The sequence below is a fragment of the Rubrivirga marina genome, assembly GCF_002283365.1.
Lineage (GTDB): Bacteria > Bacteroidota > Rhodothermia > Rhodothermales > Rubricoccaceae > Rubrivirga > Rubrivirga marina.
On sequence record NZ_MQWD01000001.1, the window covers coordinates 2,930,242 to 2,987,073 of the forward strand.

At 71.5% G+C, this 56,832-nt stretch carries 51 protein-coding genes (2 of these 51 cut by a window edge); 36 read left to right on the forward strand and 15 right to left on the reverse strand.

What is annotated here, in order from left to right:
• The 7 genes from hemE to gmd all read left to right on the forward strand — a co-directional run.
• Positions 1–305, forward strand: partial view of a uroporphyrinogen decarboxylase gene (gene hemE / locus BSZ37_RS12190; RefSeq protein ID WP_095510809.1) — the 3' portion only. Its footprint begins 718 nt before the window's first position; the window shows 305 of its 1,023 coding nt (coding positions 719–1,023); the start codon falls outside the window, past its left edge; its stop codon occupies positions 303–305.
• Between the two features lie 58 nt (positions 306–363).
• Positions 364–1,395, forward strand: coding sequence for a ferrochelatase (hemH, locus tag BSZ37_RS12195; protein WP_095510810.1), 1,032 nt, complete (start codon positions 364–366; stop codon positions 1,393–1,395).
• 35 nt (positions 1,396–1,430) lie between these two features.
• Positions 1,431–2,786 (forward strand): protoporphyrinogen oxidase, encoded by a 1,356-nt coding sequence (hemG, locus tag BSZ37_RS12200; RefSeq protein WP_095510811.1) that lies wholly within the window; start codon positions 1,431–1,433, stop codon positions 2,784–2,786.
• Positions 2,783–4,078 carry a glutamate-1-semialdehyde 2,1-aminomutase gene (gene hemL / locus BSZ37_RS12205; protein WP_095510812.1) on the forward strand — a complete coding sequence of 432 codons (1,296 nt, stop codon included), beginning with the start codon at positions 2,783–2,785 and terminating at the stop codon, positions 4,076–4,078. The genes hemG and hemL overlap by 4 nt, the downstream gene beginning before the upstream one ends.
• Positions 4,079–4,129: 51 nt before the next feature.
• Entirely contained in the window at positions 4,130–5,494 is a 1,365-nt protein-coding gene (locus BSZ37_RS12210; protein ID WP_095510813.1) for an MFS transporter, read from the forward strand.
• 108 nt (positions 5,495–5,602) lie between these two features.
• Positions 5,603–6,598 carry a GDP-L-fucose synthase family protein gene (locus BSZ37_RS12215; RefSeq protein ID WP_095510814.1) on the forward strand — a complete coding sequence of 332 codons (996 nt, stop codon included), beginning with the start codon at positions 5,603–5,605 and terminating at the stop codon, positions 6,596–6,598.
• Positions 6,598–7,668: a GDP-mannose 4,6-dehydratase gene (gene gmd, locus BSZ37_RS12220; protein WP_095510815.1), complete on the forward strand. Its 1,071-nt coding sequence runs from the start codon at positions 6,598–6,600 to the stop codon at positions 7,666–7,668. Before BSZ37_RS12215 ends, gmd begins: the two co-directional genes overlap by 1 nt.
• 18 nt (positions 7,669–7,686) lie before the next feature.
• Here gmd and BSZ37_RS12225 read toward each other — a convergent pair whose 3' ends face one another.
• Positions 7,687–8,385, reverse strand: coding sequence for a metallophosphoesterase family protein (locus BSZ37_RS12225; protein ID WP_179299608.1), 699 nt, complete (start codon positions 8,383–8,385; stop codon positions 7,687–7,689).
• A gap of 125 nt (positions 8,386–8,510) precedes the next feature.
• Between BSZ37_RS12225 and BSZ37_RS12230 the strand changes: the two genes are divergently transcribed.
• The 15 genes from BSZ37_RS12230 (at position 8,511) to BSZ37_RS12300 (ending at position 25,944) form a co-directional block, all read left to right on the forward strand.
• Entirely contained in the window at positions 8,511–10,871 is a 2,361-nt protein-coding gene (locus BSZ37_RS12230) for a GumC family protein (RefSeq protein ID WP_095510817.1), read from the forward strand.
• A gap of 61 nt (positions 10,872–10,932) precedes the next feature.
• Entirely contained in the window at positions 10,933–11,712 is a 780-nt protein-coding gene (locus tag BSZ37_RS12235) for an SLBB domain-containing protein (RefSeq protein WP_095510818.1), read from the forward strand.
• 2 nt (positions 11,713–11,714) lie between these two features.
• The gene (gene rfbB, locus BSZ37_RS12240; RefSeq protein ID WP_095510819.1) at positions 11,715–12,734 is read left to right on the forward strand and encodes a dTDP-glucose 4,6-dehydratase; all 1,020 of its coding nucleotides are present in this window, start codon (positions 11,715–11,717) and stop codon (positions 12,732–12,734) included.
• Positions 12,731–13,600, forward strand: coding sequence for a glucose-1-phosphate thymidylyltransferase RfbA (rfbA, locus tag BSZ37_RS12245; protein ID WP_095510820.1), 870 nt, complete (start codon positions 12,731–12,733; stop codon positions 13,598–13,600). The genes rfbB and rfbA overlap by 4 nt, the downstream gene beginning before the upstream one ends.
• Positions 13,601–13,657: 57 nt before the next feature.
• Positions 13,658–14,578: a sulfotransferase family protein gene (locus tag BSZ37_RS12250; protein ID WP_095510821.1), complete on the forward strand. Its 921-nt coding sequence runs from the start codon at positions 13,658–13,660 to the stop codon at positions 14,576–14,578.
• Positions 14,575–16,068, forward strand: coding sequence for a lipopolysaccharide biosynthesis protein (locus tag BSZ37_RS12255; RefSeq protein WP_179299609.1), 1,494 nt, complete (start codon positions 14,575–14,577; stop codon positions 16,066–16,068). The genes BSZ37_RS12250 and BSZ37_RS12255 overlap by 4 nt, the downstream gene beginning before the upstream one ends.
• 22 nt (positions 16,069–16,090) lie before the next feature.
• Positions 16,091–17,599, forward strand: a complete 1,509-nt coding sequence (locus BSZ37_RS12260) for an O-antigen polymerase (protein WP_095510823.1) — start codon at positions 16,091–16,093, stop codon at positions 17,597–17,599.
• A complete protein-coding gene (locus BSZ37_RS12265; protein WP_095510824.1) occupies positions 17,589–19,016 on the forward strand; it encodes an MBOAT family O-acyltransferase in 1,428 nt (475 codons plus the stop codon). The genes BSZ37_RS12260 and BSZ37_RS12265 overlap by 11 nt, the downstream gene beginning before the upstream one ends.
• Positions 19,016–19,966: a hypothetical protein gene (locus tag BSZ37_RS12270; protein ID WP_095510825.1), complete on the forward strand. Its 951-nt coding sequence runs from the start codon at positions 19,016–19,018 to the stop codon at positions 19,964–19,966. Before BSZ37_RS12265 ends, BSZ37_RS12270 begins: the two co-directional genes overlap by 1 nt.
• Positions 19,963–20,847, forward strand: coding sequence for a sulfotransferase domain-containing protein (locus BSZ37_RS12275; protein WP_095510826.1), 885 nt, complete (start codon positions 19,963–19,965; stop codon positions 20,845–20,847). The genes BSZ37_RS12270 and BSZ37_RS12275 overlap by 4 nt, the downstream gene beginning before the upstream one ends.
• Positions 20,847–21,629: a sulfotransferase domain-containing protein gene (locus BSZ37_RS12280; protein ID WP_095510827.1), complete on the forward strand. Its 783-nt coding sequence runs from the start codon at positions 20,847–20,849 to the stop codon at positions 21,627–21,629. The genes BSZ37_RS12275 and BSZ37_RS12280 overlap by 1 nt, the downstream gene beginning before the upstream one ends.
• Positions 21,629–22,834, forward strand: a complete 1,206-nt coding sequence (locus tag BSZ37_RS12285) for a glycosyltransferase family 4 protein (RefSeq protein WP_095510828.1) — start codon at positions 21,629–21,631, stop codon at positions 22,832–22,834. The genes BSZ37_RS12280 and BSZ37_RS12285 overlap by 1 nt, the downstream gene beginning before the upstream one ends.
• The gene (locus BSZ37_RS12290) at positions 22,831–23,817 is read left to right on the forward strand and encodes an NAD-dependent epimerase/dehydratase family protein (protein WP_095510829.1); all 987 of its coding nucleotides are present in this window, start codon (positions 22,831–22,833) and stop codon (positions 23,815–23,817) included. Before BSZ37_RS12285 ends, BSZ37_RS12290 begins: the two co-directional genes overlap by 4 nt.
• 1 nt (position 23,818) lies before the next feature.
• The gene (locus BSZ37_RS12295) at positions 23,819–24,670 is read left to right on the forward strand and encodes a sulfotransferase family protein (protein WP_095510830.1); all 852 of its coding nucleotides are present in this window, start codon (positions 23,819–23,821) and stop codon (positions 24,668–24,670) included.
• Positions 24,670–25,944 carry a glycosyltransferase family 4 protein gene (locus BSZ37_RS12300; RefSeq protein ID WP_095510831.1) on the forward strand — a complete coding sequence of 425 codons (1,275 nt, stop codon included), beginning with the start codon at positions 24,670–24,672 and terminating at the stop codon, positions 25,942–25,944. The genes BSZ37_RS12295 and BSZ37_RS12300 overlap by 1 nt, the downstream gene beginning before the upstream one ends.
• Here the strand turns inward: BSZ37_RS12300 and accD are convergent.
• Entirely contained in the window at positions 25,941–26,840 is a 900-nt protein-coding gene (gene accD / locus BSZ37_RS12305; RefSeq protein WP_095510832.1) for an acetyl-CoA carboxylase, carboxyltransferase subunit beta, read from the reverse strand. The genes BSZ37_RS12300 and accD overlap by 4 nt on opposite strands.
• Before the next feature lie 18 nt (positions 26,841–26,858).
• Entirely contained in the window at positions 26,859–27,524 is a 666-nt protein-coding gene (gene tsaB / locus BSZ37_RS12310) for a tRNA (adenosine(37)-N6)-threonylcarbamoyltransferase complex dimerization subunit type 1 TsaB (RefSeq protein ID WP_179299610.1), read from the reverse strand.
• 172 nt (positions 27,525–27,696) lie between these two features.
• Between tsaB and BSZ37_RS12315 the strand changes: the two genes are divergently transcribed.
• The 5 genes from BSZ37_RS12315 to hpt all read left to right on the forward strand — a co-directional run bounded on the left by BSZ37_RS12315 (position 27,697) and on the right by hpt (position 34,150).
• Positions 27,697–29,814 carry an elongation factor G gene (locus BSZ37_RS12315; RefSeq protein WP_095510834.1) on the forward strand — a complete coding sequence of 706 codons (2,118 nt, stop codon included), beginning with the start codon at positions 27,697–27,699 and terminating at the stop codon, positions 29,812–29,814.
• Between the two features lie 216 nt (positions 29,815–30,030).
• On the forward strand, positions 30,031–30,288 hold the full coding sequence (locus BSZ37_RS12320; protein ID WP_095510835.1) for a hypothetical protein: 258 nt from the start codon (positions 30,031–30,033) through the stop codon (positions 30,286–30,288).
• A gap of 7 nt (positions 30,289–30,295) precedes the next feature.
• Positions 30,296–32,266: a DNA mismatch repair endonuclease MutL gene (mutL, locus tag BSZ37_RS12325; RefSeq protein WP_095510836.1), complete on the forward strand. Its 1,971-nt coding sequence runs from the start codon at positions 30,296–30,298 to the stop codon at positions 32,264–32,266.
• Positions 32,263–33,555, forward strand: a complete 1,293-nt coding sequence (tilS, locus tag BSZ37_RS22040) for a tRNA lysidine(34) synthetase TilS (protein ID WP_179299611.1) — start codon at positions 32,263–32,265, stop codon at positions 33,553–33,555. Before mutL ends, tilS begins: the two co-directional genes overlap by 4 nt.
• A 25-nt stretch (positions 33,556–33,580) precedes the next feature.
• Positions 33,581–34,150, forward strand: a complete 570-nt coding sequence (hpt, locus tag BSZ37_RS12340; RefSeq protein ID WP_095510838.1) for a hypoxanthine phosphoribosyltransferase — start codon at positions 33,581–33,583, stop codon at positions 34,148–34,150.
• Positions 34,151–34,184: 34 nt separating this feature from the next.
• Here the strand turns inward: hpt and BSZ37_RS12345 are convergent, their stop codons facing one another.
• From BSZ37_RS12345 to gap, 11 genes are all read right to left on the reverse strand, one after another.
• A complete protein-coding gene (locus BSZ37_RS12345) occupies positions 34,185–35,975 on the reverse strand; it encodes a TonB family protein (protein WP_095510839.1) in 1,791 nt (596 codons plus the stop codon).
• A 131-nt stretch (positions 35,976–36,106) separates the two neighbouring features.
• Positions 36,107–36,886 (reverse strand): TIGR04283 family arsenosugar biosynthesis glycosyltransferase, encoded by a 780-nt coding sequence (locus BSZ37_RS12350; RefSeq protein ID WP_218830494.1) that lies wholly within the window; start codon positions 36,884–36,886, stop codon positions 36,107–36,109.
• Between the two features lie 4 nt (positions 36,887–36,890).
• Complete coding sequence (locus tag BSZ37_RS12355) at positions 36,891–37,763, reverse strand: dimethylarginine dimethylaminohydrolase family protein (RefSeq protein ID WP_095510840.1); 873 nt, start codon at positions 37,761–37,763, stop codon at positions 36,891–36,893.
• A 53-nt stretch (positions 37,764–37,816) separates the two neighbouring features.
• Entirely contained in the window at positions 37,817–39,196 is a 1,380-nt protein-coding gene (locus BSZ37_RS12360) for a T9SS type A sorting domain-containing protein (RefSeq protein ID WP_179299612.1), read from the reverse strand.
• Between the two features lie 152 nt (positions 39,197–39,348).
• On the reverse strand, positions 39,349–40,368 hold the full coding sequence (locus tag BSZ37_RS12365; protein WP_095510842.1) for a hypothetical protein: 1,020 nt from the start codon (positions 40,366–40,368) through the stop codon (positions 39,349–39,351).
• A gap of 2 nt (positions 40,369–40,370) precedes the next feature.
• The gene (locus BSZ37_RS12370; protein WP_095510843.1) at positions 40,371–41,288 is read right to left on the reverse strand and encodes an ABC transporter permease; all 918 of its coding nucleotides are present in this window, start codon (positions 41,286–41,288) and stop codon (positions 40,371–40,373) included.
• Positions 41,285–42,253 carry an ABC transporter ATP-binding protein gene (locus BSZ37_RS12375; protein WP_095510844.1) on the reverse strand — a complete coding sequence of 323 codons (969 nt, stop codon included), beginning with the start codon at positions 42,251–42,253 and terminating at the stop codon, positions 41,285–41,287. The genes BSZ37_RS12370 and BSZ37_RS12375 overlap by 4 nt, the downstream gene beginning before the upstream one ends.
• A 106-nt stretch (positions 42,254–42,359) precedes the next feature.
• On the reverse strand, positions 42,360–43,373 hold the full coding sequence (locus BSZ37_RS12380; RefSeq protein ID WP_095510845.1) for a mechanosensitive ion channel family protein: 1,014 nt from the start codon (positions 43,371–43,373) through the stop codon (positions 42,360–42,362).
• 1 nt (position 43,374) lies between these two features.
• Positions 43,375–43,998: a trimeric intracellular cation channel family protein gene (locus tag BSZ37_RS22045; RefSeq protein ID WP_179299613.1), complete on the reverse strand. Its 624-nt coding sequence runs from the start codon at positions 43,996–43,998 to the stop codon at positions 43,375–43,377.
• 8 nt (positions 43,999–44,006) lie between these two features.
• Positions 44,007–45,179 (reverse strand): phosphoglycerate kinase, encoded by a 1,173-nt coding sequence (locus BSZ37_RS12395; RefSeq protein WP_095510846.1) that lies wholly within the window; start codon positions 45,177–45,179, stop codon positions 44,007–44,009.
• 72 nt (positions 45,180–45,251) lie between these two features.
• Positions 45,252–46,253 (reverse strand): type I glyceraldehyde-3-phosphate dehydrogenase, encoded by a 1,002-nt coding sequence (gap, locus tag BSZ37_RS12400; protein ID WP_095510847.1) that lies wholly within the window; start codon positions 46,251–46,253, stop codon positions 45,252–45,254.
• A gap of 224 nt (positions 46,254–46,477) precedes the next feature.
• Between gap and BSZ37_RS12405 the strand changes: the two genes are divergently transcribed.
• From BSZ37_RS12405 to nadA, 4 genes are all read left to right on the forward strand, one after another.
• Positions 46,478–47,329: a tetratricopeptide repeat protein gene (locus BSZ37_RS12405; RefSeq protein WP_095510848.1), complete on the forward strand. Its 852-nt coding sequence runs from the start codon at positions 46,478–46,480 to the stop codon at positions 47,327–47,329.
• Between the two features lie 106 nt (positions 47,330–47,435).
• Positions 47,436–48,812: a sigma-54-dependent transcriptional regulator gene (locus BSZ37_RS12410; protein ID WP_095510849.1), complete on the forward strand. Its 1,377-nt coding sequence runs from the start codon at positions 47,436–47,438 to the stop codon at positions 48,810–48,812.
• Between the two features lie 29 nt (positions 48,813–48,841).
• Positions 48,842–49,657: an ATP-binding cassette domain-containing protein gene (locus BSZ37_RS12415; RefSeq protein ID WP_095512389.1), complete on the forward strand. Its 816-nt coding sequence runs from the start codon at positions 48,842–48,844 to the stop codon at positions 49,655–49,657.
• Positions 49,658–49,699: 42 nt separating this feature from the next.
• Positions 49,700–50,710, forward strand: a complete 1,011-nt coding sequence (gene nadA, locus BSZ37_RS12420; RefSeq protein ID WP_095510850.1) for a quinolinate synthase NadA — start codon at positions 49,700–49,702, stop codon at positions 50,708–50,710.
• A 31-nt stretch (positions 50,711–50,741) separates the two neighbouring features.
• On the opposite strand, the gene BSZ37_RS12425 is transcribed toward nadA, so the two are convergent.
• A complete protein-coding gene (locus tag BSZ37_RS12425) occupies positions 50,742–52,097 on the reverse strand; it encodes a hypothetical protein (RefSeq protein WP_095510851.1) in 1,356 nt (451 codons plus the stop codon).
• Positions 52,098–52,183: 86 nt separating this feature from the next.
• Here BSZ37_RS12425 and BSZ37_RS12430 point away from each other — a divergent pair, with 86 nt between their 5' ends.
• The 5 genes from BSZ37_RS12430 to BSZ37_RS12450 all read left to right on the forward strand — a co-directional run.
• Entirely contained in the window at positions 52,184–52,825 is a 642-nt protein-coding gene (locus BSZ37_RS12430; protein WP_095510852.1) for an LON peptidase substrate-binding domain-containing protein, read from the forward strand.
• A 136-nt stretch (positions 52,826–52,961) separates the two neighbouring features.
• Complete coding sequence (locus BSZ37_RS12435) at positions 52,962–53,810, forward strand: MBL fold metallo-hydrolase (RefSeq protein ID WP_095510853.1); 849 nt, start codon at positions 52,962–52,964, stop codon at positions 53,808–53,810.
• A 95-nt stretch (positions 53,811–53,905) separates the two neighbouring features.
• Positions 53,906–55,441 carry a PAS domain-containing protein gene (locus tag BSZ37_RS12440; protein WP_095510854.1) on the forward strand — a complete coding sequence of 512 codons (1,536 nt, stop codon included), beginning with the start codon at positions 53,906–53,908 and terminating at the stop codon, positions 55,439–55,441.
• A 56-nt stretch (positions 55,442–55,497) separates the two neighbouring features.
• Complete coding sequence (locus BSZ37_RS12445) at positions 55,498–56,028, forward strand: histidine kinase dimerization/phospho-acceptor domain-containing protein (RefSeq protein WP_095510855.1); 531 nt, start codon at positions 55,498–55,500, stop codon at positions 56,026–56,028.
• A gap of 168 nt (positions 56,029–56,196) precedes the next feature.
• A protein-coding gene (locus BSZ37_RS12450; protein ID WP_143537648.1) for a hypothetical protein crosses the window boundary here: on the forward strand, positions 56,197–56,832 show its 5' portion. Its footprint extends 369 nt past the window's final position; the window shows 636 of its 1,005 coding nt (coding positions 1–636); the start codon lies at positions 56,197–56,199; its stop codon lies off the right edge, out of view.

Here is a 56,832-nt window from a genome sequence, read left to right on the forward strand (position 1 = left end):
CGACGGGCACGGCCGGCCACCTCGACGCCGTCGCCGAGGCGGGCGGGGATGCCATCGGGGTCGACTCCGGGCCGTCGCTCGTCGAGGCCCGCGAGCGGGTCGGTGGGAAGCCGCTCCAGGGCAACCTCGACCCGTACCTCCTCCAGGCGCCCTGGCGCGAGCTCAAGGCGCAGGCCGACCGCGTTCTCTCGGAGGCGCCGGCCACGGGCTACGTGTTCAATACGGGCCACGGGCTCGTGCCGAGCACGCCGCCGGACGCCGTCGCCCGCCTCGCCGACTACGTCCACGAGCGGACGTCCCGCTAGCGCCCCGACCCTCCCCGCCTCGGTCTCGAGGCGGACCGCCCCCTGACGATCCCCTCCCATGCCCGATCCCCAGAAGCCCATCGGCGTCCTCTTCATGGCCTACGGCGGGCCGGAGTCGCTCGACGAGATCCCAGGCTACCTCTCCGACATCCGCCACGGCCGGCCGACGACGACGGCCGTGCTCGACGAGATCACCAACAACTACCGCCAAATCGGTGGCAAGTCGCCCATCATGGGGCTCACGAAGGCGCAGGTCGAGGGGGCCATGGCGCAGCTGAACCCGCCCGGCGAGCCCGAGCGGTTCAAGGCCTACCTCGGCATGCGCCACTGGTCGCCCTGGATCGAGGAGACGGTCGGCCAGATGATCGACGACGGGATCGAGCGGGCCGTCGCGATCGTGCTCGCCCCGCACTTCTCGTCGATGTCGATCGCGAAGTACCAGGCCAAGATCCAGGCCGGGCTGGAGCTCTACCGGGGCGACATCGACTTCGCGACGGTCGACGCCTACTACGACGCCGACCTCTTGATCGAGGCGTTCGCCGCGCGCGTCCGCGAGGCCGTCGAGCAGTTCCCGGAGGACGAGCGGGACGACGTCCACGTCGTGCTCTCGGCCCACAGCCTGCCCGTCCGGATCTTGCGTGAGGGCGACCCCTACCAGGACCAGCTCTGGACGACGGCCCGGCTCATCGCCGAGCGCGCGGGGCTCCGCGAGGACCAGTGGAGCTGGAGCTACCAGTCGGAGGGCCGGAGCCCGGAGCCGTGGCTCGGGCCCCAACTCGAGGACCACATCCCGACGCTCCACGAGGAGCGCGGCGTCGACAAGGTCGTGAGCTTGGCCATCGGCTTCGTGAGCGACCACGTCGAGATCCTGTACGACATCGACATCGAGGCCCAGAAAGCGGCGAAGGCGATGGGCGTGACGCTCGTCCGGCCGCCGTCGCTCAACGACGACGCCCGGTTCACGAGGCTTCTCGCGGAGCTGGTCGAGGGCCGGGCCGCCGAGGAGGGCTGGATCGACTCCGACGTCCGCGCCGCCTCGGCCGGCGCGCCGTCGATGCCGATGCCCGAGGGGACGGCCTCGCCCGTCTAGCCTCGACTCCCCCCGCCTCGGGACCGAGGCCGACCATGCCGACGCCTTCCGACCGACCCGACGTGCTCGTCCTCGGCGGCGGCGTGGCCGGCCTCGCGGCGGCCCTCCGGCTGGCCGAGGCCGGGCGGAGCGTCCGGCTGCTCGAAGCCACGGGCCGCCTCGGAGGGATCGTGCGGACCGTCTGCCGAGACGGCTTCGAGGCCGAGGTCGGGCCCGACAACTTCCTCACGCGGAAGCCGGGGGCCGTCCGGCTGGCGGAGCGGCTGGGCGTCGAGACGCGGCCCCCGCACGGCGGCGCGATGATCCAGCGGAACGGACGGCTGCACCCGCTGCCGGCCGGCCTCAGCGGACTCGTCCCGGGCCAGGCCGGGCCGCTCCTCACGACGCCCGCCATCCCGCTCGCCGCCCGGCTCCGTGCCGTCGCCGAGCCGCTCGTCCCGCCCCGCCGCGACGACGCCGACGAGAGCCTCGAGGCGTTCGCCGTCCGCCGCTTCGGGCGCGGGGCGTGGGAGGGGCTGATCGAGCCGCTGCTGGGCGGGCTCTACGGCGCCGAGCGCGAGATCTCGCTGCGCGCGACGCTCCCGCACCTCCACGAGCGGGAGCGGGAGGGTGGCCTCCTCCGCTGGCGCTCGTCCGGCCCGACGGCCGCGGCCGGACCGGCGTTCGCCCGCCCCGTGGGCGGAATGGAGCGGCTGGTCGACGCCCTGGCGGACGCGCTGCACGAGCGGGGCGTCGCCATCGAGACCGAGTCCCCGGTCGTGGCCACGGAGGCGGACGGGGACGGCTACCGGGCCCGCCTCGGGGACGGCACGGACCGATCGGCGCGGGCGCTCCTCGTGGCCCTGCCGGCGCCGGCCGCGGCCCGCGTGCTCCGACCGCTCGACACCGACCTCGCCGACCCGCTCGCCGCCATCCCGATGGGCGACGCTGCCGCCGCGTTCGTCGGCTTCCGAACGGCGGACGCCGACGTCCCCGACGTTTCCGGGTGGCTCGTCCCGAGCGCCGAGGGCGGACGGGTCCAGGCCGTCACCCTCCACTCCCGGAAGCACCTCGGGACCGCTCCCGACGGGCACGACCTCGTCCGCGTATTTCTCCGCCCCTCGATGGTCGACGCGGCCGACGACGACATGATCTCCGCCGCCGTGGACCATCTCCGCCAGCGGATCGGCCTCCGCGGCACGCCCGTCTTTTCGCTCGCCCACCGTTGGCGGGGCGCGTCGCCACGCTACACGATGGGCCACCTCGACCGCGTGGCCGCCCTCGACGCCGCCACCGCCCGCCACCCGCGGCTCGCCCTCGCCGGCGCCGCCCTCCGCGGCATCGGCCTGCCCGACGTGATCGCGGGCGCCGAGGCCGCCGCCGACCAGATCCTCGACTCCCTCGACCCATGACCGACACGCTCTCCACCGCTCGCTCCGAAGCGCTCTTCGCCGAGGCCCAGGCCCTCATGCCCGGCGGCGTCTCGTCGCCCGTCCGCGCCTTCAAGTCCGTGGGCGGCACGCCGCGGTTCATCGAGAGGGGGGAGGGGGCCTACCTCGAAGACGTCGACGGCAACCGGTACATCGACTACGTGATGTCGTTCGGTCCGCTCCTGCTCGGCCACGCGCCCGAGGCGGTCGTGTCCGCCGTCGCGGAGCAGGCCCGGAAGGGGACGAGCTACGGCGCGCCGAGCCCGCTTGAGGTCGACCTCGCCGAGATGATCCAGCGGATCTACCCGTCGATGGAGCGGCTCCGGTTCGTCAACTCGGGGACCGAGGGGGCGATGAGCGCCGTCCGAGCCGCGCGCGGGTTCACGGGGAGGAACAAGGTGGTCAAGTTCGAGGGCCACTACCACGGCCACGCCGACCTCCTGCTGGCCAAGGCCGGCAGCGGCGTCGCCACGCTCGGCCTACCTGACTCGCCCGGCGTCCCGGCCGCCGTCACGGCCGACACGCTCGTGGTCCCGTTCAACGACGAAGCTGCGGTCCGCGAGTTGTTTGGGCGTGAGGGTGACGAGATCGCCGCCGTCCTGGTCGAGCCGATCGCCGGCAACATGGGGCTCGTCCGCCCGCGCGACGGGTTCCTGGAGCTGCTCCGCGAACTGGCGACCGAGCACGGCGCGCTCCTCGTGTTCGACGAGGTGATGGTCGGCTTCCGCGTGCACCCCGGCGGCGCGCAGGCGCTGTTCGGCATCCAGCCCGATGTGACGATCCTTGGCAAGGTCATCGGCGGCGGGCTCCCCGTCGGCGCCTACGGCGGGCGGGCCGACGTCATGCAGATGATGGCGCCCGACGGGCCGGTCTACCAGGCCGGCACGCTCTCCGGCAACCCGCTCGCGATGGCCGCCGGGCTCGCGCTCCTCCGCGAGGTCGAGGCGAGCGGGGCCTGGCAGCGCGCCGCCGACGCCGCGCGCGAGACGGCCGACGCCATCCAGCGGGCCGCCGACGCCGCGGGCGTCCCGGTCGTCACCGACGCCGTGGGCGCCATGTTCGGTTTCTTCCTGACCGACGAGCCGGTGACCGACTACGCGAGCGCCGCGCGGAGCGACAAGGCCGCGTTCGCGCGGCTCCACCGGCTGCTGCTCGACCGCGGCGTGTACCTGCCGCCGTCTCCGTTCGAGGCCTGCTTCACGTCGAGCGCCCACACGCCCGAGGTCGTCGCCGAGGCGGCCGAGGCGTTCCGCTCCGCCTTCGCCGCGCTCTAGCCCCGCCCGCCTCGGCCGCCCCCTGACCGGGCCGCCGAGGCGGACCGACCCATGTCCGAGACCGTGCATTCAGACCCACCGCGCCGGCTCCTCGGCGTCCTGTTCCTCGGGACGCTCCTGGCCGCGCTCGACATCGCCGTCGTCGGGCCCGCGCTGCCAGCGCTCCGGGAGGCGTTCGGGCTCACGGAGCGGGCCGTCGCGTGGACGTTCACGGCCTTCGTCCTCGCCAACCTCGCCGGCCTCCCCGTGATGGCCGCGCTCGCCGATCGCGTGGGGCGGCGGCGGGTGTACCTGACGGACGTCGCCCTGTTCGCGGTGGGGACGCTCGTGGTTGCCCTCGCGCCGTCGTTCGGCGTGCTGCTGGTGGGGCGAGTGATTCAAGGGTTCGGTGCGTCGGGCATCTTCCCCGTGGCGACGGCCGTGATCGGGGACGCGTACCCTCCGGAGCGTCGAGGCCGGGCTGTCGGGATGCTCGGTGCCGTGTTCGGGATCGCGTTCCTGATCGGGCCCGCGGTCGGCGGGGTCCTCCTCGCCGTCGCGAGCTGGCGGTGGTTGTTCGCGCTCTCCCTTCCGCTCGCGCTCGTCGTGTGGGTCCTGAGCGCGCGGACGCTTCCCGAGTCGCGGGCGCCCGAGCCGCGGCCGTTCGACGCGGCCGGGATCGTCACGCTGACGGCGCTCCTGGCCGCGCTCGTCGTCGGTCTGAGTGGGCTCGACGCGTCGTCGTTTACGGAGGCCCTGGCGGAGTCGGTCGTGTGGGGGCCGCTGGTGCTGGCTGCGGCGCTCGTGCCCGTTCTGGTTCGGGTTGAGAGGCGGGCCGAGGCCCCGCTCCTTCGGCCCGGTCTCGTGTCGAGGCGACCGGTTCAGGCTGCGTGCGCGCTCGCCGTAGGGGCCGGGATCGTGGAGGCGACATTCGTCCTACTCTCGTCGTACGCCGTGTCTGCGTTCGGCGTCGAGGGCTCGACGGCGTCGTACCTGCTGCTGCTGCTCGTGGCCGGCGTCACGGTCGGGGCGCCGGTGGCGGGGCGGCTGCTCGACCGCGTCGGCGCGCGGCCCGTCGTGACGGTCGCAACGCTCCTCGTGGCGGCGGGGATGGGCGCCGTCTCGCTCGCGCCCTCGCTGGCCATCCACCTCGTCGGGACGGTCGTGCTCGGGCTCGGGCTGTCGGGCATCCTCGGGTCGTCGCTGGCCTACATCCTCCTCGCCGAGGCCGGCGCCGACGAGCGGGCCGTCGCCCAGGGGCTCTCGACCATCTTCCTCAGCATCGGACAGCTCGTCGGGGCCGCGACGCTGGCCTCACTGGCGACCTCGGCCGCGACGACGGTCGGGGGGTACCGGATGGGGTTCGGGGTGATCGCCGTGGGCGCGGTGGCGCTGAGCGCCCTCGCGCGCTGGCTCCTCACGCCTCGGGCGGTGTGAGGGGCGGCCCGGGCGGCGGTCCGTTCAAGCTTCACGCCGAGGCCGGCGATATCGTTCACCCGTTTTCGCCCCCGGCGTAGTTTCACGACGCGCCCTCTCTCCCCGGACATGCCCGCCCTCACCCCCGAGTCCCGCGTCTTCGTCGCCGGGCACCGTGGCCTCGTCGGCTCCGCCGTCGTCCGCCGCCTCGCCGCCGACGGCGTGGAGATGGTCACGCGGACGAGCGCCGAGCTCGACCTCCGAGACGGCGCGGCCGTCCGCCGGTTTTTCGAGGCCGAGCGGCCGACGCACGTCGTGCTCGCCGCGGCCAAGGTCGGCGGGATCCTCGCCAATCGCGACTATCCGGCCGACTTCATCAACGACAACCTCGCCATCGCCTACCAGGTGATGACGGCCGCCCACGAGGCCGGCCTTGGCGAGACCGGGCGCGTCGTGTTCCTCGGCTCGTCGTGCATCTACCCCAAGATGGCGCCCCAGCCGATGAAGGAGGAGCACCTCCTGACTGGCCCGTTGGAGCCGACGAACCGGCCGTACGCGATCGCCAAGATCGCGGGCATCGAGATCGCCGAGGGCCTCCACCGTCAGCACGGTGACGACACGGTCAGCCTGATGCCGACGAACATGTACGGTCCGGGCGACAACTTCGACCTCGCGACGAGCCACGTGTTGCCGGCCCTCCTCCGCCGGTTCCACAAGGCCAAGGGCGCCGCGCCTGACGGCTCTGACGCGCCCGTGACTCTCTGGGGCACCGGCTCGCCCAAGCGCGAGTTCCTCCACGCCGACGACCTCGCTGACGCCATCGCCTTCGTCCTCCGGCTCCCCGAGGCGGACATCCGCGCCGCCGCGCCGGACGGGCTCCTCAACGTCGGGGTAGGGGAGGACCTCTCGATCCGCCAGCTGGCCGAGCTCATCCGCGACGTCGTCGGGTCGGAGAGCCCCATCGAGTGGGACGCCGACAAGCCCGACGGGACGCCGCGCAAGCTCCTCGACGTGAGCCGCCTCCGCGACCTCGGGTGGTCCGCCTCGGTGGGCCTCCGCGAGGGCATCGCGTCCACCTACGCCTGGTACCTCGACACCCACGCCTCAACGGAGGCCGCCGCTTAATGTCCGAATCCTCTCGCCGCCCCCGCGCCCTCATCACCGGAGTGACCGGCCAGGACGGGTCGTACCTGTCGGAGCTCTTGCTCGCCAAGGGCTACGAGGTCCATGGCGTCAAGCGCCGCGCCTCGTCGTTCAACACGGAGCGAGTGAACCACCTCTACCAGGACCCCCACGAGGACGACGTCCGGTTCCGGCTCCACTACGGCGACCTCACCGACTCGACGAACCTCATCCGGCTCGTCCAGGAGATCCAGCCCGACGAGATCTACAACCTCGCGGCGCAGAGCCACGTGGCGGTCAGCTTCGAGACGCCGGAGTACACGGCCAACGCGGACGCGATCGGCACGCTCCGCCTCCTGGAGGCCATCCGGATCCTCGGCCTCGAGGAGACGTGCCGGTTCTACCAAGCCTCCACGAGCGAGCTCTACGGGAAGGTCCAGGAAGTTCCGCAGAGCGAGACGACGCCGTTCTACCCGCGCTCTCCGTACGGCGTCGCCAAGCTGTACGGCTACTGGATCACCGTCAACTACCGCGAGGCGTACGGCATGTTCGCCTCGAATGGGATCCTGTTTAACCATGAGAGCCCGCGCCGCGGCGAGACGTTCGTGACGCGGAAGATCACGCGGGCCGCCGCCCGGATCTCCCTCGGGCTCCAGGACACGGTCTACCTCGGCAACCTCGACGCCCAGCGTGACTGGGGCCACGCCCGCGACTACGTCGAGGGCATGTGGCGCATCCTCCAGCACGACACGCCGGACGACTGGGTGCTCGCGACGGGCGAGATGACGACCGTTCGCCACTTCTGCGAGATGGCCTTCAAGGCCGCCGGCATCGCGGTCCGGTGGGAGGGCGAGAACGAGGAGGAGATCGGCATCCGCGAGGACACCGACGCCGTCGTCGTCCGCGTCGACCCGCGGTACTACCGGCCGACGGAGGTCGAGCAACTGCTTGGCGACCCGTCGAAAGCCGAGCGCGAGCTCGGGTGGACGCCGAGCGTCACGGTCGAGGACCTCGCCGCCGAGATGGTCCAGTCCGACCTCGCCCTCGCCCACGTCCAGCCCGAGGTGGCCTAGGCCGGCGCTCCGCGCCGGCTACGCACCGGCGCGGAGGCGGGCCGCCAGTCGCGCCGGCAGGCCGGCCTTCAGGATGGCCGCCTCGGTCTTCGCGTGGTCGTAGTGGTCGCGGACGAGCTGGACGGCGAACGCGTCCGTGTCGAAGAGCGCGAACCCCAGCCGCGGGTCGCGGTCGCGGGGTTGCCCTACGCTCCCGACGTTGACGAGGAAGCGGTGGCCCGGCCGCACGCGGAACACGCCGATCGTGTCGGACACGATGGCCTGCCGGTGCGAGTGGCCGATAAAGCAGATGTCGGTGTCGAACGCCCTGAACTGGCGCTGCGTGTCGCGGAGCGATTCGAGGCGGGGCCACTTTTCCGGCTCGTCCGGCGCCGCGTGGACGAACGTCGCGCCGTGGGCCTCGACGGCGTAGGGGAGTGACGCCAGCCAATCGAGCCGGTCCGGGTCGAGGACCGTCCGGTGGAGCTCGATGGCCGCCTGGCCGTCGGGCGGGATGGCCTTGTCCAACTCGCCAGCGACCGCCGCGTCGTGGTTGCCGAGGATGTTGATCGCGAACTCGCGCCGCACGACGTCGAGGCACTCGACCGGATCCGGCCCGTACCCGACGACGTCGCCGAGGTTGACGAGGACGTCGGCCCCGCGCGCCTCGGCCACCTGCATCGCCTTGCGGAGAGCCGGCAGGTTGGCGTGGATGTCGGAGAGGACGGCGAGGCGCACGGTGGGGGGACGCGGGCGGATGAAGTTACCTGTCGTTCCCGCAGCCCACGCCGGGGCCACATCGCGGTTGAGGGCAACGGCCTATATTCGCAGAGCCTCCTCCCGTTATAAGGCCTCCTCCGACCATGCCCGAACTCCCGTATCCGACGGTAACGGATCGCACCTCCCCCGGCGCGCCCTATCGGGGGGAGGAGCCGTTCTACTACGGTGATCAGGACGGCCTCGACCTCCGGGCCTTGCTCGACATCTTGCTCCGCGGGAAGTGGATCATCCTCGCGACGATGCTCGCGCTGGCGGTCCCGGTCGTCCTCTATTCGATCGTGAGCCCGTCGAAGTACCGCGCGTACTCGATCCTGCTCGTCGACAAGACGGACACGGACCTCGCCGACGTGCTCCCGGAGCAGGTGCCGACGGCGTTCTGGCGACAGGAGCGGAATCTGAGCAACGAGCTTCTCGTGCTCGACCAGTCGACGGAGTTGGCGGAGAGCGTGGCGCGGCGTCTCATGGAGGCCGGCAGGGTGCCCGGCACCGAGCGGCCGCTTTCGATCCTGAACGACGACGACCCCGCCACGCCGCTGACCGTCGAGGAAGTGGCCTTCCGGCTCCAGAAGGAGTACATCAACTCGTCGATGGAGACGGGCGGCGCCGACGCCATCCGCGTCAACGCCGTGAGCACCGACCCCGCCGAGGCCGCGCTCATCGCCAACGCCTTCTCCGAGGCCTTCGCCGACCTCACGCAGGACCAGAGCCGGTCCAGCGCGTCCGCTTCGCGCGAGTTCCTGGAGGACCAAGTCGAGACCCAGAACGAGCGCCTCCGCGAAGCCGACGCGGCCGTCGAGGACTACATGCTCCAGGAAGGGGCCGTCGCGCTCCAGGAGGAGACGACCCGGCTCGTCGACCAGATCGCCACGCTCGACGCCCGCCGCGACCAGGCGTCCGTCAACCTCCAGACGAAACGGGCCGAGCTGGCGGCGCTCCAAGGCGAGCTCGCCCGCCTCGAAGGCCAACTCGGCGACCGCCTCTCGTCGAACCTCGACGGGCAGCTCGTGACGGTCCGCGAGCAGATCCAGCAGCTCCGCGGCGAGCTCGAGACGTTCTACAGTCAGAACCCGGCCCTCCGGACGAACCCGAATCCGCCGGCCAACATCGCCCGGCTCCGTAGCGAGCTGCAGCGGGCCGAGTCCGAACAGGACCGGATCGCGCGGGCGCTCTCGGAGCAGTCGCTCGCCTCCAGCACCGGCCCGAACGACCAGGCCTCGGGCTTCTCACGCGCGGCCGAGCTCCGTTCGCAGATCTCGGCGGCGCGCGTCGCCGTCCGAGGTCTCGAGGCCGAAGTCCGCCAGGTGGGGGCGCGTCTCGGCCAGTATGAGGGCGAGCTGTCGAGCGTCCCCGAGCAGTCGATCGAGCTGGCCCAGCTCGAGCGGGACCGCCGCGCCGCCGAGACGCTCTACGGCGCCCTCGAGCAGAACCTCCAGCAGGCCCGCGTCGCCGAACAGTCGCAACTGGGCTACGCCCGGGTGATCCGCCCGGCGTTCCCGCCCACTCGTGCGTTCTCGCCGCTCCGTGTCCGCAACACGGTCCTCGCACTGCTTTGCGGCCTCGTGTTCGGAGGGCTCCTCGCCATCGGCCGGGTCAAGCTCGACCACCGCATCCACACGCCCGACGACCTCGGCAAGCTGGGCTTCCCGGTCATCGGGACGGTCCCGAGCACCGACACCCTGGTCAAGGAGGAGTACGGCGGCGCCGAGGCCGCCGAGGTCAACGGCCGGATGGTCGACACCCACGTCGTGTCGCTCCTCAACCCGATGGCGACGGCCAGCGAGTCGTACCGCGCGCTCCGGACCAACATCCAGTTCAGCCGGCCCGATGTCGTCGTCCAGACGATCCTCGTGACGAGCGCGAACCCGGGCGAGGGCAAGTCGGTCACGTCGTCGAACCTCGCCGTCGTGTTCGCGCAGGCCGGCCGCCGTGTGCTTCTCGTCGACTCCGACCTCCGCCGGCCGACGGTCCACAAGAAGCTCGGCATCCCGCGTGAGCCCGGCCTCGTCCAGGAGCTGTTCACCGACGACGAGATCAACCCCGACGCGCTCGACCGACTCGCCGACGATCTCTACGTCCTCCCGGCCGGCTCGATCGCGCCGAACCCGTCGGAGCTCATCGGGTCACGCCGGATGCGCGACTTGATCGAGGACATGCGTTCGAAGTTCGACATCATCATCTTCGACGCCCCGCCGATCCTGGCCGCCACCGACGCCGTCCTCCTCTCGACCCAGTGCGACGCGACGCTCGTGATCGCGCGGGCCGGCGAGACGAAGGACTTCGAGCTCCAGTCGGCCATGACGGCCCTCGCCGACGTTGGGACGAAGCCGAGCGGGCTCGTGCTCAACGCGTTCGACGTCCGCCAAGCCTACGGCTATCGGTACAAGTACGCGTACCGCTACGGCAGCTCCTACGGCTACGGCAGCAGCAAGGTCACGGAGGCCTAGCCTCGGCGTCCGTCTTCGTCCCCCCACCCCCGGTCGTTCGCGCGGCCGACGCGTCCGAGCCATGCGCCGTCTCGCCGTTCTCGTTTTTCTCGCCGCCTCGGTGGTCGCGTCGGCACAGCCGACCGACGAGCGTGGCGTGCTCGGGCTCGTGGAGGGCCGCGAGGCCACGCCCGGTGGGTACTTCTACAACGCGCTCCCGGGCCAGCCCGTGACGCGCGTCTACGTCTGGGGCCGCGTGCTCCGTCCCGGCGTCTACGATGTCGGACCCGACTTCGACCTGGGCGGCGTCTTGAGCATGGCTGGCGTGACGAGCGAGCGGACGCCCCTCGAAGGTGACCCCGAACTCATGCTTCGCCTCTTCCGCGCCGGCCAGACGGAGCCCGTCTACGAGACGACCGTCGACCGGTTCGTGGCCGATCCCGCGGCGCCCGACATCGAGTACGGCGACGTGATCGCGGTCGAGGCCGAGGGCGTGGCGCGCGTGGCCGTGATCGGCTCCGTGCTCCGGCCCGGGACGTACGAGGTCGGCCCGACGTTCTCGTCGCGCGACGCGCTCGCGCTCGCCGGGGGCCCCCGCCTGGACCCCCTCGAGTCCAGCGCCGAACGGACGACGACGGTCCGGATCTTTCGGACGGGCGGTGGTGAGGAGCCCGACTATCGCGAGACGCTCCAATCGTTCCTCGGCGGTCCGGCACCGGCTCTCCAGGACGGGGACGTGATTGAGGTCGAGACCCGAATCAAGGAGGGCTGGAGCCGGCGCGACGTCCTGACAGCTGCCGGCGTCGTGACCTCAGGCGTGATCGCGGCCGTCCAACTCTACCGCGTCCTCTCGGCCGACTAGAGATGCCTTCTCCGACTGGGATCCTCGTCACTGGCGCCGCCGGCTTCATCGGGTCTGCCTTCGTGCGATCGGCACTGGAGCGCCGGCCGGGGGCCCCCGTCGTCTCGCTCGACGCGCTGACCTACGCTGGCTCTCTGGAGAACCTCCGCGACCTCCCTGAGCCCGACCGACACACGTTCGTTGAGGGCGACGTCCGCGACGGGGCGCTCGTTCGCCGGCTTATCCAGGAGCACGGGGTCCGCCTCGTGGTCCACCTGGCGGCCGAATCGCACGTGGACCGGTCGATCACGGGGCCGAGCGCGTTCGTCGAGACCAACGTGCTGGGCACGCAGGCGCTCCTCGACGCGTGTCGTGAGGCGGAGGGCGTCCGGTTCCACCACGTCTCGACGGACGAAGTCTATGGCGACCTCGGTCCCGACGACCCGGCGTTCACGGAGCGGACGCCCTACGCGCCGTCGTCGCCGTACTCGGCCTCGAAGGCAGGGTCCGACCACCTCGTCCGCGCCTACGCCCGGACGTATGGCTTGCCGGTGACGATCACGAACTGCTCCAACAACTACGGCCCGCGGCAGTACCCCGAGAAGCTGATCCCGGTCGTCATCCAGCGCGCCGTCGCGGGCGAGCCGATCCCGGTCTACGGCGACGGTGGCAACGTCCGAGATTGGCTCTACGTGGGCGACCACTGCGATGCGATCTGGGCTGTCATCGATCGGGGCGCCCTCGGCGAGACCTACAACGTCGGCGGGAACGCCGAGGTGGACAACCTCACCCTCGTCAACACACTCTGCGCCATCCTCGACGACCGCCGGCCCGACGGCGCCCCGCACGCTGACCTCATCGAGTTCGTGGCGGACCGTCCAGGGCACGATCGGCGCTACGCCGTCGACACGACCAAGATCGGGGGGATCGGGTGGTCGCCTCGGCAGTCGCTCCGGTCCGGGCTCGAGGCCACCGTCGACTGGTACCTCGGTCACCAGGACTGGATCGACGCAGTCCTCCACCGCAACCACGCCCCCACGTGAAAGGCATCCTCCTCGCCGGCGGCCATGGGACCCGCCTGCACCCGGCGACGGTCGCTGTCAGCAAGCAGCTGCTGCCGGTCTACGACAAGCCCATGGTGTACTACCCGCTGAGCACGCTGATGCTCGCGGGGATCCGGGACGTCCTCGTCATTTCGACGCCTGAGGCGCTCCCGTCCTTCCGGCACCTCCTCGGTGACGGGTCGCAGTGGGGGATCGCGCTGTCGTATCGGCAGCAAGACGAGCCTCGTGGGCTGGCGGACGCGTTTCGCATCGGCGCCGACTTCCTTGATGGGTCGCCGGTCATGATGATCCTCGGCGACAACGTGCTCTATGGGAGCGGCCTCTCGAACCAACTCCAGCGTGCGGCGACCGTCACAGACGGGGCCCGGATCTTCGCGTACCCGGTCCGTGACCCGCGGCGCTATGGCGTCGTCGAGGTCGACGCGGACGGGCGGGCGGTCGGCATCGAGGAGAAGCCGGCCGCGCCCCGGTCCAACCTCGCCGTCGCCGGGCTCTACGCCTACGGCCCCGACGTCGTAGACGTGGCCGCGGATCTCAAGCCGTCGGCGCGCGGCGAGCTCGAGATCACCGACGTTAACCGCCACTATCTCGAGGTGGGCACGCTCGAGGTCGAGGTGATGGGCCGGGGTGTGGCGTGGCTCGATGCCGGGACGCACGAGTCGCTGCTCGACGCCTCGGCGTTCGTCCATTCGGTCCAGGCCCGCCAGGGGCTGATGATCGCGTGCCCCGAGGAGATCGCGTACCGGCAGGGGTTCATCGACCGCGCCGACCTCGCGGCGCTCGGGGAGAGGCTCGCCCCGAACGCCTACCGCGACTACGTCCTCGCCCTCGCGGCATCGTCGTAACGTCGGACGGGCGACTGTTGCGACCTTGAGCGCCCGCCGGTCCCGTGTCTCCGCCCCGTGCCGACCCCTGACTTCCTGATCCTCGGCGCGCCGAAGTGCGGGACGACCGCGCTCTGGCACTACCTCGACGCGCACCCCGAGGTGACGATGGCGTCGGTCAAGGAGCCGCGGTTCTTCACCCGGCAGGGGGGAGGGCTCGCGCGGGGCGAGGTCAACGACCAGATGCCGCGCGCGGGGACCTACGACCGGGGGAGCGAGTGGTACGACGGCCTGTTTGCCCACGCCGCTCCGGGCTCGAGTCGAGGCGAGGCCTCGACGGTGTACTGCGTGGCGCCCGACGCGCCCGACCTGATCCATTCCAACGCCCCCGACGTCCGCCTGGTGCTGATGGTCCGCGACCCGGTCGACCGGATGTACTCGCACTATTGGCAGGAGCGGAAGGCGGGCTGGGACCCCGGCCCGTTCGCCGACCTCGTCGCCTCCGGCCACCCGCGCGCCCGGTACTACGAGGCCGCCAGCCATTACGCCGACACCGTCGAGCGCTACCTCGCCCACTTCGGCCGTGACCAACTCCTGGTCGTCGCGAAAGAAGACCTAGACGCCGACCCGGCCTCGGCGCTCACCCGAATCCAGCGACACATCGGGGTCGACCCGACGTTCCGCCCACCGACGCTCGGCCGGCGGTTCAACGTCCAGCGGGTGCCGCGCTTCCCGGCCCTCCGGCGCCTCGGCGAGTGGGCGCGGGCGACGGTGGGCGCGCGCCTGCCCGACGCGGTCCGCCAGCCGCTCGGGCGGGCGCAGCGGGCCGTCGAGCGCGGCCTCTCGACCGAGCTCGACTACGAGCCGCTCCACCCCTCGCTCCGGGCGGAGCTTCTGCCGCGGTTCGAGGCCGACGTCGAACTCGTCGAGGTGTGGACCGGCCGGCCTCGGCCGGCATGGCGGACCGCCGACGAGCCTGCCGAGGCGACCGAGTCGTGAGCGCGAGCACAACCGCCACGGCGGGCAAGGGCGGCAAGCGGATGGGGATGGCGTCGGCGATCTACGTCGGCGGGGCGCTCTTGGCGAAAGTCGCCAAGTTCCTCCTCGTCCCGTTCTACGTCCACTACCTGACGCTGGCCGAGGTCGGGATCGTGGTCTTCCTCCAGGCTGTGTCGTACGCCCTCGCGCGTGTCTTCCCGCTCGGCCTGGGCCAAGCCGTCAAACGTTATTACGTCGAGTTCGACGACGTCTTCGAGGCGGACCGGTTCACGGCGGGCATCTGGTGGACCGTCACGGCCGCCGCCGTCGGGCTCGCGGCGCTGCTCATGGGCACGGCCCCGATCTGGGGGCAGGTCATCGGGTCGCAGATCGCGACGTCGCTCATCGTCCTGGCCGTCGCCGACGCCGCCCTTCAAGGGATCGGGACGATCCCGCTGATGCGCTACATCGTGCGCCAGGAGCCCATGGCCCACAGCGCGTTCTCGATCGTCCAGATCGTCTCCGTGACCGCCGCCGTGGTCTTGTTCGTCGCGGGGTTCGGGTGGGGCGTCGAGGGCGTGATCTGGGGCGAGATCGTCGGGTACGGCGTGTGGGCGCTCGCCTCGGCCGTGATCGTCAACGCGCCGGCCCGCTGGCGGCCGACGTTCGGGCGCCTCCGCGAGGCGTTCCGCTACTCGATCGTGCTCCTCCCTCACCTCGTGTTCGTCTGGGGCATCACGTTCGCCGACCGGCTCATTTTGGAGGCGCAGGTGAGCCTCGACGCCCTCGGCGTCTACGGCGTCGGCTACCAGATGGCGACGGTCCTGACGATGGTCAGCATCGCGATCTCGAACGCGTGGCTCGCGCGATTCTTCCGGACCGGTGAGGGGGAGGGCGGCTCCGCAGAGTACGCGCGCACGTTCTCGGCCATCTCGATCCTCACGCTGTTCCTCGCGCTCGGCTTGTTCGTCTTCGCCGACGAGATCATCGCGGTTGTCGCCAACCGCGAATACGCCGGGGCGGTTCTGATCCTCCGGCTCGTCGTCGTAGCCCACGTCTTCCACGCGGCGAACCAGTTCTTTATGCTGCCCCTGTTCCTCGTGAAGCAGACGCGGCACATCTCGACCTCGACCGGGCTCGGGCTGGTCGTCAACGTAGTCGCCAACCTCCTTCTGATCCCAGCCCTGGGGATTGTCGGCGCGGCGGCGGCCACGATCGCAGGCTATCTCGCCGCGACCCTGTCGTCGTTCGCGTTCGCCCGACGAGGGTACCCGGTTCGACCCGAGTGGCGAGCGCTGGCCATCGCCGCAGCGGTCGCGACCGCGCTCGCCGTCGCGGCGCTGGCGCTGCCCCTGCACGGAGGCTCCATACTCGCAATCCTAGCAAAACTGGGGCTGTGCGTAGCTTTCCCGCTCGTCCTCCTCCTCTGGCCCGGACGGCCCGTCCTCGACCGCGCCGATCTCTCGAAGCTGACCCGTCAGCTTCCCGGGATCGGCCGCCGTTCGGGCTGACCCGCCTCCGGCGTTCTCTCGGATGCTCCCCCATCCCCCCAGTCTCCGGGCTCCGAGTCGCCGCCGCGCCGCCGCGCGCCGCCGCGACCGCCTGACAGGCGCCCGTCGGGCGCTGATCGGGGGCGGGCTGGCCGTCGTCGCGGTCGCCTTCGTCTTGGCCGGCGCCTCGCTCGTTCTCCACGGGTCCGTCGACTACGCGCTGCTGGGGGCGGCCGGCGGTGCCTGCCTCCTGGTGCTCCTCTCGGTTCCGATGCTCAAGCCGGACTACGAGATCGTCGAGCCGATCAGCTTTGTGATGCTGGCGACGGCCATCGGGGTGACACTCAAGCCGGCGTGGTTGGCATTCGGCCCGGAGGCCGCGCGCGACTTTCTCCTGTTGAACCGGCTCGAGCCGGCCTTCCTGGTCAATGCGGTGGCGCTCGTCCTGTTCGGCCTGCTGGCGTTCGCAGCCGGCTACCTGTTCCAGGTCCCCGCGCCTCGTCTCGCACGGTCCCGACTCTTTGCCACGGAGGCGTGGAGCCGCTGGCGGATCCTGCTCGTGGCCGCCGCCGCGCTCACGATCGCCCTCGTGTCGATGTCGCTCTACCTCAGCAAGCTGGGGCTGACGGGCGTGATCGAGGACTTCTCGCGCAAGCGGTTCTACACGGTCGAGGGGGCCGAGTACGCGCGGAGCGCGCTGGGCTACTACCGCTGGGGGGCGTCCGTGACCGGCCCCGTGTTCCTCTTCGTTCTCGCCTGGGCGCTCACCAAGCGGACCCGCCTCGGGCTCGTCGAGGGGGCGGTCATCGTCGCGCTCGTGCTCATGGCGGTGGTCTTCCCGTTCTTCAACAGCAGCCGGACGAAGGTGCTGATGGTGCTCATCCAGGCCCTCGTGATCTGGCGGTGCACGCGGGGTGGGATCCCGAAGACGGTGCTCGTAGGCGGGTCGGTCGGCATCCTCGCGCTCCTCCTCATCCTGACCGCGCTCCGGCCGAGGCAGGGAGACCTGTCGGATGCCGGCTCCGTGTTTGGGGCGCAGGCGCTGCTCGAGACGACGGTCGGCGGGCGGCACTTCATGGACCTCACGAAGACGGCCCACATCATCGAGGGCGTCCCGGAGCAGCTTCCGTATCAGTACGGCGAGTCGTACGCCGCGTGGGCGTTCATGCCGATCCCCCGGACCGTCTGGCTCAATAAGCCCCCGCTCGGGGCTGGCCCGTTGATCGGCCAGAACATCTTCAATATGCGGTACGCGGGCGTGCCGCCAGGGATGATCGCCGAGGCCTATCTCAACTTCGGGATCCTTGGGATCGTCCTCGTGCCGTTCCTTCTGGGGGTCGGGATGCGGTGGGTGTACGAGGCCTTCAAGCCGGTCCTCCACCACACCGCCGGCGCCACGCTGTACGCCGTCACCGTCATCCCGGTCGGGTGGACGACGGTGACGGGTGGGTTCAGCCAGATGATGGTGGCGCTCATGGTGGCGGCGGTGCCCCTCATCGCCATCGTGCTGTTCGTCCGGGTGCGTCGGAGGTTCGTGCCGCATGCTGTTTAACAGCGTCCCGTTCCTCCTCTTCCTCCCGCTCTTCTTCGCGGCGTACTTCGCGACGCGCGGGACGGCCCGGCTCGTGGTCTGCCTCGCCGGGAGCTACCTGTTCTACGGGTGGTGGGACTGGCGCTTCCTGGGGCTCATCGCGCTTTCGACCGGGATCGACTACGTCGTCGGGCTCAAGATCGCGGGGGCCGAGGCGCAGCGGGCCAAGAAGGCCTGGCTCACGCTCAGCCTCGTGAGCAACCTCGGGCTGCTGGCCGTCTTCAAGTACTTCAACTTCTTCCTCGACTCGGTCTACCGCGCGACGGGGTTCTTCGGGTTCAGCGAGTCGCCGGCGTTCCTGGCCGTGATCCTGCCGGTCGGGATCTCGTTCTACACGTTCCAGACGCTGAGCTACTCGATCGACCTGTACCGCGGGAGCATCGAGGCCGAGCGGAACCTGCTCCGGTTCGCGACCTACGTCGCGTTCTTTCCCCAGCTGGTCGCGGGGCCTATCGTCCGGGCGAGCCTCCTCCTGCCGCAGCTCCGCCGCGACCACCCGTTCCTGTGGAGCGGGTTCCTCCTCGGTCTCGGGCAGGTGCTCCTGGGCTACGTCAAGAAGGTGGCCGTGGCCGACTCGCTGGCCCCGTTCGTCGACCGCGTGTTCGACGCGCCGGAGGCGTTCACGCCGCTGAGCGTGCTCATTGGGGTCGTGTTCTACGCCTTCCAGATCTACTGCGACTTCTCGGGCTACTCCGACATCGCGATCGGGCTGGCGCGGATGCTCGGCTACGACTTCGGCGTCAACTTCGACACGCCGTACTTCTCGAAGAGCTTCAGCGAGTTCTGGACGCGCTGGCACATCTCGCTCTCGAGTTGGCTCCGGGACTACTTGTACATCCCGCTCGGCGGCAACCGCGGCGGGACGCTCGCGACGTACCGGAACCTGATGGTCACGATGCTCCTGGGCGGGCTGTGGCACGGAGCGAGCTGGAACTTCGTGTTTTGGGGCTTCCTCCACGGGCTCTACCTCGTCGTCCAGCGCCTCCTCGGTCCCGGCTTCGGCCGCCTCGTCGAGCGGCTGAGGTTGCCCGGCGCCGTCGCGGGCGGGTTCCAGGTCGCGGCGGTGTTCGCGCTCACGTGCTTCGCCTGGATCTTCTTCCGGAGCCCGACCTTCTCGACCTCTGTGGAGGTCATCACGCGGATCGCGTCGATCGACCGGCTCAGCCTCGCCGACGTCCAGCTCAAGGTGGTCGTGCTCAAGGGCTCCCTGCTCATCGGCGTTCTCGTGGTGGCCGAGCTGTGGAGCAAGACCGTCGTGCTCCCGTCGCTCGTACTGGAGCGGCCGGTCGCTCGAACACTGGCCTTCGCGTCGGCCCTATGGGTGATCTTCCTGTTCGGCACGTTCGACGGGGGCCAGTTCATCTACTTCCAGTTCTGATGGCCGCCAGCGAGCTCTGGAAGCGGATCGGGTGGGGGCTGGCGCTGGTCGCGCTCGTCGTCGCGGGCGACCGAGCGCTGGCGGCGGGCCTCCACGCGGCCGTGATGTCGACGGGAAACCGGTTCGCCGTGCTGTACCGCGGCGAGGCGCCGGGCGGCGTCCTCATTCTCGGCAACTCGCGCGCCCTCAACACCTTCCACCAGCCGACGCTGGCCGGGCTCCTCAACGTGCCCGTCTTCAACGCGAGCTACAACGGGATGTCGACGGAGCTCTCTGAGGTGGTGCTCTACGACTACGTCGATCGCAACCCGGACCCGGAGCTTGTGGTGATCGAGGTGACCGGCGTCGGCGCCGACGACGATCAGGTCCGCGACTTCTTCCCGTTCGCGGCCGAGTCCGAGCGGCTCCGGACGTACCTGTCGCAGACGCTCCCGCCGCGCGTCGCGACGGCCCGGCGACTGCTCGGCCTCTACAACTACAACGGGGAGATGCTCTACCGTTCGCTGGCCGCGGGTGCGTCTGACCAGGGGACCATCAACCGGTACAAGATCTCGCCCGCTCTCGTCGCTGCCGCCGAACGCCAGGAGGTCGCCGAGACGCGCCTCCGGCCGGAGAACCTCGCGGCCCTCGGCCGGATGATCGCCTTTTGCGGGGAGCGGCGGATCCCGGTCCGCCTCGTGGTCGGGCCGTACCTGCCCGCGTTCCGCTCGAAGATGACGACGTACGACGCGTGGGTGGACGCCGTGAGCGACGGCGTCGGAGGCGTCCCGATCTGGGACTATTCCCAGGCGGTCACCGACGTGACGGCCTTCGCCGACCGCGTCCACCTGAACTACCGTGGTGCCCGCCTCCTGGCGCCCCGGCTTTTCGAGGACGGGTTGTTCGACCCCGCGGTCGCTGTCCCGCCCGCCGCCGTCCCGCCGTCTCCCGACGTCCCTGTCGATCCGTGAGCACGCCTGACCTCCGGTTCTTCGTCCTCGGCGCGCAGAAGTGCGCCACGTCGTGGCTGTACTACTGCCTCCGCGATCACCCCGAGGTCGTCCTGCCGTCCACGAAGATCGAGCACGGCTACATCGGGAGCCCGATGTACCGCGAGAACGGGCGGGATTGGTACCTCGACCGGTTCCCCGAGGCGGACGGGGGTGACGTGGCCGGGGAGGTGGCCGTCGACTACCTCCTGGACGCCGGGGCGCCGGCCGCCATCGCCGAGCACGTCGAGTCGCCCCGCCTCGTGGCGCTCTTGCGGAACCCCGTCGACCGCCTCGTCTCGGCGTACTTCTGGGCGCTCCGAAAGAACCAGTTGCCCAGCGCGCCCATCGCGTCGGTCCTGCCGTTCTTCCTCGACCAGCGGCCCGGCTTCCCCGAACGCCACCCCGACCGGTTCGTCGACGAGCTCGTCCGCCGCGGCTTCTACGGCCAGCAGCTCCGCCCGTACGTCGACCGGTTCGGGCCGGAGAGCCTGCTCGTGGTGCTCCACGACGAGGTCCGAGACGATCCGGCCGCCGTCGTCCGCCGCGTGTACCGGCACGTCGGCGTCGACGCGGAGCACGTGCCGGACAGCCTCTCACGCCGGCCGAAGGTCAACACGCGGAACCGGGCGGTGATCGCGTTGGAGCGGATGACCGAGGGCCGCATGCTGGCGCGCGTCACCGACCGGATGCACCGGCTCCTGGCGCGCGTCACCGAGCCGCCGCCCGAGCTCACCGTCGCCCAGCGGACCGCGCTCCAGAACCGCTTCCGGCCCCACCTTGAGGAGACCGAGGCCGTCCTCGCCGGACTCCCCGAGGCCCACCGACCCGCGTCGATCGACCTGACCGACCTCTGGACCTGATGCAGCACCGTCGCAAGCTGACCCGCCCGGCCTACGTCCTCGAGAAGCTCGCGCTCTACGGGCGGAGCCGCCTCACGATGGATCGGGAGGACATCCTGATGGCGTTCTATCCAAAGACCGGTAGTACCTGGGTGAGGTTCTTTCTTTATAACATGTTGAGCGAATCCGCCTCGGCCGCCTCGTTCGACGAGGTCAACGCGGCCATGCCGGAGTACGGCAACCCGTCGATGTTCACCCCGTGGGCGTTTTCGCCGCGCCCGCGCCTCGTCAAAACCCACCTCCCGCATTCGGCCCTCCTGTTCGCCTCCCACCCGACGATGCTGACGGTCCGCGACCCACGCGACATCGTCGTCTCCCTCTACCACTACGCCCGGGCCAAACGGACGTTGGCGTTCGAGGGGGGCATCGACGACCTGATCTACGACGAGGAGATGGGCATGGAGGCGTTCTTCAAGCACTTCGCCTCGTGGAAGTCGCGGGCTGGGCTCGTCACGCGCTACGAGGACCTGAAGAGCCGGCCCATCGAGGCCTTCGGCGGGATCTGCGACTTCTGCGGCATCGAGGGCGACGCCGCGGCCATCGAGGCGGCCCTCGAGAAGTCGAGCCTTCAGCGGATGCGCGACGCGCAGAAGGCGAGCGCCGAGTCGTTCAAGAATCACGACCCCGCCTTCGTCTTCGCGCGGAAGGGGACGGCCGGGCAGTGGCAGGAGCACTTCGACGACCGGGCCCTCGCTCACTACGAGGCCCTCTGCGACCGCTACGCGTTCGACCTCTACGACTGATGCCGGGCCACGTCACGCTTGTCTACGACAGCCCGATCAGCTTCTCGGGCCAGTACGCCGCGACGGCGCTCCTGCGGGAGACCCTCGCGGCGCGCGGGTGGACGTTCGATGCCGTCGAGTTCCCGGCGCTCGACCGGACCGCGGGCCGTGTTCGCCGTTACGCGACGTACCTCGCCCAAGTCGCGCGGTGCTGGGGCCAGTTGCTCTCGGCCGTCCGGCGAGGGGCCGTGCTCCACGTCAACCTGCCGCAGAGCCGCGCGGCGTTCGCGAAGATGGGCTGGCCGGTGCGCATGATCGACCGCCTCCGGCCTGCGATTCCGAAGGTCGTCTCGCTCCACGGGAGCGTGTTCATGGGCTGGGCGCCTGCTGGTCCCGAGGGCCGGGCGTTCCTCCGCATCCTCCACACAGCCGACGTGATCACGGTCCTCGGGCCCCTCCAGCGGGCCCGCCTCCTCGAGTGGGGGCTCGACCCCGACCGCGTCGAGATCGTCGAGAACACGTGCGAACTGGAGCCCGCGACGGACACCGAGGTCGCTGCGAAGCAGGCGCCGGCCCCGGGCGAGCCAATCCGGCTGCTCCACCTCAGCCTGCTCGTCGAGTCGAAGGGGTACCCCGAGTTCCTGGAGGCGCTCGAACAGCTCAGCCACCGCGACCTCGGGCGGCGCGTCGAGGCGGTCCTCTGCGGCCCGCCCGCCTTCACGTCGTACTGCACGCGGTTTACGACCGTCGAGGCCAAGTCAGCCTGGATCGACGAGCGGGTTCGGCGGATCAACGCCAGCGGATCGGTCTCTGTGGAATGGATCCCGGGCGCCCAGGGGGCCGAGAAGAAGGCGCTGTTCGACGCAGCACACGTGTTCGTTTTCCCGAGTCGGTTCCCGGTCGAAGCCCAGCCCCTCGTGCTCCTCGAAGCGATGGCGGCCGGCTGCGCCATCCTCACCAGCACCGTCGGCGAGATCCCCTCGACGATGGGGGAGGGCACGGCCCGGTTCCTCGATGACACGGCCCCCACCGCCATCGCGGAGGGGATCGAGGTGCTCGTTCGCAACGACGTCCTCCGTCAGTTCCTCGCCGGGCGGTCTGTCCAGCGCGTCCGCACCCGGTTTAGCCTCGCCCGCTACAGCGACGTCTGGGAGCGGATCTTTGAGGGCCTCTTGAAGGGCTCGCCATCTCTCGCCACGCAGTCCGAGCCCGCCCCCACCGCATGACACCCGCACGCATTCTCGTCACCGGGTCGGACGGCCTCATCGGGCGGTGGGTCTCGCACCTCTTGGTCGAGGAGGGCCACGAGGTCATCGCCCTCGACCGCCGCGACCTTACCCAGAGCCGAGAGCGCTATCGCAAGCACGTCGTCGACGTCCGCGACGCCGAGGCGCTCGTCGCCGTGCTGGAGGCCGAGCGACCCGACGCCGTCGTCCACCTTGCCGCCCGGACCGATCTCGACCCGACCGCGACGCTTGACGACTACGACTCCAACACCGTTGGCGTCCGAAACGTGTGCGACGCCGTGCGGGCCACGGACTCGGTGACGCGCGTCCTTTACACGTCGTCACAGCTCGTCTGCCAGATCGGGTATCAGCCGACCTCCGACACGGATTACAGCCCGAAAACGGTCTACGGCCGGAGCAAGGTGCGGACGGAAGAAATTGTCCGCGAGGAGAAGGGTGGCGGGGTGACGTGGTGCCTCACGCGCCCGACGACGGTCTGGGGGCCCTACATGAAGCCGCACTACCGAAACTTGCTCCGCCACATCGAGAAGGGGCGGTACTTCCATACGGGAGAAGGGCCTCTCTACAAGTCCTACAGCTACGCGGGTAACATCGCTCACCAGTACCTCCGGCTCCTCTCGGCGCCGGACGGTGCCATCCACCGCAAGACGTTCTACCTCGCCGACTACGAGCCCCTTTCGCTGCGGGCCTACACGAACCGCCTGGCAGAACGCCTCGACGCCGGGCCGATCCCGACGGTCCCGTTGCCCGCCGCCCGCGCGCTCGCCAAGGTGGGCGACGTGATCAACGCCGTGGGTTGGCGGAGCTTTCCGTTCAACTCGTTCCGGCTGAGGAACATCCTGACCGAATACGTGCTCGACCTGAGCGAGACCGAAGCTGTGTGCGGGCCGCTGCCGTACGGGTTCGAGGAGGGCGTGCGCCAGACCGTCGCCTGGTATCAGGCAGGGAAGGAGGAGCGCTAGCGTGGCCGATCTCGACCGCCCCATCGTCGTCGTCGGCGCGGCCCGCTCGGGCACCTCCATGACGAGCCGCGTCCTGAAGCGGCACCCCGACGTCGCCTTCTGGATGGAGCCGAAGTACGTCTGGCGCTACGGCCGGCCGCTCGCGCCGGACGATCTCCGCCTTGCTGCCGACGCCACCCCGCGCGTCCGCCGCTACATCCGGCAGTCGTTCGAGCGGTACGCCGAACGCGCGGGGAAGCCCCGGTTCATGGAGAAGACGCCGAGCAACTGCTTCCGCCTGCCGTTCGTCGAGGCCGTCCTCCCTGAGGCCCGCTACCTCCACGTGATCCGCGACGGCCGGGACTCGACGCGCTCCGCGCTCCGGATGTGGACCAAGACACCCGACAAGCGCGCGCTTCGCCGCCGACTCACCCAGCTGGAGTTCCCACTCCGCGACGCCCCGTTCTACGCCGCCGCGGTATTCCGCGACGTCGTCGGGCGCCAGCTCTTCCCCCAGAAGGCGTACGTCTGGGGTCCGCAGTTCCCGGGCCTCCGCGAGGTTCGCGACCAGGAGGGCGTCGTGGCGGCGTGCGCGGTCCAGTGGCGCGAGAGCGTCCGCGCTGCCCTCGCCGGGCTGGCCCAGATCCCGGACGGGCGGCAGATGACGGTCCGATTCGAGGACGTCATGGCGGACCCGGTGGGGCAGATGGCTGCGATCCTCGACTTTCTGGAGCTCCGCCCGAGCGAGGAGGTCCGCGCATATGCCGAGACGTTCATCGATGAGGGCAACCGGACGAGCTATGATTCGAGCCTCGACCCGGCTGACATCGACCCCTACCTCGAGCCGCTCCGCACGGAACTCGGCTACGCCTGATGCCCCGCCTCCTCTTCGTCAACCAGCACTATTGGCCGGATGTCGCCGCGACGGGTCAGATCCTGACGGACCTCGCCGAGCACCTCGCTGCGCGTGGCTTCGAGGTCGACGTCCTGACCGGCCGCGGGAAGTACGTCTCGGGCGACCTCGAGGCGCCGGCCGAGGAGACCCGGAATGGCGTCCGCGTCCGCCGCCTCTCGTCGACGTCGTTCGGTCGCTCGTCCCACCTCGGTCGGATCGCCGACTACGCCGGCTACTACCTCGGCGTGCTCCGACGCCTCCTGACGGGGGAGCGCTACGACCTCGTGATCGTCCTCACGACGCCGCCGCTCTTGAGCGTCGCCGCGCGGCTCTCCGGCCAACTCCGTGGCCAGCAATACGCCGTCTGGTCGATGGACCTCCACCCGGACGCCGAGGTCGCCATCGGGATGCTGTCGGAGCGCGGCCTACCCGCCCGCGTGCTCCATAGACTCAACGACGCGGGCTACCGCGGCGCGGACCTCGTGGTCGACCTCGGATTCCGCATGAAGGAGCGGATCGCGGCCAAGGGCGTCGCGACCCATCGGCTCGTCACGATCGGGATGTGGAGCGACGGCGCGGGCGTCCGGCCCCTCGACCCCGCGGAGAACCCGGTCCGCCGCTCGCTCGGGATCGACGCCGATCAGGTTGTTGTGATGTACTCCGGCAACGCGGGGGTGGCGCACCGCTTCGAGGAGATCTGCGAGGCGATGCGCACGCTCCAGGACGACGACCGCTTCTACTTCCTCTTCGTCGGCTCCGGCCCGCGGCGCGCGGAGGTCGAGGCGTTCATCGAGGCGGAGCGGATCGAGAACGCGAGCTACGAGGACTACTTCCCACGAGAGGAGCTCGCGGCCTCGCTCTCGGCGGGCGACGTCCACCTCCTGACGCTCCGCGAGTCGATGGCGGGGATCGTCGTCCCGAGCAAGCTCTACGGCATCCTGGCCGCTGGGCGTCCCGTGGTGATGGTCGGGCCCGAGCGGTCCGAGTCGGCGCAGACGATCCGCCAGCACGACGTCGGCGAGGTCATCGACCCCGAGGCGGGGGGGAGCGGGGCCGACCTCGTCGCCGCGCTCCGTCGACTGGCGGACGCCCCCGCCGAGCGCCGGGTGATGGGGGAGCGGGCGCGCGCGGCGTTCGAGACGGAGTACGATCGGGCCGTCCTCTGCGAGGCGTGGGCCGACCTCCTGGCCGCCCGGTTCGGATTCGACCTGCCGGCCCGGCCCGTAGCGCCGGTGCGGGTCGGGGCGGATTAGCCCTCGGCCTCGGTCGTCGCTGCCTCGGCGGGCTCGTCGGCCGGTGCTCCCGCCCCGAACACCCAGTCGAACAGCTGGACGAGGGTCGGGCGCAGCGTGCCGCGCGGGACGATCCGGTCGACGAAGCCTTGCTCCTGGAGGAACTCCGCCGTCTGGAAGCCCGGCGGGAGGTCGCGGCCGATCGTCTCGCGGATGACGCGCGGGCCGGCGAACCCGATGAGCGCGCCCGGCTCAGCGATGTTGAGGTCGCCGAGCATGGCGAATGAGGCCGTCACGCCGCCCGTCGTCGGGTGCGTGAGGACCGAGACGTAGGGGAGCCCCTTCTCAGCAAGCACGGCGAGGTTCGCGCTCGTCTTGGCCATCTGCATGAGCGAGAGCGCGCCCTCCATCATTCGCGCCCCGCCCGACTGGCTGATGACGACGCACGCCCGCTCCTCCTCGACCGCGCGGCGCACCGCTCGCGTGACCGTCTCGCCGACGACCGACCCCATCGACCCGCCGATGTAGGTGAAGTCCATCGCCGCGACCGACGCCGGGTGCCCGCCGATGACGCCCGTGCCCGAGACGGCCGCGTCGTTGAGCCCCGTCTTCCGGTCGGCCGCCACGATCCGCTCGGCGTACGGCTTCCGGTCGACGAACTCGAGCGGGTCGACGGAGTGGAGGTCGGCGTCGTGGCGGTCGAAGGCGCCCTCGTCGAAGAGGAGCCGGAGGTAACCGAGCCCCGACATCGGGTAGTGGTGGCCGCACGAGGGGCACACGAGGAGGTGCTCCTCGAGCTCCCGCTGGCTCGTGATCGTGTCGCAGGACGGGCACTTGAGCCAGTAGCCCTCCGGGGTCTCGTTGCGGTCCCGGCGGTCGGTTTTGATGCCGGCCGAGTTGCGCTTAAACCAAGCCATGGAATTGCCGGAGGGTCGTCATAGGGTCGAAGGTCTCAAGATACCGCCCGGCTGTGACGTCGCCACGGGCTTGAGGTAGAGCGGTTCGAGGGCCGCGACGTCGTCGGGACCCTCGGCCTCGGCGATGCCCTGGCCGAGGCGGGCGACGACGGCACCGGAAGACGCGAGCTCGACGCGAGGCAGGTCGGGACGGAGGTCGGCCAGCCGGTCGGCGCCCGGCCCGCCGAGGGCGAGGGTGGAGGCGGGCAGCCAGTCGGCGACGGCGTCGAGGGAGAGCGCGGCGGGGGCGGCGACCTCGACGTCGCCGTCGTAGACCGCGACGTAGACCTCGCCGCGTCGAGATGGGAGGATGGCGCAGATCGGTCCTCCCACCGTGCTGCTGGTGGTGAGCGCGCGGAGCGTCGGCACGCCGACGAGGGCGGCGCCGGTGGCGAGGGCGAGGCCCTTGGCCGTGCTCGTCCCGATGCGGAGCCCCGTGTACGAGCCCGGCCCAGCGGCGACGGCGACGAGCCCGAGGTCGGCCGGGTCCCGCTCGACGTGCGCGAAGGCCTCCCGAAGGAGGGGGGCGAGGCGCCGGCCGTGCGACCGGGGCACCGAGAGGGCGGCCTCGAACAGCACGCGCTCTCCGTCGAGGAGGGCGACGGCGCAGACGTCGGTGGCGGTGTCGATGCCAAGGGTGAGCACAGGGGTGGGAGAGTGCGGCAGTGAGACGGGTCTAGAGGGGATGAGGGGACCCGTGGGACCTGCACAACCCGCAGAACCCCGAACCCTTCCTCCTTGACATTTCCTTCACGCCCGGGGATCTTTGCATCCCCCTCCTTTCGAAGCGCTTCCGGCTTCGTCCATCCCACCTGCCATGACCGTCTACGACGCCGACCACATCCGCAACGTCGCCCTCGTGGGCCACCAGGGGAGCGGAAAGACGACGCTGGCCGAGGCCATGCTCTTCAGCGCCGGCGCGATCCCGCGCATGGGGACCGTCGAGGAGGGCTCGACGGCGAGCGACTTCCACGACAGTGAGCGCGAGCGGACGATGTCGGTCTTCACGTCGCTGCTCCACGCCGAGTGGGAGGGCCACAAGATCAACGTGCTCGACACGCCCGGCTACCTCGACTTCTCGGCCGAGACCATCACGGCCCTCAAAGTCGCCGACACGGCCGTGTTCGTCATCGACGCGGCCGAAGGCGTCCAGGTGGGGACCGAGCTGGCGTGGACCTACGCCCGCAACACCGAGACGCCAGCGCTCTTCGTCCTCAACAAGCTCGACACCGCCGCCGCCGACTTCGCGACGACGCTGGACAAGGTCCGCGACCGGTTCGGCCGGGCGGCCATCCCGATGCAACTCCCGGGCGGCTCGGGGACGCGGACGATCATCGACGTCCTGCTCATGAAGCAGATTCGGTTCGACGACAAAGGGCAGGCCCACTTCGAGCCGATCGCCGACGACTTCAAGGAACGCGCCGACGCCCTCCACAACGAGCTCGTCGAGTCGATCGCCGAGAACGACGAGGGGCTCATGGACCTCTACTTCGAGAAGGGCGAGCTGACGGAGGACGAGATGCGGAAGGGCCTCCACCAAGCCATGCTCAATCGCGAGCTGTTCCCCGTCTTCCTGACGGTCGCGAATGAGAACGTTGGCGTGTCACGGTTGATGAGCTTCATCGACAACGTGTGCCCGAGCCCGGCCGAGATGCCGCCGCCGCACATGGACGCTGGCTCGGTCTCGGTCGACGCACAGGCCGCGCCGGTGGCGTTCGTGTTCCGGACGATGGCCGAGGAGCACGTCGGCGAGTACTCGTACCTCAAGGTCTACGACGGGATGCTGACGCAGGGCCAGGACCTCGAGAACGCGAGCGACTCGTCGATGGAGCGACTGGGTGCGCTCTACGCCGTGAACGGCAAGGACCGCGACCCCGTGCCGCAGCTCGTGGCCGGCGACGTCGGCGTGACGGTCAAGCTCAAGCACACGAGCACCGGCGACACGCTCCGCCAGCGCGGCTCCAGCGCCGTCGTGACGCCGGTCGAGTACCCCGAGCCCCGCATGCGGCTGGCCATCCACGCCGTACACCAGGGCGAGGAGGACAAGATGGCGCAGGGGCTCGCCCAGATCGTCAAGGAGGACCCGTCACTGGTGGTCGAGCACGACGCCCACCTCGGCCAGGTCACCGTCGCAGGACAGGGCGAGATGCACCTCGACATCGCGAAGTACCGCCTCGCCCACCGCGCCGGCGTCGAGGTCGCGTTCGAGCGGCCGAAGGTGAGCTACCGCGAGACCGTCCGCGGCCGCGCCGAGGCGCGGTACCGCCACAAGAAGCAGACGGGCGGCGCCGGCCAGTTCGCCGACATCTCCCTGCTCGTCGAACCGCTCGACGGGGAGTTTCAGCCGGAGGGCCAGATGAAGGTCCGCGGCGAGCACACGGCCGAGACCGACTGGGGCTCGAAGGTCCACTTCGTCGACGCCATCGTGGGCGGCGTCATCGACATGCAGCGGTTCTTCGGGGCCATCCAGAAGGGCGTGGCCGACATGCTGCGCCAGGGGCCGGTCGCCGGCTACCCCGTTGGGGACGTCCGCGTGGTCGTGTTCGACGGCGGCATGCACTCGGTCGACTCGAACGAGAACGCGTTCAAGACGGCGGCGAAGATGGCGTTCCGCGACGGCTTCCGCGACGCGCGGCCGGCGATCCTGGAGCCGATCGTCGAGCTCGAGGTCCTCGTGCCCGAGGCCTACATGGGCGACGTCCTCGGCGACCTCAACACGCGCCGCGCGCGGATCCAGGGGATGGTAGCGGAGGGCCCGTTCCAGAAGATCGTGGCGCAGGTCCCGGAGGCCGAGCTGTACCGGTACTCGACGTCGCTCCGCTCGATGACGCAGGGCCGCGGCCTCCACCGCGCCAGGTTCAGCCACTACGACCCGGTCCCCCGCGACGTACAGGACCAGCTCGTCTCAGGCCGGATGGCGGACGCCGCGGCCTGACGCCGGCCCTCCCTCGGCTGCGCGGCCGGCCTGACGCGCCGAGTCGGCCGGCCTCGGCGTCGAGGCGGGGGTGGCGGAGGCGTGATCGAGTCCGGCGTGGGGAGGCGTCGGCGGTAGAGAGCGGTCCCTGACCGACCGGTGTCAGCCGGGCGCCGGATGTTGCGGGCACGGACGGCGGGCGGCCGTCGTTACTTTCGGACAGCAGCCGGACCGATCATGTTAGGACTCCGAAGTGGCAAGCTCTCCCGTCCCCGCGGCTTCAGCTACGAGCCGCGGTTCTACGACCCTGATGCCGACGCCCGCCGGAAGCGGCAGCTCCAGTTCGTCCGTCCCAGCGAGCGCCGCCAGCGCAAGACGAAGCAGCCCCAGTTCGTGGCCGTTGGCCTCGGGCTGGCGCTCGCGTTCTACCTCTACCTCCACATCGGAGACATCGTCGAGCGCGTGACCGCGTTCGGCGGGTGGTTCTTCGGATAGGCCCCCGATGCTCACGCCCGACGCCGCCACCGACGGGCTGATCCAGGCCCTGCCCGACACGCTCGCGAGCAAGATCGCGGCGGGCGAGGTCGTGCAGCGGCCGGCGAACGCGCTCAAGGAACTGATCGAGAACGCCCTCGACGCGGGGGCCGGCTCGGTCGACGTCGTCCTCAAGCGGGCCGGGAGCGAGCTGATCCAGGTGACCGACGACGGCTGCGGCATGGGCCCGGCCGACGCCGTCGCCAGCTTCGGTCGCCACGCGACCAGCAAGCTCCGCCGGTTCGAGGACCTCGAGCGGCTTCGCACGCTCGGGTTCCGAGGCGAGGCCCTTGCGTCGATCGCGTCCGTGGCGCAGGTCGAGCTCAAGACCCGGCGACGCGGCGACGAGGCCGCCGTCTGCGTCCGCGTCGACGGCGGGGACCTCGAGGACGTGACCCCGTGCGCGGCCCCGGTCGGGACGTGCGTCGCCGTCAAGAACTTGTTCTTCAACGTGCCGGCGCGGCGGGCCTTCCTGAAGAGCCCGGCGACGGAGTTCAAGCACCTCGTCGAGGCCTTCCAGGCGCTCGCCCTGTCTCACCCGTCGGTCGCGTTCTCGCTCGTCCACGACGACAACGAGGTGTGGCGGCTGCCGGCCAGCGACGGACCGGACGCCCTCGCGGACCGGCTCGACGCGCTCGCGGGCGGGGGGCTCGTCGGCAAGCTCGTCGAGGTGGAGGAGACCACGAGCTACCTCTCGGTCTCCGGTCTGGTGGCGTCGCCGGACCGCGCGCGGAAGAGCCGCGGCGAGCAGTACGTGTTCATCAACGGCCGCTTCGTCAAGAGCCGCCAGCTCGACCACGCCGTCGCCGGGGCGTACGGCGCGCTCCTCCCCGAGCGCCAGCATGCCCTCTACGCCCTGTTCCTCGACGTCGACCCGCGGCACGTCGACGTCAACGTCCACCCGACCAAGACGGAGGTCAAGTTCGACGACGACCGGGGCGTGTACAGCTTCGTCAAGGCCGTCGTGAAGCGGTCGCTGGCGGAGGGCGGCCTCGGGCTGGCGTTCGATCCGCGGGCTCGTCGCGTCGGGCCAGCCCCGCCCGCCTCGGGCGTGGAGTCGGTCGGGCCGGGTACCGAGGCGGAAGGGGTGGACCGGCCGTCGTTCGCTCCGCCGCCCGCGCCGTCCAACGGCGACGGCGCCTCGCACTCGCACGTCCCGCCCTCGGCGCCGACGTTCCGGCTCGAGGCCGGCTCGGGCCCCGACGCGATGCCGCCGCTGCCCGACGCCCCGGTGCGGCCCACCGACCATACGGACGAACCGCGCGTGCCGGCTCCGCCGCCCGTGGTGCCGGAGGCGCCGGTCGGCCCGATCCCGTCCCGCCTCGGGCCGGCGCCCGAGGGCGTCGACGACCTCGAGCTGGACGACGACCCCGACCGCACGTTCTGGCAGCTCCACGGCCGCTATCTCCTGTCGCCCGTCCGCTCCGGCCTCCTGGTCGTCGACCAGCGGGCGGCGCACGAGCGGATCCTCTACGAGCGCGCCCTCTCGACGATGGCGAGCGGGATGGCCGCCAGCCAGCAGCTCCTGTTCCCCTTCACCGTCGACCTCGGGCCGGCCGACCGCGAGCTGCTGGCCGAGATCCTGTCCGACCTCGGCGCGCTGGGGTTCGAGATGGAGTTCAAGGAGGGCAAGCCGATCCTCGTTCGCGGCGTCCCGGCCGACGTCACGCTCGGCGACGAGCGCGAGGTCCTGGACGACCTCCTCGCCCAGTTCCGCCGCAACCGGCGGAGCCTCCGGCTCTCCGCCCGCGAGAACCTCGCCCGCAGCATGGCCGCCCGGAGCGCGATCCGCCCCGGCCACGTCCTCGGCCCCACCGAGGCGCGCCTCCTCGTCGACCAACTCTTCGGCTGCGACGACCCGTTCAGCGACCCGGCCGGCCGCCCGACGATGACGCGGGTGACGATGGAGGAGGTCGAGCGCCGCTTCCGGCCGCGGTGACCTTCGCCACGCGCGTCCGCGACGGGCTCCGCGCGTGCGGCGTCGGCCCGTCCGACCGCGTGCTCGTCGCCGTCAGTGGGGGGCTCGATTCGGTCACGCTCCTGCGGACGCTCTCCGGCCTCGGCCAGCCCCTCGTGGCCTGCCACGTCGACCACCAGCTGCGACCAGGGAGCGAAGAGGACGGCGCGTTCGTCGCCACGCTGGCGGCCGACCTTGGTGTGCTGGTAGAGCGCGTCGCGGTGGAGGTGCCGCCTGGGAACGTGCAGGCGGAGGCCCGCCGAGTGCGCTACGCCGCGCTCGCGGAGGCGGCCCGGCAGCACGCTTGCCCCTTCGTCGCCACGGGCCACACGGCCGACGATCAAGCCGAGACGGTCCTCGCGGCTCTCGTCCGCGGCGCCGGGTTGCGGGGCCTCGCCGGCGTGCCACCGGCTCGACCGCTGGGGGAGGGCACGATGCTGGTTCGACCGATGCTCGACCTGCGTCGCGCAGAGGTCGAGGTCGAGGCCCGCGCGCAGGGCTGGACGTGGCGGGACGACCCCTCGAACGCGAGCAAGGTCTACTCGCGGAACTGGCTCCGGCACAACGTGATGCCGTTGTTGGAATCCATGGGAGGCCAGGAGGTCGCGAGTCGGATTGCCGCGTCGGCCGACGCGGCGAGGGCCGCGGGGGATCTGGTGCGACTCTGGCTCGAAGGGGCCAGCGACGGCCCCGACCGGCTCCGCCTCGACGCGCTGGCAGACCTCTCCGAGGCCGCGCGAGCGCTCGTTCTGGCAGAAGCCGTCGCGGCCTGGGCGCCCTCCGTGTCACGCTCCCGACCCCTCCTCGAGCGGCTCGCCCGGCTGCCCGAGGCGCAGGTGGGGACGAGGGTCGACGCCGCCGGCCTTCGCGTGTGGCGCGAGGCGGACGCCCTCCGCTTCGACCCCGAGCCGGGCATCGGACCCGGTGGGTCGCTCGTGGTCACCCCGCTGCGCGCGGTGCCCGCCTCGTTCAGCGCCGATCCACTCGAAGAGATCGTCGACGCCGACGCCGTTGCGGGGGCCGTCGAGACGCGGCGCTGGCGCGACGGGGACCGAATCCGGCCGCTCGGGCTCCACGGGAGTCAGCTCGTCTCGGACCTGCTGCGGGATCGCGGCGTGCCACGGGCCGACCGCGACCGCGTGCCGGTCGTCCTCGTGGGCGGGGACGTCGCGTGGGTCGTGGGGCACCGGCTGGCGGCATTCGCCGCGGTCCGCCCGGACACCACCCGGGCGGTCCGGTGGACATGGCGCGCCGACGGCGAGGGGCGGTAGCTTCCGTCTCGCACCCGGTCTCCTGATGCCCGAACTCGCCGCCGCCCCCGACGCCGTCACCTGCCGCGGGGAGCGGTTCAAGCTCTACCTGAGCGAGGAGCAGATCCAGTCGCGGATCCGCGAGCTCGGTGAGCAGATCGCGGCCGACTACGCCGACGTCGGGATCCCCATCCTCATCGGCGTGCTCAACGGCGCGTTCATGTTCACCGCCGACCTCATGCGCGCCATCCCGGCCGACTCCGAGGTCGACTTCTACAAGCTCTCGAGCTACGGCGAGCGGAAGGTGTCGAGCGGCCAGGTGACCGAGCTCAAAAACGTCGACGCGAAGCTGGAGGGTCGGCACGTCATCGTGGTGGAGGACATCGTCGACACCGGGCTGTCGATGAAGTACGTCCTCGACCAGATCGAGGCGCTGAACCCGGCGTCGCTCCGGTCAGCCACGCTCCTTCGCAAGCCCGAGGCGGCCAAGGTCGAGGTCGACGTGGACTACGTCGGGTTCGACATCGACAACCTGTTCGTCATCGGCTACGGGCTCGACTACGGCCAGCTCGCCCGCAACCTCCGGGCGATCTACATCCTGGACGAGGAGGCCTGAGACGCAGGGGGCGGTCGCTGAGACAGCCCTTCCGCTAGAGATCAAACCGGACGACGACCTGCGAGCGGAGGCCCGTCGGTTGCCCATCGACCACCGGCGGGACGAAGCGCATCTCTCGGACGATCTCCTCGGCCAGCCCGTCGAGGCCGCCGCCGAGCGGCTGCGGCACGGCGGTGCGGACGACGCGGCCCGAGTCGTCGGTCTGGAACAGCACGAGCACGTCGCCCTCGATGCGCCCGACGGTCGCCCACCGCGGATACTCGGCCTCGTCGAGCCGTCGGCGGACGACGTCGGGGTTGGCGAGGCGGCCGAAGTCGAAGCCGGGTAGGAACGCGACGGCCCCGTCCGACGGCGCCACGGGCGTGCGGATGGTTTGGGGATCGGCGCGGGGCGGCGTGGGGGGCGTGCGGTCGGCGCGGAGGGCCTGGAGCTCGAGGGCGAGCCGGTCGCGCTCGGCGAGGAGCGCCTCGCGTTCGGTCTGCGTCTGGACCAGCTCGTCGAGGAGGGTCTGGCGGTCGCCGAGGTCGGGGGCGCCGGGCTGCGAGCGGCGGAGGGCCTCGAACGCCTCGCGCTCGGCGGCGAGGGCGGCCCGGTCGGCGTCGAGGAGGGCGCGGTCGCGGGCCAGGGCGGCGCGCTCCGCGGCGAGGTCGTTCTGGGTGAGCGGGGCGGGCGGGCGGTCGGCGAGGAGGCGCGTCCGCTCCTCGAGCCACTCGGTCCGCTCTGCGCGGAGCGCGTCCGCCTCGACGGCAGCGGCGTCGCGGGCGAGGTACGCGTCGTCGCGCTGCTGGTAGGCCACGTCGCGGTCGGCGTAGGCCCGGTCGCGTGCGGCGACGGCGTCAGCCAGCTGGCGACGGGCGTCGGCGAGGGCGGCCTCGGCGGCCGGCATTCGATCCCGGCGATCAGATTGTTCGGCCCGGAGAAGGTCCATCGTCCGGTCCCGCAACTGGAGCTCGGCGCGGAGGCGGTCGACCGTGGCGCGGAGGTCGCGTACCTCGTCGGAGGCGCGGCCGGACCGCGCGGCGCGGGCCTCGGTCACCTCGGTGCGCTGGCGGAGGGCCCCGAACTCCGCCGCGAGGCGGTCGCGCTCGGCCTGGGCCCGCGCGAGGGCGGTCGCCAACTGGTCCCGTTCCAGAACGAGCCGGTCCCGCTCTTGGGCCACGTCGGCCAGGGCGCGTTGGGCGGCCGCCGTCTGTGCGGACCACGTCGAGGTCCGAGGCGAGGGGGACCGGCGTGCGGCGTCGCGCTCGGCTTCGAGACGGTCGCGCTCTCCGGCCAGACGCTGGCGGTCGGCGACGAGACGGCTGAGCTCGCTCCGGAGTCGGGCGACCTCGGCGGTCCCTGGGGCGTCGCCCGAGCGCGCGGTGGCGCGAGGGCCGGACGTGCGCGTCACCCGTCGCTGGGTGGGGGATGGGCGGCGTCCTCGGCCCATTTGGTCATCGGCCACGGTGAGACGGGCGACGCCCTGTGCGCGGCGGCCTCCGCTCGGCTCGTACCGCACGTACGCCGAGGTGGGGCCGGCCAACGAGAGGATCGGCTCGCGCGAGACTAGGCGGACGCTCCGCCCGCCGGCGGCGAAGTACAGCCCGTCGCCGTCGAACTGGCCAGCCCGGCGGGCGCCCGCGAACGGCCGCTCCGACACCGTGTACGTGCCGTCGCCCGGCACGCCGATCGTGAGGACGCCGAACGGGTCCTGAGCGATCGGCCCGCTGGAGGTTGCCACGAGGGCGCCGCCGATGGAGAGGACCGGGTCGACGAGACGGAACGAGGTCTGCGCCGAGGCCATCGAGGCCGAGGCGAGAAGAGAGAGTACGAGGAGGGTCCGCATGAGCAGGGGAGAGGCCGGTCGGCTCGGAGACAGCGCCGCACCGGAGCGCCGTGGGGGCTCTACAGTCGGCGCCGATGCAACGCCACCGTGACCGTTTCGGTCCGCATCATGCGATCGCGACAGGCGAAGCCTCAGCCCCGGTCGCGGTCGCTGTAGAACCGCTTGAGCCGGACCGGGTCGGCTCCGAGGAGCCACGCGGCCCAGAGGCCCGCGTTCCGGAGCTGCTGACGGACTGCCCCGTGCCGCTCGAACCGCCGCGCGGACGTCTCGACTTCGGCGTCGAGGAAGACGAACCGGCCGTGACGGCGGAGGGCGCGGACGGCGTCGAGGTCCTCGAAGATCGGCTGGTCCGGGAAGCCGCCGACGGCCGCGAACGCCTCGCGCCTCGCGAACAGCGCCCGGTCGCCGAAGGCGAAGCGGTGCCATCGCATCCAGAACCGAGCGCTCCACGCCCGCATGGCCCTACGGCCGAGGGGGCCGAACCGCGCGCCGTCGAGGGCGAACGCCGTCCGGAAACAGCCCGCAACGACGGTCGGGGCGGCCAGCGCGTGGCGGACGGCGTCGAGCGCGCCGGGCGGAAGCCGCGTGTCGGCGTGGAGGAACAGGAAGGCGTCGCCCGTGGCGGCCGCGGCGCCGTCGTTCATCTGCCGCGCTCGGCCCCGCGCGCCGCGGAGGATTCGGGCCTCCGGCAGCGCTCGTAGGGCCGCCTCGGCCGTCCCGTCGTCGGAGTCCCCTAGGGCCACGAGGACCTCCCACGGTCCCGCCTGCCGGACCACCGAGGCGAGCGTCTCCTCAATCCGCTCGGCCTCGTTCCAGGCCGGGACGATCACCGAGATGCGGGACGCCGGAGGGGCGGAATCGGCGTCGACGTCCGAATCGGCGTCCCCCATCCCCGATGCCGCGTCCCGCATCCCGCTACCAGTACATCAGCTTCATGCAGAAGACCGAGCCGCCGGACTTCAGGAACTCGCTCGTGTCGAGCTCGACGGGCTCGTAGCCGCCGGCCCGGAGGAGGTCGTTCGTCGTCGCGCTGCCGGCTTGGATCAGGACGTGCTCGCCGTCGGGAGAGTGCGCGTTGCAGGCGAACCGCTCACGGGCGTCGTCTTCCGGCGCCTCGATGGTCCGCCGGAAGTGGGCCTTGATCGCGGCGATCCCCTCGTCCGTGAACGCACCCGGGTAGTAGAGCGCCGTCTCCTCGTCGATCGGGCAGAGGCAGGTGTCGAGGTGGTAGAAGTCGGGGTCGGTCAGCTCGAGGGCGATGACGGGGAAGCCGAGCTTCTCGGCGAAGCGCTCGTAGACCTGGCGGTCGGTGCGGTAGCCGTAGCCGCCCCAGAGGAGGTAGCGGCCGGGGTGCCAGATCGCGTCGCCCATCCCCTCGAAGTCGCCGGGCAGGTCGGGGTCGAGCCCCTGGACCTCGTAGCCGACGCTGCCGAAGAACCGTTCGTAGTGCTCGACCTCCGGCTTCCGCTGCGCCGCGTGCATCCGGCTGAGGACGACCCCGAGCTCGCCGCCCGGCGTCTGGTACGGGAGCGACTGGTTGGCGCAGAACACCATGTCCGGGAGGTCCGGGATGCCCGCGAGCACGTTGACTTCCATCCCGAGGCGCTCGTACGTGTCCTTGAGCGCGTCCCACTGCCGACGCGCGATCGACGGGTCCACATCGCCGACGTTGCCGGCCATGTGCGGGTTGATGACATACTCGACGCGGAAGTGGTCGGGTGAGGTCAGGAGGACCCGGCCGGGGCGGGGGATCGGCGGGAGCGCGTCGATGGAGAAGTCGGCGGACATGGGCAGGAGAGGAGGAGCCCGAAGGTAGCCTGGTACTCGCCCGACCCGTCCTCTCAGCGGACCACCGTCAGCGTCCGGCTGATGACCCGACCGGCCGCCTCGGCACGGGCGACGTAGACGCCGGCCGGGAGGCCCGCGACGCCCACGGGGAGGCGGTGGGCGCCGGCCGCCAGCGGGCCGCGGTGGAGCGTCGCGACCTCGCGGCCGAGCACGTCGTGGAGCGTCACCGAAGCGTCACCGGCGCGGTCGAGCGACAGCGTCAGCGTCGTCCGGCCCAGGGCGGGGTTCGGCGCGGCGCGGAGGCTCAGGCCGGCGCGGCTGGCGTCCTCCTCACCTGCCGTCGCGAGGTCGACCTCCGCCCGCCACCCCTCGTACACGCCGTCCGGGTTGAACCCGTAGCCGACGATGACGGAGCCGTCCTCCGAGATCGAGGTGGCAAGGACGAGGATCCACCCCTCGAGGTCGAGCCCGTAGTCCTCCTCGAGGAGTGGTTGGAGCAGCCGCATCCCCTCGTCCTGGGTCCAGACGAACGCCTCGTAGTACCCGCCGACGTTGAGGACGCCCCCGACGACGACGCTGCCGTCCGCCGAGGTCGCGACGGCCCGGGAATCGCGCGCGCGGACCCGGCCGCCGTCGAGCAGGCCGAGCCCGACCATGCCCTGCTCCTCGGTCCAGCGAAAGGCCTCCCAGACGTTGTCCTCCGTCACCGACGAACCGACGATCACGCGGCCGTCCGGGGACGACCCGTCCGCCCGGCCCAGCCCCATGTTCCCCAGCGACCCCAGGGGGACGGCATCCCCGCCCTCGATCCACCGGACGGCACGGCTCCTCCCGTTCTCGTCCTCGGCCGCGCCGAACACGACGCGGCCGTCGCCGGATACGCCCGTGGCCGCCGCGTTTGGACCTCCGAGCGTCCCGAGGTCGACCATCCCGGTCTCTGCGGACCAACGGAAGGCCCGGGGCTGCGTCGCGCCCTCAGGCCACGCCCCCCCGACCACCACGGCGCCGTCGTCGGAGGTGGCCTCCGCGTAGGTGGCCACGCCGCCGAAGGTGCCGAGGTCGACGAGGCCGCCGGTCGGCGTCCACCGGAAGGCGCTCTGCCGGCCGTCGTAGAGGCCACGGCCGACGATGACCCGGCCGTCGGGCGAGACGTCGTTGGCGTGCGAGAGGGCCCAGCCGGTGGTGTCCGTCCCGAAGTCCTGAGCGATCGCGTCTTGGAGGAAGCGGAGGCCGGCCGTCGGCGTCCAGATCTGGGCGCGGTCCTCATCGAGGGTGGTGAGCCCTTCGCCGTGGCCGACGATCACGGCGCCGCCGTTCGAGGTGCTCTGGGCGAGGGTCTGCGAGTTCTCCGGCAGGAGACCGAGCCCGTCGAAAGATTGCGCGTGGGGGGCGGCGGTGAGGAGGAGCGACGCGAGGAGGAGCGAACGGGACATCGGCATCGGGGTGGCGGGATGGGATCGACCGGTGGGTCAATCAACGACATCCCCATTGCGAGCGGCAAGGCGCGCTCACGGACCCTTCCCAAACGAGCCGCGGCCCCTCCTCAGGCGAGGAGGGGCCGCGACCGGGGGGCGGACGCCCGAGGTTAGCGGCCGCCGGCCCGGTGGGTGGCGTGTGCGTCGGCGAGGAAGGCCTGGGTCAGGTAGCCCTCGACGCGGACGCCGTCGCCCTCGGCTTCGACCTCGACGCGGTCGAGCACGTCGAGCGCCGACGGCTGGTCCTTCATTCCGATCCGCGCGGCCGAGATGCCGCCGCGGACGACGTCGGCCACGTCGTCGGTGCTCGCCTCGGGCTTCGTCTGGAGGAAGGCGCGGACGGGGATGCCGTCGCCCTCGAAGTTCATCGACACGACGAACCCGTCGGCGGCGCGGGCGGCCATCGCCGACGGCGGGGCGTCGTCGGGGACCTGGAGGCCGGCGCGGTCGAACCCGCGAGCGACAAACCACGCGCCGTCGGGGAAGGCGACGCGGTCGAAGAGGGCTTGGAGTTCGGCGTCGGCCGGGCCAGCGGTCGTGCCGAGGCGGCGGATCATGTCGGCGAGCGTGGCCTCGTCGCCGGCCAGGACCATCTCGTCGTTGGCGAGGGCGAACCCGCCGCGCTCGCCGTCCTCGCTCGTCGTGAGGTAGACCGGGACGCCGTCGATCTCCGACACCTCGAACGTGACGTCGGTCTGGTCGGAGACGTACTGTTCGATCCGCTCGCGGTCGAATCGGCCGTAGGCGACGAACGCCGCCCGCTTTGGCTGGCCCTCGCGGGCGGCGACGTAGACGCGGTCGAGGTCCTCGTTCGGGTCGAACCCGGTGAGGCGCATGAACTCCTCGAAGTCCTCGGAGCCGGTGCCGCTGACCATCCCGAGGCCGGTGCCGCCGAGCGCAGCCGAGAGGGCCTGGCTGTCGCGGGCCTCGGCGAGGTTGGTCATGCCGTAGACGTCGGCGTCCGCTGGCAGGACCGCCAACGCGTCGGTCGTCTGGGCCGACGACCCGATGCCCGGCGCGGCGACGGTGTCGGTGCAGCCGGTGGCGACGAGTGCGAGCCCGGCGGCGAGGAGGGCGCCGAACGTGCCGAGAAGCGCGATGCGTGCCGTTCGGGAGGGGGCGGTAATCATGGCTAGTAGTCTTTGCGCGAGAAGAGGACGAACGCGAGCCCGTAGCAGGCCGCGCCGAACGCGAGCGACGACAACAGGGGATACAGGGGGCCTACGTCCCCTCCCGTCGCGAGTTGCGGGACCATCGTCGTGCCGACGTTCCCGAACTTGGGCAAGAGGTGGTAGGCCCCCACGACGATGGGGCGCCACGTCCGGTTGATCTGCGTCGGCAGCTCCGGGACGGCGAGGACGAGCGTGACGAATCCGAGGCCGAGCGTGACGATGAGCGATAGCGGCGCGCTCCCGCTCCACACGCCGACGAGCGTGACCACACTGTAGACGACGGCGAACATCCCGAACACAACGGGGATCGCGAGCAGGAAGCGCGGGCTCCAGATGCCCGTCTTGATCGACATGACCAGCCAGACCGCCCCGAAGAGGTACGTCAAGAGGGCGAGCATGACGACCATGACCGCCAGCAGGCGTCCGCCCAGCACCGACGACCGGGACAGCGGCTTCGTGAGAACGACGTCGGCGGTGCCGCGCTCGGTGAGCGACGCGATGAGGCCGCCGGTCGCGAACAGGGCGAGCAAGATGCCGATCCAGTACGCCGCTCCGGAGACGAACGCCTGGGCCGTGAACACGACGCTCTCCAAGAGGGTGTCGCCGTTGAACGGGAGGTCGGTGCCGTCCGTCCGCGGGTTCCCCTCGTCGTCGAGGATCGCGTTGCCGTCCTCGTCGAGGAGGGGCTGCCCCGGTTCGATGGGCTCCTCGATCGCCTCCTGGCCGAACAGGCGGGCGCCGGCGAGCGAGCCGTCGACCACGTCGAGCTGGAGCGCGAACGCGAGGGCGATCCAGACGACCGTCGCCACGACGAACAGGCCGACGACGACCTTCCGGGCGCGGAGCTCGCGGAGCGTGAGGAGAATCAGACCGGTCATGCGTCGGCGGGTCGGTCGGCCTCGGCGCCGAGGGGGGGCGTGTCGGAGACGGCCTCGACGAAGAGATCCTCCAGCGACTGACGGGCCGGCTCGACCGCTTCGACCTCGACGCCGTCGGCGCGGAGCCGGTCGAGCGCGGCGTTCAACGCCGTGCGGTCCGGCAGCGTCGCCGTCGAGCGGACGAGCCCGTCGGGGTGCGTGGCGCCCTCGACCGCGAGCACGCCGTCGAGGGCGTCGCGGGTGGCGGAGGGCAGGGGAGAGGTCACGAGCCGCCACGCCCGGTCCCGGCGCGTGAGTTCGTCGACCGTGCCCATCCGGATCCGCTCGCCGTCTTTGAGGATGGCGACGCGCGTGCAGACCAGCTCGACCTCGCTCAGGAGGTGCGAGTTGAGGAAGACCGTCACGCCGTCGGCGCGGAGCCCCTCGATGAGGGTCCGGATCTCGCGCCGGCCGACGGGGTCGACGCCGTCAGTCGGCTCGTCCAAGAACACGATCCGCGGCCGGTTCATGAGCGCCTGGGCGAGGCCGAGCCGCTGGAGCATCCCCTTCGAGAACGTGCCCACCGGCCGGTCCTCGGCCCCCCCGAGACGAACCCGGTCGAGGAGGTCGGCCGAGCGGGTGGCCCGGTCCGCGGCGTCCACGCCGGACATGCGAGCGAACAGGTCGAGCGTGTCGCGGGCCGAGAGGAACGGGGGAAAGCGGTGGCCCTCCGGGAGGTAGCCGGCGACGCGCCGCGCGTCGGGGTCGGAGACGGGCCGGCCGAACAGCGAGGCCTCGCCCATGCTCGGCCGCGCGAGGCCGAGGAGGAGCTTGACCAGCGTCGTCTTGCCGGCGCCGTTGGGTCCGAGGAGCCCAAACGTCTCGCCGGGCGCGATCTCGAGGTCGAGCGGCTTCAGCGCCTCGACGGGCCGCCGGCCGCCGTAGGTCTTGCCGAGGCCGGCGGTGTGGATGGCGAGGTCGGACATGGGGCGCGGCTACGAGCGGTCGCCGTCGAGGTTACGGGCGCAGGCCCAGCCGCCGGGCCCGCCGCCCGCCCCGACTCGACGCCGAGGCGGGCGGACCTGTGACTCCCTACGCCCCGGCCGCCGCGCCCAGCGTGTCGTCGTCGGCATCGCCCGCCTCGACATCGCCCGCCTCGGCGTCGCCGCCGAGCGACTTGACGTAGACCGTCCGACGGGGGAACGGAATCTCGATGCCGCGCTCGTCGAACCGCTTCTTGACGAGCTGGCGGAGGTCCCGCTCGGCCGGGAACTGCTCGCCCGGTTTGACCTGGACGATGATCCGCGCCGTCACCGCCGAGTCGCCGAGGTCGAGGAGCGCCTGGACCTGCGGGGCCTCCTCGACCATCACCTCCTTCGCGTGGTCCGTCTCGGCCCACTCGCGGGCGACGTCCTCCAAGACGGGGAGCGCCTGGGCCACGTCCTGCTCGTAGCTGAGGCCGACGTTGACGATGGCGCGGGCGAACCCGATGGACTTGTTGCCGAACGTCCGGAGCTCGCCGGCCGGGATCATCAGGAGCTCACCGTCGAACTTCCGCACCTTGATGAGCCGGAGCCCGACGTACTCGACCGTCCCGACGTCCTGGCCGAACCGGATGAGGTCGCCGTTGCCGAGCGTGTCGTCGAAGAGGAGGAAGAAGCCCGAGATCACGTCCTTGACGAGCGTCTGGGCGCCGAACCCGATGGCCAGGCCCGCGATGCCCGCGCCGGCGAGGAGCCCCCGGATGTCCATCCCGACGATGGGGAGGACCGCGAGCGCCGCGACGGTCCAGATCACGTAGCGCGCGACGGACCCGAGCAGGTCGGCCGTGGTGAGCACGCGCTGGCGGCGCTTGTCGGTCGTCGAGTCGGACTGGACGGAGGCGACCCACCGAGTCTTGATCCGCTTGACGACGGCGATGGCGAGGAGGGCCAGCGCGATCGTGATGAAGACCCCCCAGGCCTTGTCCGCGACCGTCAGCCAAAACGCCTCGTCGAGGAGCGTGGCGCCGAGCGCGCGAGCGTCGTCGAGCGTGGGGCCGGTCGCGACGACCGTGTCCACGGCGACGGTGTCGGGCGGAGCGGAGGCGTTCGGGGTGAGCTGCATGTCAGAGCGAGTCGGGAGGTTCGGGGTGGTACGGCGCGCGGGGGAGCTGGGTGTTGCGCACGAGCGTCGTCACGCGGAGGCCGGTGGTGACCACGACCGCCACGCCGAGAGCGGCCGCCTCGGGGAGGTCGAAGGCGGTCAGCGCCAGGAACGCGGCGCTCCCCAGCAAGGCGGCGGTGGCGTAGAACCCCTTGTAGAGCACGGCCGGCATCTCTCGCACGAGGACGTCGCGGATGACGCCGCCGCCGACGGCCGTCAGCGTTCCGGTGAGCAAGACCCCGAGGGGGCCGAGCCCCGCGTCGAGTCCCTTCGACGCGCCCAGGGCCGCGAAGAGCCCGAGGCCGACGGCGTCGGCCAGCATCACGCGGTTCCAGCGGGCGGCGATGCGTGGGGCCGCCACGAGCACGGCGGCGGCCCCCGCGAGGCAGACGAGGACGTAGCGCTCGTCGCGGAGCGACGCCGCCGGCGTCACCCCCAGTAGGAGGTCGCGGACGATCCCGCCCCCGATGCCGGTCAGCGCCGCCAGGACGGCGACGCCGAGCCAGTCGAGCCGGAGGCGGACCGCCTTGAAGGCCCCCGAGAGGGCGAACACGAACGTGCCGGCGAGGTCGAGGGCGTCGAGCACCCGCGCCGTCAGGAGTCGAGCGCGGCGAGGCCGGGGAGCGTCTTGCCCTCCATGAACTCGAGCATCGCGCCGCCACCCGTCGAGACGTGTGTGACGGCGTCGGCGAGGCCGGCCTGGTTGAGCGCCGCCACCGAGTCGCCACCGCCGACGACCGTGAGGGCGTCGTGCTCCCGCGTCGCCTCGGCGAGCGCCTCGGCGACGGCGAGCGTGCCGCCGGCGAACGGCTCCATCTCGAACACGCCCATCGGCCCGTTCCAGATCACCGTCCGCGCGCCCCCGACGAGGTCGGCGTACGCCTTCCGCGTCTGGGGGCCGATGTCGAGGCCCAAGAACCCGTCCGGCACGTCGCCGTCGACGACCTTCGTCTCGGCGTCCGCCGCGAAACGGTCGCCCACGACGTGGTCGGTGGGGAGGACGATCGTGTCTCGGAACTGGTCGTAGAGCCGGAACGCCTCGTCCTTCCGGTCCTCCTCGACGAGCGAGTCGCCGGTCGTCCGGCCGAGGCCGGCGAGGAACGTGTAGGCCATCGCGCCCCCGATCAGGAGGTGGTCCACCTTCGGCGCGAGCGCCTGGATCACCCCGATCTTGTCGGACACCTTCGCGCCGCCGAGGACGGCGACGAACGGCCGGTCGGGCTCGTCGAGCGCCTTCGTCAGGAAGTCGACCTCGGTCGCGAGGAGCTTCCCGGCCGCGTGGGGCAGGTGCTCGGCCACGCCGGCCGTCGAGGCGTGCGCGCGGTGGACCGAGCCGAACGCGTCCGACACGAACACGTCGCCGAGGCGGGCCAGCTGGCGGGCGAGGTCGGCGTCGTTCGCCGTCTCGCCCGGCAGGAACCGCGTGTTCTCGAGGAGCACGACGGCGCCCTCTGGCGCCCCGTCGACACACGCCTGGGCCGCGTCGCCGACGGTCTCCTCACAGAACACCACGTCCGCCTCGGTGAGCCGGTCGAGGTACTCGGCGACGGGGCGCAGCGAGTACTGCGGGTCGGGCGCGCCCTTCGGGCGGCCCAGGTGGGACATCAGGACCGGCGTCCCGCCCGCATCCAGGATGGCCTGGATGGTGGGGAGCGCGGCCTGGATCCGCGTGTCGTCGGTGATCGTGCCGCCGTCCATCGGCACGTTGAAGTCGACCCGGACCAGCACGCGCTGGCCCTTCAGGTCGAGGTCGGAGAGGGTGTTCATGGGGAGGGATGGGGGGTGTGACAGGGATGGAGGGATGGAGGAACGTCGTCGCGTCCCTCCATCCCGCATGCCCTATCCCTCCATAAGCTTCTTGACGAGGTCGACCGTCCGGTTCGCGTAGCCCCACTCGTTGTCGTACCAGCCGACGACCTTGACCATGGTGCCATCGGTCATGGTCGAGGGCGAGTCGAGGATACAGGAGTGCGGGTTGTGGACGATGTCGATCGAGACGAGCGGCGCCGTAGAGTACTCGAGGATGCCCTGGAGCGGGCCATCCGCCGCGTCCTGGAACGCCTGGTTGACCTCCTCGACCGTGACCTCGCGGTCGACGATGGCCGTGAAGTCGGTGAGCGAGCCGTCCGGTGTCGGGACGCGGAGGGCGAACCCGTCGAGCTTGCCCTGGAGCTCGGGGAGCACGAGGCCGACGGCCTTGGCCGCGCCCGTCGTCGTCGGGATGATCGAGAGGGCGGCGGCGCGGGCCCGGCGGAGGTCCTTGTGCGGGGCGTCCTGGATCCGCTGGTCGGCCGTGTAGGCGTGGACCGTCGTCATGAAGCCCTTCTGGACGCCGAACGCGTCGTCGAGGACCTTGACCATCGGGGCCAGGCAGTTCGTCGTGCAGCTCGCGTTCGAGACAATCGTCTCGTCGCCCGTGAGGGTGTCGTCGTTGACGCCGAGGACGACCGTCTTGACGCCGCCCTTGGCCGGGGCCGAGATGACGACCTTCTTGGCGCCGCCCTCGATGTGCTTCCCGGCGCTCTCGGCGTCGGTGAACCGGCCGGTCGACTCGACGACGACCTCGCAGCCGAGGTCGCCCCACGGAAGCTGGGCCGGGTCCTTCTCCGAGAGGACCTTGAACCGGTCGCCGTTGACGACGAGCTCGTCGCCCTCGGCCGAGACGTCGCCCGGGAAGACGCCGTGGACCGAGTCGTACTTGAAGAGGTGCGCGAGCGTCTCGGCGTCGGTCAGGTCGTTGACGGCGACGATGTCGAAGTCGGTGTCGCCGCGCTCGAGGATGGAGCGGAAGACGAGCCGGCCGATCCGGCCGAAGCCGTTGATGCCAATCTTGATGGCCATGAGGGGGAGTGGGGTCGGGGAGAGGGAGGGCGGACGGTAGCGAGGGTACAGGGTGCGAACCGCTTCCGGTCCAGCCCGTCCGGTGAAATCGTCTGAAAGAGGGCGTCGGTCGGGATCCGCACCGTCGTCTCGCCCCGCTCTTCACGGCGCCTCCGGTTCGCGGCCCGCTACCTTTCGCGGTTCGCGGCGTCGGCCGCGTTTTTCAGATCCCCCGATCTCCCCCGATGGCCCAGATCAACCCGCCGAAGCCGCTCACGACGTCGCGTCCGAACGACCTCCGTGAGGACAACCTCACGACCGCCGCCTCGCGAGGCTCGGAGTTCTTCGAGGACCACCGCAACACCGTCATCGGGGTCATCGCCGGCCTCGTCGTCCTCGCCCTCGCCATCATCGGCTGGCGGACGTGGCAGGACCGCCGCTCGGCCGAGGGCCAGCAGCTCTTGGGTGCCATCCTCAACGAGTACAACGCGGGCAACTACCAGGCGGCCCTCGACGGGACCGACGCGGCCCCGGGCCTGCTCGAGATCGCCGACGAGTACGGCTCGACCAACACCGGCGAGCAGGCCACGTTCTTCGCCGCCGACGCGCTCTACCAGCTCGGCGACTACGACCGGGCCCTCGAGTACTTCGAGGACTACGACGGCGACGGGCTCATGGCGGCCAGCGCCATCGCCGGCCGGGCCGCCATCGCCGAGCAGCAGGGCGACAACGCCCGCGCCGCCGGCCTCTACGAAGACGCCGCGGGCGAGTACGACTCGCCGGCCTCGACCCCCGGCTACCTCCTCGACGCGGCCCGCAACTTCGCCGCCGCCGGCGACACCGAGGCGGCCACGGCCGCGCTCCAGCGCGTGATCGACGACTGGGAGGGCACGCCGGAGGTCCGCACGGCGCAGACCGAGCTCGGCCAGGTCCAGGCCATGGCGACGGCCACGGGCCAGCCGACGGGTGGCGTCAACGCCGCGCCGATTGCGCCCGACACGACCGCCGCATCCGGTGCCGCCGAGGCGGCCGTCGTCGGCGACGAGGGCACCACGATCGCCGTTCCGGCGGACGCCCCGGACGCCGACGGCCAGTAGGCCCGCCTCGGTCGCGCGCCGGCCCGACCCCGGAGTGGCGCGCCGGCCCTGGGCAACGAGGGAGAGCGGGCCGCGTTAGCTTCGGCCCGCCCCTCTCCCGACCCGCATGCCCACCGTCCTCATCGCCGACGACGAGCCCGCCATCCGGCGGACGCTCCGTGAGATCCTGGAGTTCGAGGGCTACGGGGTCGAGGAGGCCGCCGACGGCGACGAGGCGCTCGACAAGGCCCGTGAGGGCGTCGACCTCGTCCTCCTCGACATCAAGATGCCGAAGCGGGACGGCATGGAGGTCCTGCAGGCGCTCCACGACGCGGAGTCGACGGTCCCCGTCGTCATGATCTCGGGGCACGGGACGGTCGAGACGGCCGTCGAGGCGACCCAACTCGGCGCGGTCGACTTCCTTGAGAAGCCCCCGGACCTCAACCGGCTCCTCGTGACCGTCCGCGGCGCGCTCGACCGCGGCCAGCTCCAGGTCGAGAACACGCGGCTCAAGCAGGTCGTCCGCGACCAGTCCGGCGCCAGCGACCTCACGCCGATCGTGGGCGACAGCCCGGCCATCGCGCGGATCCAGCAGACGGTCGCGCGCGTGGCGCCGAGCGAGGCGCGCGTGCTCATCACGGGCGAGCCCGGCACCGGCAAGGAGCTCGTCGCCCGCCACCTCCACGCGCAGAGCAGCCGCGCCGACGGGCCGCTCGTCGAGGTCAACTGCGCTGCGATCCCGTCGGAGCTCATCGAGTCCGAGCTGTTTGGCCACGAGAAGGGCGCGTTCACGGGCGCGACCAAGCAGCGGATCGGCAAGTTCGAGCAGGCCGATGGCGGGACGCTGTTCCTGGACGAGATCGGGGACATGAGCCTCGACGCGCAGGCCAAGGTGCTGCGGGCCTTGCAGGAGAGCCGGATCACGCGCGTCGGTGGCGACCGGTCGATCCCGGTCGACGTCCGCGTCGTGGCGGCGACCAACCGGGACCTCCTCCAGCGGGTCGACGAGAACCGGTTCCGCGAGGACCTCTACCACCGGATCTCCGTCATCCTCGTCCACGTCCCGCCGCTCCGCGAGCGTCGCGGCGACATCCCGGGCATCGCCGAGTTCATCCTCGGCCAGGTCATGCGCCGCAACGGGATGGAGGGCAAGTCGTTCTCCGACGACGCGCTCGACGCACTCCGCCGGCAGGAGTGGCGCGGCAACGTCCGCGAGCTCCGGAACGTGGTCGAGCGCCTGCTCATCCTGTCCGACGGCGACCAGATCTCGGCCGAGGACGTGGACCGCTACGTCGTCCCCGGCGGCGCGTCCGGCGCGCCGGTTGGACTCATCGACCGCTACGACACCCTGTTCGAGTTCCGCGACCAGGCCGAAAAGCTGTTCATCGAGCGGAAGCTGGACGAGAACGACTGGAACGTCTCGCACACGGCCGAACTCATCGGCATCCAGCGCTCGCACCTCTACAACAAGCTGAAGGACCTCGGGATCGAGAGGCCGGAGTGATGGAGGGGTCCGGCATGCGGGATGGAGGGATGGAGGAGGGGGGCGCCAGCGCGACGGACGGAGTCCCCGCATCCCGCGTGGCCCGTCCCCTGTCCCTCTCTCCCATCCTCAGCGCCCGCGGCCTCGGCAAGGCGTACCCGACGGCGACCGGCGCGCTCCGGGTCCTCGACGGGCTCGACGTCGACGTCTACCCCGGCGAGCTGGTGGCCGTCGTGGGGGAGAGCGGGACGGGGAAGAGCACGCTGCTCCACCTCCTCGGCGCGCTCGACCGGCCGACGGAGGGGACCGTGACGTACCGTGGCGAGGACGTCTTCGCCAAGGGCGACGAGGCGCTCGCGGCGTTCCGGAACCGGGCCATCGGGTTCGTCTTCCAGTTCCACCACCTGCTTCCCGAGTTCAACGCGCTGGAGAACGTGTCGATGCCGGCCCTCATCGCAGGCGGGACGTTCCAGACGGCCGACGGCCGCGCTCGCCAGCTCCTCCAGATGCTCGGCCTCGGCGACCGGCTGGACCACCGGCCAAGCCAGCTCTCCGGCGGCGAGCAGCAACGCGTGGCCGTCGCCCGAGCGCTCATGAACGAGCCTGGCCTCGTGCTCATGGACGAGCCCTCGGGCAACCTCGACACGAAGACGGCCGAGAAGCTGCACGACGAACTGCTCCGCCTGACGCGCGACGCCGACCAGGCGTTCGTCGTCGTCACCCACAACCCGGCGCTGGCGGCCCTCGCCGACCGGGTCCTCCGCCTCGAAGGCGGCCGGCTCGTCGACGACCGCGAGTCCCCCCACGAACGGCCCGAGGCGCACGAGGAGGGCGTCGAATCGGCGTCGGACGGGCGGAATCCCTGACCCCGCGGCGTTCGTAGATCGACTCCCGCACCCGCCCTCGCCATGACCGAGACGCTCGCCCTCCCGACCCTGCCCTCCGAGATCGAACGCGTCGGCTTCGTGCGTGAGGACATCGACCCGACGCTCGACCTGTTCGACGAGATCGAGCGGTTGAAGGAGGAGAAGAACGCCGTCCTCCTCGCTCACTACTACCAGGAGGGCGACATCCAGGACATCGCCGACTACATCGGCGACTCGCTCGGGCTGGCCCGCGAGGCGGCCGAGACCGACGCCGACGTGATCGTGTTCGCGGGCGTCCACTTCATGGCGGAGACGGCCAAGATCCTGAACCCCGAGAAGACAGTCCTCCTGCCGGACCTCCACGCCGGCTGCTCGCTCGCCGACTCGTGCCCGCCGGACGAGTTCGCGGCCTTCCGAGCGGAGCACCCGGACCACATCGTCATTTCCTACATCAACTGCTCGGCGGCGATCAAGGCGCAGACGGACATCATCTGCACGTCGTCGAACGCCGAGCACATCGTCCGCCAGATCCCCGAGGACCAGCCGATCATCTTCGCGCCGGACCGGAACCTGGGTCGGTGGCTCATCAAGGAGACGGGCCGGGACATGGTGCTGTGGGAGGGCGCCTGCATCGTCCACGAGATTTTTTCGGAGCAGAAGCTGGCGCGCCTGAAGGGCCGCTACCCCGGCGCGCCGGTCCTCGCCCATCCCGAGTGCGAGGAGCCCGTCCTCCGGCTGGCCGACCACGTCGGGAGCACGTCGTCGATCCGCCGGTTCGCCGCCGAGAGCGACGCCGACACGTTCATCGTGGCGACGGAGTCAGGCATCCTGCACCAGATGCAGAAGGACAATCCGGGCAAGACGTTCATCGCCGCGCCGCCGGACAACGGGTGCGCCTGCAACGACTGCCCGCACATGAAGCTGAACACGATCGAGAAGCTGTACCTCTGCCTCAAGCATGAGGCGCCGGTCCTCGAGATGGACGAGGCGGTCCGCGTCGCCGCGCTCAAGCCCATCGAGCGGATGCTCGAGATGAGCCGGGGCGTCAAGTAGCTCCTCCGGCCCGGCACCGAGGCGGGCCGGGTCAGCCGCCGAAGCGGAGGCCGACGAGCGGCTCGAAGCGGCGCTCGACGAGGAAGCGGCGGGGCCCATCGGCGTAGGCGCCGCCGTCATCGGCGGTCAGGAGGCGGTAGCCGTAGCGCGAGCGGACGAACACGAGGCCGCGGTTGCCCACCGGAACGCGGATGTCGAGGACGAGCGCGTTGACGGCGCCGAGGTCCTGGATGAGGTCGAAGACGCCGCGGAAGTCCTGCCGCTCCAGTCCGAACTCGACGCGGCCGTCGTTCGGGAGCCGGCCGGCGACCCGAACCCCGAACCCGCTCGCCCGCTCGTCGCCGATGTGGCGACGGAAGTGGCCGAGGATCTCGGCCCGCCCGAACGCCACGACCCGGCCGTCGAGCACGACGTCGACGCCCGCCGAGAGGCTGTCGAGCGGCGTCCCCGCCAGCGCGTCGGGGGTGGTCGCACTGAAGAAGGTCCGGTCGTCGACGATCCGCTCGTCGCCGTTCGAGACCGCGTAGAACGGGCCGACGTGGCCCGGGACGAACCCCGCCGACGACACGAACACGCCGGCCCGGAGCCGCGCCCGCGCCGCGTCGCCGATGTTGGAGGCGCCGACCTCGGCGCCCGCGCCGACCGTCCCGCCCCGCCCGAGGTACTGCGCGTGGGTCAGGAACGGCCGGACGAGGATCGGGCCGAGGCCGCCGTAGGCGCCCTTCAGCGTCACCTCGACGCCGGTGAGCGACGAGTCGCCGCTCAGCCCCGACCGACCGAGGTCGTGGACGCCGCCGACCGTGAGCGAGAGGTCCCGGACGGGGCCGAGACGGGCGCCCGTCCGCACGCCGACCTCCCCGCCGACGACGCCGTCGAGGCGGAGGACGTCGTCGGCGAAGCCGGCCACGCGGAGGCCGCCGCGCTCGATGGCCGCCTCGGCGCCGATCGCCCGCTCGTCCCACGCCGTCGTCGTCCGGTACCGGCTGACGAGCGCGCCGACGCCGAGCGAGACGCGGTTCGTGGGCCCCAGGCGGGCGTAGGTCCGGTCCCCCGTGGTCGCGTTCCAGCGGACGTAGCGGATCGCACGGGCGAGGTCGTAGAGCTCGTCGTCCTCCGGCCCGTAGAGCCCTCCGTCGCCCGAGTGGATCGTCTGCCCGACCCCGACGCTGAGCCTGCCGAGGTTGGCCTCTAGGTCCAGGCGCGCGGCGGCCCGCCAGTCGTCGGGGAGGTAGGCCGGCCCGAAGAGGGCGCCGACGAGGATGCGATCGTCGGGGCGGAGCGCGGTGCCGAGCTCGAGCGGGTCGTCGGCCGAGCCGAACGCGAGCGGCTGCGCGAGGGCGCCGCCGGCTACGACGAGGACGAGAGCGGGGAGGAGGGCGAGGCGCACGGCAACGGATCGGGCCTGCCAAGCTAGCCCTGCCCGACGGCAGAACCTCCCGCACCCGACCGGGTAGGGAGAGGACCCGCCACCCCATGTCCGACGACCGTCTGCCCCTGTTCCCGCTCGGCATCGTGCTCCTCCCCGGGGAGCCGGTCCCGCTCCACATCTTCGAGCCCCGCTACAAGGAGATGGTCCGCGTCTGCATCGACGACGACCGGCCCTTCGGGATCGTCTACGCCTCGGAGCAGAGCCTGGCGCAGGTCGGGTGCACGGCGCGGATCGAACGCGTCGCCGCGCGCTACGACGACGGGCGGCTCGACATCGTCGCCGTCGGCGAGCAGCGGTTCCGGGTCGACGAGATCCACCGGGACCTCGCGTACCTCTCGGCCGAAGTCGAGGCCGTCGAGGACGACGCCCCAGACGATGACGTCGGCGCGCGGCAGGCGGCGATCGCCCGCCACATGAAGCTGCTCGAGATGGCAGGCGAGGAGCCCAAGCCCCACCGCTACGACCAGTCGCTGCCGGTCTCGTTCGTCATCGGCCGGAACGCCGGGCTCGACCTCGCCGACAAGCAGCGGCTCCTCGAGATGGACTCCGAGGCCGATCGGATCCGGTACCTCTCCGACCACCTCGGCGCGCTGCTCGTCCGCCTCGAGAAGGCCCGCGAGTTCCGCGACCTCGCCCGCGGCGACGGCCACGCCGACGGGATGCCCGACCTCGGAGACATGGAGTGATCAGGCGAGGTGCGATCGGGGGATGGGAGGTCGGGACGCTCGCGCCCACCGACCCGAGCGTTCTCGACGCCCTCGCCGACGCCGGACCCCCTCTCCCGATCTGAAAGCGCCCGCCCCGCAACCGACCCCTTCCCCGATGGACCTCGCCGGCTACCAGATCGACCTCGTGGAGGCGGGGCGCGTCCGCCTCGACGGCGGCGCCATGTTCGGGATCGTGCCGAAGCCGCTCTGGGAACGCCGAATCCCGCCGGACGACCGGAACCGGATCCCGCTCGCCATGCGCTGCCTCCTCCTCCGGGGCCACGACCGGACGATCCTCGTCGACACCGGAGTGGGCGACAAGGGCGACGCGAAGTTCGAGGACATCTACGGCGTCGACCACGAGCACTCGACGCTCCTCGGCTCGCTTGAGGCGCTCGGCGTTGCGCCCGAGGACGTGACGGACGTGCTCCTCACCCACCTCCACTTCGACCACGCCGGGGGGGCCACGCGGCGCACCGAGGCGGGCGACCTCGTGCTCACGTTCCCCGAGGCGGCCCACCACGTCCAGGCCGACCATTGGCGCTGGGCGCACGCCAGCCCACGCGAGTCGGCGTCGTTCCTCTCGGATAACCTCGACCCGCTGGAGGCCTCGGGGCGGCTCCACCTCTTGGAACCGACCGACTCGCCGTTCGAGAACGTCACCCTTCCTGTCGTGAACGGCCATACGCGGGGCCAGCAACTCGCTCAGGTCAGTGACGGGGAACGGACGCTCCTCTTTGCCGGTGACCTCGTCCCGACGGCCGCGCACGTGCCGCTCCTCTGGGTGATGGCGTACGACGTGGAGCCGCTCGAGACGATCGAGGAGAAACGGCGGCTCTTGGCATCCGCAGCACGCGAGGGGTGGACCCTCGTGTTCGAACACGATCCGGTGATCGCTACCGCGCGGGTGGTCGAGACCGAGAAGGGGTTTCGGACGACAGACGAGAGCGAGGGCCTCCACTAAGGCGGGGTTTAGTCGCGCGGGTGGGGGACGATACCGGGGGCGAATCCTGTCGCCCCGCGCGACGCCCTGCGAAACAGCGGGGCGCGCCCCGCCCCATGCTCTCCCCGACGCCGGCCGTCCGCGCCGCCATCTCAGGCCTCGTCGTCGTGACGGTGATCGCCGTCGTCGGCGCCGCGCTGCACCTCCAGGGGATCCAGTCGCAGGCGGCCGACGCGCTCGCGGCCTCACTCGGGACCAAGGCTGGGACGGTCGCCACCGCGCTCCAGACGTCGGGCCCTCGCGTCGGCCTCGCCACCTTCGCTACCCCCGAGCAGCCCGGAGCGCTCGTCATGTACGACCGGGCCGGCCGCGTCGTCGAGGCCACCGACGCCGAAGTCGGCGCCCTGGCGGACTGGTTCCGGACGGTCGACGCGCTGCCCGGCACGGTGGCCGTCGTCGACACGGAGGCCGGGGCCTACGCGCTCGCCGCGTCGTCCCTCCCCGGCGGGGGAAGGCTCGTCGCCGTCGCCCCGACGCCGGACCATCTCCCCGATGGCGAGCTCCTGCGGACCGTCGTCGCGGCGGTGGCCCTGTGGGGCCTGCTCGTCGGCGTGTTCATCGTGATGACGTGGTACACCGGCCCACGGACGGCGAACCAACTCGCGCTCCTCGGCGAGCGGATGGCGCAGGGCGACGCCGACGGTGACGCGCTCATCCGTCACTCGGCCGTCTGGCTCGGCGCGCTCGCCGAGGCCTTCCAGCCTGTCGCCGACCGATTCCGGCAGCTCCGGCTCCACGCCCGCGACGTCGACCAGCACGTGGCGGCGCTCTACCAGATCAACCCGCACTACGTGGTCCTGTGCACCCAGGACGGCGAGATCGTCGAGGCCAACCCGGCGTTCTACGCCGTGACCGGGCTGCCCATCGCCGCCGTCCGTGGCGGGAGGATCGAGGCGCTCCAGGAGACGTTCCCCATCGGGCCCCTCATGGAGCTGGGCAAGCGCTCCCTGAAGGAGGCCAGCGCGATCACCGGGATCGAGTATGCCATCATCGACCGCGACGACGAGACGCGGCCCGTCGAGGTCTCGCTCCGCGGGTTCACCCTGGACGGCCGGCCGATGGTGCTCTTCCAGGCCACCGACCAGTCGCGCCAGAAGACGCTCGAGCGCCGCGTGAACGCCTTCAGCGACACCCTCGACCTGATGGTGGACCAGCGCGTGCACCAGCTCACGGCCGGGCAGCAGACGCTCAAGCGGGTCCTCGACGCGGCCGGCGTGATCGTCGCCTCGTTCGACGCGGGCGGGGCCACGAGCCGGTGGAGCGGCGGCGCCGTCGCGCTCACGGGCCAGCCCCTCAGCGCCGTCCCCCATTTCGCCGCCGCGACGCAGGTTCTCGGCCTCAGCCCGACCGAGCGGACGGCGTTCACGCAGTGGTTCTGGAGCCTGTCGCAGGAGCCGTTCGTCGGCCGCCACGGCGTCATCGGGCGGGACGGGGCGACGCGGACCCGGCAGATCATCTGGCAGCGCGTCGATGCCGACATGGCCGGCCGGTCGGATCTCCGGACGCTGATCGGGGTCGAGGTGCCGGCCTATGTCGAGATGCCGGCGTACGGTGGCGACGGGGACGCCCGGTCGCTCCGCCTCGGCGTCTAGGCGGGACCCCCCAGGGATCGAGGCGCGTAGGGCCGGCTCCCCGCCTCCTGCGCGCTGTGCCGTCCGCTCTCCTCGTCCATCCCGACGCCGACCAGTGGCTCGGCCAATTTTCGGGTCTCGACACCGACGTGACGACGGCCGCGACGGCCAAGGAGGCCCGGGCCTACCTCGCCGGAACCGCGTTCGACATCATCTTCGTGGGGCCGGGTGTGGAGGGGGCCGAGGCCATCGGCGCGCTCCGCGACGTGCTGGGCCTCTCGACCCAGATCCGGTCGGTTGGAGGCCCGGACGAGGTGGCCCACTGGTTGGCCGAGGAAGGCGAGGTCGCCCGTGGGGGGGAGGACCTCGTCGCGACGCTGAACGCCCTGCGCGGGGAGCTGGGACGCGTCGCCCACGCGCTCAACAACCCGCTCGCCGTCATCGCTGGCAACGCGCAGCTCGGACTGGAGATGGCCCGAGCGACGGGAGCCGACGAGTCGGTGACGGAGGCGCTCGAGACGATCGGGACCGCCGCGGGGGAGCTGGAGCGGCTGTTCTCCGAGATCAGCGGGCTCCGGGCGCGCGTCGACCGGGCGTTGAGGGGCTAGGGCCACGTCCGGGAGGGCCGGACGGATGGTCCCCGCGAGCGGCGCCTCGGCGTCCAACGGACCGCTGAGACGGAACGCCGAGGTACCGGATCTGGGGCTTAAGGCTGTCGAGGGCGGGCCGATACCGGTGGCGTCACGGCGTCCGCGCCTCCCCCAAGCCCTCCCACCATGCCGTCAGCCCCGATGATCCCGGCCCACGAGCGCGAGCACGCCGAGCGCGTCGCCGACGCCCTTGAGAGCCAGCCCGACGCCGTCCGCGAGCGGTGGGCGCGCGCCCTGGATCACCTCGAGAACGCCAGGGTGTACGACGCCTACCTCGAGTTCAACGAGCTCCTGAAGGCCCCGCTCGGCCCGGTCGCGCAGACCCACGTCCAGCTCCAGGCCGTCCGCTGCCTCCGCGACGCGCCCGTCGAGCGGTCGAAGACCGAGTTGGCCCTCATCGACCCCCAGGACGCGTACCAGACGGTCGTCCTCGACTACCGGCTCGGCTGGCTCATGCGCCACCGGCTCATGAGCGTGGCCGCCGCGCTCCAGTACTTCGACCGCGTTCGCGAGGAGGCCCGCCGCCTCGGCAGCCGCGCGTGGGAGATCGCCGCGCTCCTCGAGAAGGCGACGGCCCTCATGGCCCAGGGCTCGTACGAGCAGGGCATCGAGGTGTGCATGCGGGTCTACAACCTGAGCCGCCGGAACGGCCTCGTCGAGTACATCCCGAAGGCCCTCACGTACAAAGGCTTCGCGCTCGTCAAGCTGGGCAAGCACCATGCTGGGGAAGAGGCGCTGATGAAGGCCCACGAGTTGGCGACG

Bases quoted from the DNA above. Each gene is read 5' to 3' on its own strand.
- hemH (WP_095510810.1), top strand. From the start codon at position 364: ATGCCCGATCCCCAGAAGCCCATCGGCGTCCTCTTCATGGCCTACGGC.
- hemG (WP_095510811.1), top strand. From the start codon at position 1,431: ATGCCGACGCCTTCCGACCGACCCGACGTGCTCGTCCTCGGCGGCGGC.
- hemL (WP_095510812.1), top strand. From the start codon at position 2,783: ATGACCGACACGCTCTCCACCGCTCGCTCCGAAGCGCTCTTCGCCGAG.
- BSZ37_RS12210 (WP_095510813.1), top strand. From the start codon at position 4,130: ATGTCCGAGACCGTGCATTCAGACCCACCGCGCCGGCTCCTCGGCGTC.
- BSZ37_RS12215 (WP_095510814.1), top strand. From the start codon at position 5,603: ATGCCCGCCCTCACCCCCGAGTCCCGCGTCTTCGTCGCCGGGCACCGT.
- gmd (WP_095510815.1), top strand. From the start codon at position 6,598: ATGTCCGAATCCTCTCGCCGCCCCCGCGCCCTCATCACCGGAGTGACC.
- BSZ37_RS12230 (WP_095510817.1), top strand. From the start codon at position 8,511: ATGCCCGAACTCCCGTATCCGACGGTAACGGATCGCACCTCCCCCGGC.
- BSZ37_RS12235 (WP_095510818.1), top strand. From the start codon at position 10,933: ATGCGCCGTCTCGCCGTTCTCGTTTTTCTCGCCGCCTCGGTGGTCGCG.
- rfbB (WP_095510819.1), top strand. From the start codon at position 11,715: ATGCCTTCTCCGACTGGGATCCTCGTCACTGGCGCCGCCGGCTTCATC.
- BSZ37_RS12260 (WP_095510823.1), top strand. From the start codon at position 16,091: ATGCTCCCCCATCCCCCCAGTCTCCGGGCTCCGAGTCGCCGCCGCGCC.
- BSZ37_RS12265 (WP_095510824.1), top strand. From the start codon at position 17,589: ATGCTGTTTAACAGCGTCCCGTTCCTCCTCTTCCTCCCGCTCTTCTTC.
- BSZ37_RS12270 (WP_095510825.1), top strand. From the start codon at position 19,016: ATGGCCGCCAGCGAGCTCTGGAAGCGGATCGGGTGGGGGCTGGCGCTG.
- BSZ37_RS12280 (WP_095510827.1), top strand. From the start codon at position 20,847: ATGCAGCACCGTCGCAAGCTGACCCGCCCGGCCTACGTCCTCGAGAAG.
- BSZ37_RS12285 (WP_095510828.1), top strand. From the start codon at position 21,629: ATGCCGGGCCACGTCACGCTTGTCTACGACAGCCCGATCAGCTTCTCG.
- BSZ37_RS12290 (WP_095510829.1), top strand. From the start codon at position 22,831: ATGACACCCGCACGCATTCTCGTCACCGGGTCGGACGGCCTCATCGGG.
- BSZ37_RS12300 (WP_095510831.1), top strand. From the start codon at position 24,670: ATGCCCCGCCTCCTCTTCGTCAACCAGCACTATTGGCCGGATGTCGCC.
- accD (WP_095510832.1), bottom strand. From the start codon at position 26,840: ATGGCTTGGTTTAAGCGCAACTCGGCCGGCATCAAAACCGACCGCCGG.
- BSZ37_RS12315 (WP_095510834.1), top strand. From the start codon at position 27,697: ATGACCGTCTACGACGCCGACCACATCCGCAACGTCGCCCTCGTGGGC.
- BSZ37_RS12320 (WP_095510835.1), top strand. From the start codon at position 30,031: ATGTTAGGACTCCGAAGTGGCAAGCTCTCCCGTCCCCGCGGCTTCAGC.
- mutL (WP_095510836.1), top strand. From the start codon at position 30,296: ATGCTCACGCCCGACGCCGCCACCGACGGGCTGATCCAGGCCCTGCCC.
- hpt (WP_095510838.1), top strand. From the start codon at position 33,581: ATGCCCGAACTCGCCGCCGCCCCCGACGCCGTCACCTGCCGCGGGGAG.
- BSZ37_RS12345 (WP_095510839.1), bottom strand. From the start codon at position 35,975: ATGCGGACCCTCCTCGTACTCTCTCTTCTCGCCTCGGCCTCGATGGCC.
- BSZ37_RS12350 (WP_218830494.1), bottom strand. From the start codon at position 36,886: ATGCGGGACGCGGCATCGGGGATGGGGGACGCCGATTCGGACGTCGAC.
- BSZ37_RS12355 (WP_095510840.1), bottom strand. From the start codon at position 37,763: ATGTCCGCCGACTTCTCCATCGACGCGCTCCCGCCGATCCCCCGCCCC.
- BSZ37_RS12360 (WP_179299612.1), bottom strand. From the start codon at position 39,196: ATGTCCCGTTCGCTCCTCCTCGCGTCGCTCCTCCTCACCGCCGCCCCC.
- BSZ37_RS12365 (WP_095510842.1), bottom strand. From the start codon at position 40,368: ATGATTACCGCCCCCTCCCGAACGGCACGCATCGCGCTTCTCGGCACG.
- BSZ37_RS12370 (WP_095510843.1), bottom strand. From the start codon at position 41,288: ATGACCGGTCTGATTCTCCTCACGCTCCGCGAGCTCCGCGCCCGGAAG.
- BSZ37_RS12375 (WP_095510844.1), bottom strand. From the start codon at position 42,253: ATGTCCGACCTCGCCATCCACACCGCCGGCCTCGGCAAGACCTACGGC.
- BSZ37_RS12380 (WP_095510845.1), bottom strand. From the start codon at position 43,373: ATGCAGCTCACCCCGAACGCCTCCGCTCCGCCCGACACCGTCGCCGTG.
- BSZ37_RS12395 (WP_095510846.1), bottom strand. From the start codon at position 45,179: ATGAACACCCTCTCCGACCTCGACCTGAAGGGCCAGCGCGTGCTGGTC.
- gap (WP_095510847.1), bottom strand. From the start codon at position 46,253: ATGGCCATCAAGATTGGCATCAACGGCTTCGGCCGGATCGGCCGGCTC.
- BSZ37_RS12405 (WP_095510848.1), top strand. From the start codon at position 46,478: ATGGCCCAGATCAACCCGCCGAAGCCGCTCACGACGTCGCGTCCGAAC.
- BSZ37_RS12410 (WP_095510849.1), top strand. From the start codon at position 47,436: ATGCCCACCGTCCTCATCGCCGACGACGAGCCCGCCATCCGGCGGACG.
- BSZ37_RS12415 (WP_095512389.1), top strand. From the start codon at position 48,842: ATGGAGGAGGGGGGCGCCAGCGCGACGGACGGAGTCCCCGCATCCCGC.
- nadA (WP_095510850.1), top strand. From the start codon at position 49,700: ATGACCGAGACGCTCGCCCTCCCGACCCTGCCCTCCGAGATCGAACGC.
- BSZ37_RS12430 (WP_095510852.1), top strand. From the start codon at position 52,184: ATGTCCGACGACCGTCTGCCCCTGTTCCCGCTCGGCATCGTGCTCCTC.
- BSZ37_RS12435 (WP_095510853.1), top strand. From the start codon at position 52,962: ATGGACCTCGCCGGCTACCAGATCGACCTCGTGGAGGCGGGGCGCGTC.
- BSZ37_RS12440 (WP_095510854.1), top strand. From the start codon at position 53,906: ATGCTCTCCCCGACGCCGGCCGTCCGCGCCGCCATCTCAGGCCTCGTC.